The following is a 57,671-nucleotide window of genomic DNA, read 5'->3' as shown; positions in this document are numbered from 1 at the left end:
TATTTGCCCATCATGTCCTGATAGATACTGCGGTAAGGCCCGTCGCCCATTCCCGGAATGTGGACGTAACCAAGCGTTCCGCCGCTTTTTTCGTCGACCTCTTTTTCGTTCATCTTCACCCAGCGCTTGTAAAGCAGGCCGTTCTCTTCGCCGAGAGAAATAGGTTTCATGGTGATGGTGTCCCGTTTTTTGGTAGCGGGATCAACTAACTCCAGCAGGGTAAACTCCCCTTCTTTGCGGTTGAGGTAAGACGCTACGTCGCGGTTAGCGAGGATGGTTTCCCCGTTGATGGCTTCGATGATCATGCCTGGTTTTACATTAAAAGCGGCTTTATCGAGAGGCCCGCCCGCAAGTACCTCGTCGATCAGGATTCCGTTTCCTTTATGATCGTAATTCATGAAAATGCCCAACGATGCCGTCTTGTCAGGATTGGTAAAACCGCTGCTGCGGTAGCGGGCACCGGCGTGAGAAACATTGAGTTCGCCCAGCATTTCGGAGAGCATTTCGGTCAGCTCGAATGAGTTGCCGATGGATGGCAGGTACTTCTGGTATTCGGTCCGCATCATGTTCCAATCGATGCCGTGGAAGGTGGGTTCGTAGAATACGGCGTTGGTCCGGATCCAGACGTGATCAAACATGGCCTGGCGTTCTGCCTCTACGTCGTAAGCCATTTCGCCACTGATCTTTACGGTTTCCTTCTTGCTCTTGGCAACGTCGATCTTGGATATCCGCCCTCCACTGAGGAGGTAGAGGTTTTTCATGTCTTTGTCCCACTCCAGACGGCCGTTAGAGCCGATTTTCATCTCCATTTTGGTGGCCTTGGTGCGGAGGTTGGTGCTCCAGAGGTTAGCTCCTTTTTCGAAGGTGGACAGGTAGTAGAGTTTCTCGCCGTCTTTGGAGAGCACAGCATCGCCCAGGCGGGAAGAATGGATGGTGAGGCGCTTGGTGCGTTCGTCCATATTGTCCCAGTCGAAGGCCAGTTTTTCGACCTTCTTCTCATCATCCTTTTTGTCGTCGTCTTTCTTATCGTCGTCTTTTTTGTCTTTGTCTTTTTTGTCTTTCTTATCTTTTTTCTCCGCCTCTTTTACGGCTTTCATGAGTTTGAACTCTTCATCGGAAAGGTTGAAATTATCCCAGCCTTCCTGGGTGAAGAACATGGCGTAAACATCCTGCTCTGACCGGCCGCTGGTGGCGTAGGATTTAAGTCCGTCACGGTTGGTAAACCAGATCATTTGCTTACCTCCGTTTACCCATTTCGGGCGGGAGTCGTAGTAGCCGCTTTCGTTGAGGTTGACACGTTTAGAGCCATCGGCCTTCATGAGCAGGACTTCGCTGTTGTTCAGGAGAACATCCCATTCGATCAGCAGCCATTCGGAGTCGGGGCTCCAGGTGAAGTACTTGTCTCCGTCGCCCATGTGGAAGAGTTCGGAGGAATCCATCAGTACTGTTTCACTTCCGGAGGCGACGTCGCGCACGACAATACTGCGGCGACCTTTTACGTAGGCCATCTTCTTGCCATCGGGTGAGAACTGTGCGAGGTAGTTGTCCGACTCGTTCTCGAGAACCGGGGTTTCGTTGATTAGTGTGGCGGCGTAGAAAAAAGGTTCTTCTCCGCGGACCTTCTTTGTTTCGAAGATGCTCCACTTGCCGTCGCGTTCGGAACTGTAGACGACGGATTTCCCGTCGGGCCCCCAGGTAACGAAGCGCTCCTGCTCGGGGGTATTGGTAAGGCGTTTGGTAAATGACTCGCCGACGGAGGTAACGAAAACCTCTCCCCGGGCGATGAAGGCGATTTCTTTGCCGCTGGGCGAGACTTCCATCTCGCTGACACCGCCGCTGATGGAAATGAACTTGTCGGTGTTGGCTTTGTCCTGGGTGATGATGGAGACGGCAACTTTTTGGGGTTCCCCACCCTCTTTCATGGTGTACAGCTCTCCGTCGTAACCAAAGCACAGTGTTCCGCCACCAATGCTGAGGAAGCGAACCGGATGTTTTGAAAACTTACTCAGCTGCTCCGCCCGCGCCGGATCATTGACCGGCATTTTGAAAACATTAAACGAGCCGCTTCGCTCACTGAGGAAATAAAGCGTTTTTTCGTCGGCGCTGAGTACGGGCTGACGATCTTCGGCGGTGTTGGTGGTAAGCTGGGTATGCTTCCCGGTCTTGGTGTCGTAACGCCAAAGATCACGCGTGATGGATGAATTTTGGTGCTTGCGGTATTCGTCTTCGCCACCTTTTTTGTCGTGGTAAAAAATGGTTTTTCCATCCTTGGTGGCCTGCACGAATTCGGCGGGGACAGTCATAACCTGGCTGACCCGGCCCGCATCGACTGGTACACTATAAAGTTCTGATTGCGAGCGATGGGGATACTGGCGGTGCCGGACATCATCCTGACGCAAAGCACCGAAGTAAACCGACTTGCCATCCGGCGCAAAGCTATACGGCACTTCGGCGTTGGAATGGAAGGTAAGCCGGCGCGCCTGCCCGCCGGTGGCGGGCATAACAAACACGTCAAAATTCCCGTATCGCTCGGAGGCAAAAGCCAACTGTTTGCCGTCTTTACTCCAGGTGGCCATGTAGTCATGGGCGTCGTGGAAAGTGAGTTGGGTCGCAGTGCCACCGGCAGCGGGCACTTTGTACAAATCCCCCTTATAGGTAAAAGCGATCTGGCTACCGTCAGGAGAAATAGCTGCGTGGCGTAGCCAGTTGGGTGCCGTCTGGCCGTAAGAACTGAAGGAGACGATAGCGCAGAATAATAAAAGGAGGTTTTTCACTGGTTGTTTGGTTTGGGTGGCTTGAAGGTAGAAATAAATATGATTACTACAAATGTCTTTTGGCAATCGCTGCCGTTCGCCACTCAATATATACAAGCACTGAAATCACGATAATCTCAGCCGTAAAATAGGCTGCTCCTAAATTGGTGACTGAATGCCGATTGATTAACAACACTGTAGTCGTCAGACAGCAATACGCGAAATTGGCAATTGCAATTCCGGCCAGGAATGGTTGAAAATGAACTGGTCGGAGGTAGTAGCACGCTAGTGAATAGGCGGCAAAAACCACCGGCAGCACTGCCAGCAAGTACAGCGAAGTTGATGGAAGTCCGATGTACTCGTTGAAATACGGCAGGATGAATCCTAAAGAAACTGCAGACAAGATGGCTCCAAGGCCATCGATGAGAAACAACCGGTAAGGAGATCGTTGCATAATAAACCTGGGGCAAAGTGGTAAGGCACACTACCGGACATTTTCAGGTTCCCTCTCCGCTGAGCCTTAAGGCGAAGTTTGCCGGAGGGTGAAGTGGAAAATCAAAAATGTCCGGCAGTATGGCAGCAACCGACCTTTTTCAACTTCGACAAAGTGAATCAATCAGTTGGTTCGAAGCGAATCCATCCAGCTAATTCCGTCCAGGCATTATTGCCGGGACGGAACTATATGCTCAATGTTGTTGACTGAGATCTTAGCCGCTGAAAAACACGCGTCGTCTGAAGCGTGCCTTTTGAAAGGTCCCTGCCTGATTCAAAGACCAATGGTGGCGTCTGGTGCCTCGCGATCAAGGATTTATTTCCCGTCTATCTTACTTTCTTTCCGGGGCAGCATTTCGTCGCGCATCGCAGTATGGAACACGAAAGAGGCGATAATCGTAGCCGCCTGCGAGAGGTCTTCTCCGGACAGGTGATCAAAGTTATCCATATTCGAGTGGTGGGTACGGGCAAAGTAGGCCATCGGCTCCTGAATGAACTGAAAGCCGGGTATGCCTACGGCATCGAAAGTGAGGTGATCGGTGCCTCCGGTATTGCCGAGGCTCACCGTGCTGGCGTCGAGGTCTTTGAAAGGTTGCAGCCAGGCACGGAAGATGGGTGCAACCGCCTCGTTGCCCTGCAGGTAAATACCCCGAACTTTTCCGGTTCCGTTATCCAGATTATAGTAAGCAGAGATTTTTTCCTGCTCAGGTTTCAGGCTTTGGGGCGTGTAGCTGTCGGGAGGGAAAACGGCAAAATGGTCTTTGGCGTACCCGCGCGAGCCCAGCAGGCCCTGCTCTTCGCCGGTCCAGAGCGCGAGGCGGAGGGTACGGCGGGGTTGTACACCGCTTTCCTTGATCGTTTCCAGCAGGATACGGGCCGCTTCCATCATGACGGTAGAGCCGGCCCCGTTGTCGGTTGCACCAGTAGCGGTATGCCATGAGTCGAAGTGAGCGCCGAACATGACTACCTCGTCTTTAAGGTCGGTTCCGGGGATTTCGGCGATGATGTTGTGCTCCATTTCGTCCGGGTTGGTATACTCGGCCTTCATGTCGATGCTCAGTTTCACATCGATCCCACGCTGCAGGTTACGGAGGATGCGGTTGTAGTGTTCCACCGCAACGGTCACCTGTGGGACTACCTTTTTGTCTTTGTCGCGAGACCGGCCTTCGGCCGTTCGTGCACTGGAAACAAACACTGTTCCGTGGTCGCCTTTATAACTGCGGTCCAGAATTGCCAGCGGTTTTTCTTCTTCCATAAGTTCCCACAGTGCTGTCCGGAAACCGCGGGCCCCCAGGTTGTAGTTACGGCGTGGTCGTGGAGTCGGCATTGGAGCATTCGCCATGTCCAACAGGCTTTCCGCATCGTGCCGTTTAGCGTTGGGCTCCCAGATTTCTTTGACCTCCCGGATGGTATCGAGCAGGACGAACTTCCCCTTCAGTTTGCCTTTGTACTGCGCGAGGTCTTCGACCGTTTCGGCGGCCATGTAGATGACGCTTCCCGTTCCCTTCACGGATGGCGACCAGGCCTTTGGGTAGGCGATCAATGGCCAATAACTCGGGCTGGAAGCATGCATTTCGAAGTGAGACATTTCCCAACCGGTACCGAAAGGGCCCCATTCTTCGAGGTGGACGTTCTTCATTCCCCACTCGTTCAGCGTTTTTTGCGCCCAGTCGGTGGCCTTGTCCAGCATTGGCGATCCGGTGAGGCGGGGGCCGTAAACGTCGGTCATCCAGCCGGCGATTTCCATGGCCTGGCTCTGTTCCAAGCCGTGCTTACGGATGATGGTGTTGATGTCTTCGTTAACGGCTTCCTGGGCATCCAGGCGGGCGAGGCCGCAGGTGCAGAGTAAAGCTATTAAAAGTGTGGTAATTCTCATTTGTGTTTGGTTTAAAGTATGTATGCGAAAAAACTGTGCTGCCAAACTAATAAAAAAACCAAACAGGTATTTCAGTAATCGTTGAAATGACAGGTCCGTTGCTAAGCCCGCAGACGTTAGCGTTCTCCCCTAATAAAAAAGCGTTCAGCATTCAGGCCACCATTGAAGATGGCCCGAATGCTGAACGCTGAAAACTGATGTTTAAGCACTGAAGTTATACTTCCAGAGCCATTTTACCTGCGTCCTTCCCTTCCAGTACGGACTCACCGCCGGTAAGGAAAGCATCGACTGAGCGGGCGCATTCGCGTCCTTCGGAGATAGCCCAGACCACGAGGCTTTGGCCGCGGCGCATATCACCGGCAGCGAAGACCTTCGGCACGCTGGTTTGGTAGCCGTGCTGCGGATCGGCAGCAACGTTGCGGCGCGGATCGAGGCCAACCCCGAGCTTGCTCAGCAAGCCCTCGTGCTGCGGGTGCATGAAGCCGGCCGCAATCAGTAGTAGTTCACATGGTAGTTCACGCTCCGTACCGGGCACCTTGACGAAAGTGTTGCGCCCGGTGGCGTCTTTCGCCCAACGGATCTGAACCGTTTTGATCGCTTTCAGGTTTCCGTCTTCGTCGCCCAGGAAGGCTTCGGTAAGGATGGCCCACTCACGTTCACAGCCTTCTTCGTGGCTGGTGGAGGTACGTAAGATCATTGGCCAGTTGGGCCAGTTATCAGGGTTACGCTCGGTTGGTGGTTTCCCCATAATTTCGATCTGGGTCACTGAAGCAGCACCATGACGATTGCTGGTACCTACGCAATCCGCACCGGTATCTCCTCCGCCGATTACGACAACATTCTTGCCTTTGGCATGAATTTCTTCCTGATCCGAGAGGTCGTCGCCCGCAACACGTTTGTTGTTTTGCTCAAGGAAAGACATGGCAAAATGAATTCCCTTCATCTCCCGGCCGGGAGAAGGAATATCGCGCGGAATGGTGCTTCCACCAGCCAGAACGACAGCGTCACTTTCTCTGACAAGTTGCTTTGCATCTACGTTCCCGCCCACATTGGCATTAACCTCAAAACGGATGCCTTCCGCTTCCATTAGCGCAACCCGCCGGTCGATGACCGTTTTTTCCATTTTGAAATCAGGAATACCGTACCGCAGCAGGCCTCCAATGCGGGTGTTTCGTTCGTAAACCGTGACCGTGTGTCCTGCTTTGTTGAGCTGGGCGGCGGCGGCCAGCCCTGCCGGTCCTGATCCAATTACCGAGACTTTCTTTCCCGTCCGGGAATTAGGCGGATTCGGGCGTGCGTACCCTCTTGAGAACGCCTCTTCAGCAATACTTTTTTCGATGTGCTCGATGGCTACGGGCGGCTGATTGATCCCCAGCACGCAAGCGCTTTCGCAGGGTGCGGGGCAGATACGGCCGGTAAATTCAGGGAAATTGTTGGTCTCACTGAGGATATTCCAGGCTTCGCGCCAATCTTCCTGATAAACAGCATCGTTGAATTCAGGAATGATGTTGCCCAACGGGCAACCGCTGTGGCAAAAAGGTACGCCGCAATCCATGCAGCGGCTTGCCTGCTTGATCGTTTTCTCTTCGGCCATTGGCTCGTAGAGTTCTTTCCAGTCTTTTTTTCTTTCTTCTACCGGGCGCTTCGCGGGTAGTTCTCTTGTTGTTTCCAGGAAGCCTTTTGGGTCTGCCATTATTTTATTCTTTTGGGCCAGATGGCCTATTCTTTAATTTGACGGGCATCCTCGCCGAAGAGGTTGCACCATAATCACCTTTGGGGGAAATTGTCTCCCTGTCGATCAAACAGGCACAGCCACTTTAACGTCGATATTGGGCTTGATCGATTTTTCCTCCAGCACACGCTTATAATCTCTTGGCATCACTTTCAGGAAATTACCCAGTTCCTTGTCCCAGTTTTCAATCAGGTGCTTAGCCATTCTTGAGCTGGTGTAGGTAAGGTGATTGTTAATCATCAGTTTGAGCACGTCTTTATCGAAATCATCCAGTGCTTCGATGTCTGCCATGTCTCCGTTGAGTTTGGACTCAAAGGTTTTGTTGACATCGTAGATGTAGGCCATTCCGCCCGACATACCCGCGCCGAAGTTTTTGCCCACCTCGCCGAGGATGACCGCAAGACCACCGGTCATGTATTCGCAACCGTGGTCGCCCACGCCTTCCACGACGGTCTTCACGCCCGAGTTCCGAACACAGAAGCGTTCACCTGCAGTTCCTTTGATGTATGCTTCGCCGGAAGTAGCACCGTAAAAGGCAACATTACCGATGATGATGTTTTCGTGGGGATCAAACTTGGAGATCCGGTCCGGAACCACAATCAATCGTCCTCCGGAGAGCCCTTTACCGAAGTAATCATTGGATTCACCCTCAAGCAGGAATTCTATTCCCTTGGCGCCAAAGGCGCCGAAACTTTGCCCTGCAGATCCGCGGAAGTTGAATTTAATGGCACCATCAGGTAAGCCTTCTCCGTGGAAGCGGCGGCTTATTTCATTCGAGAGCATAGTTCCTGTAGCTCTGTCAGTGTTCTTGATGGCAAATTCACCAACGACAGACTCCACGTTTTCCAGAGCCGGTTTTGCGGCATCGAGCAGGCGGCGGTCAAGGACTTCGTTCAGGCCGTGATCCTGAACAGTTTTGTTGTACAGGCCCACGGTTTCGTCCGCAATTTCCTTATGGAGGATGGGGCTGAGGTCGAGGGCTTTGTATTTCCAGTGCTCAGCGTCCTTATTTCCTTTGAGATGTTCCACTTTACCGACCATTTCGTTGACAGTCTTAAAGCCAAGCTCAGCCATGATGGAGCGCATATCTTCGGCAAGAAAGCGGAAGAAGTTGATAACGTGCTCTGGGTCACCAGTGAAGCGGGCGCGGAGGTCGGGGTTTTGGGTTGCTATGCCGACCGGGCAGGTATTCACGTGACACTTACGCATCATGATACAGCCTTCCACGACCAACGCTGCGGTAGCAACGCCATACTCTTCGGCACCAAGCAGGGTGGCAATAACGAGATCGCGGCCCGTACGTATCTGGCCATCGGTTTGTAGCACAACACGGTCACGCAGCTTGTTGCGCACAAGCGTCTGGTGCGACTCGGCGAGACCCAACTCCCAGGGAAGTCCTGCGTGGCGAATACTGGAAAGTGGCGAAGCACCGGTTCCACCGTCGTGGCCGGCAATCAGGATTGCATCGGCTTTTGCCTTTGCAACGCCGGAGGCGATGACGCCCACCCCTGCTTTCGACACCAGCTTGACGTTGATGCGTGCACGGCGATTGGCGTTCTTGAGGTCGAAGATCAGCTGGGCCAGATCTTCGATAGAGTAAATATCGTGGTGCGGCGGAGGAGAGATAAGATCCACTCCCGGCGTAGAGTTACGGACACGGCCAATCCAGTCATTCACTTTATGGCCAGGCAGCTGACCGCCTTCACCTGGCTTGGCCCCCTGGGCCATTTTAATCTGGAGTTCGTCGGCATTTGTGAGGTAATGGCTCGTCACTCCGAACCGGCCAGAAGCGATCTGCTTGATTGCAGAACGCATATTTTCTCCTTTCTCGTTGATTTCGAAGCGCACTTCATCTTCGCCTCCCTCTCCGGAATTTGACTTGGCGCCAATCTTATTCATTGCAATGGCAAGCGTAGTGTGCGCTTCCCAACTGATCGAACCAAAAGACATCGCTCCGGTAGCGAAGCGCTTCATGATCTCACTCGCTGGTTCCACCTCTTCGATGTCGATAGGATCACCTTTACGGAAAGCGAGCAGACCACGCAGCGTGAGGGCTTTTTCCGTTTGGTGGTTGATTTCGTCCCGGTACTTCTCGTACGCTTCTTTATCGTTCTTGCGCGCAGCGATCTGTAGGTAATGAATGCTCTTGGGATTGAACATATGGGCTTCGCCCCGGCGCTTCCATTGGAATACGCCTCCAACTTCAAGTTGAGGGTTTGGTACTGCCTTCACCGGGTAAGCCAGCTTATGACGTACAAGAACTTCCTTTGCGATGCCATCGTACCCCATTCCTTCGATGCGGCTGATAGAGCCTCGGAAACATTCGTTTACTACTTTGTGGTTGATGCCCAGCACTTCGAAAATCTGAGCTCCCTGGTAAGACTGCAAGGTGGAGATGCCGATTTTAGACATGATCTTGAGCAAGCCCTTGCCAATTGCCTTTTTGTAAATTTTCAGCACTTCATCGCGGGAGATATCCTGGTCATCGAAAACACCCGATTTGTACAGATTAGACAGCGCAGCGTACGCCATGTACGGATTCACGGCCGATGCGCCGTAGCCGACAAGAGTGGCGAAGTGGTGGGTTTCGCGCACATCTCCGGCTTCGATCACCAGGCTCGTTTTAGCGCGCAGGCCAAGTTCTACCAAATGATGGTGAACGGCTCCGGTAGCGAGAAGACTCGGGACGGGGGCGTTGAAACTGTCGGAAGTCCGATCGCTAATGACCAGAATATTGTATCCGCTGCGGACCAGGCTCTCTGCCTGAGCCTTAATGTGTTCAATCGCTGCACTGAGACGACCGGCCTGATTGTCGGCACGGAATACGGACAGAATCACGCCCGCTTTGAAGTCTTTATGGTGCAATTCCTTGATCCGGGTGATGTCGTCGTTGCTCAGCACCGGTGAATCCAGGTGGATGTTCTGGGCGTTGCCGGGTTTCATCTCCATGATGTTGTCAGTGCTACCGAGCATAGCGTAGAGCGACATGACACTGCGTTCCCGGATCGGATCGATCGGAGGGTTCGTTACCTGAGCGAAGAGTTGTTTGAAGTAGTTGGCGAGGTGCTGGCTCTGCAGACTCAAGGCCGCAAGCGGCGTATCTGCACCCATAGAACCAATCGGATCTTTACCGCCTTTGATCATTGGCTCGAGGAGGAAGTTGAGGTCTTCCTTTGTGTAGCCGAACAACTGGAGACGCTGGAAAAGCGTCTTCTGATCCATACTAATGTCGGCTTTGCGCTTCAGGGGCAGATCATCGAGCCGGATGCGGTGCTCATCTAACCATTCCCGGTAAGGAAGCCGCTTGCAGATTACCTCTTTAAGTTCCTCATCGCCGATTACCCGGTGTTCGTCGAGATCTGCAACGAGAATACGCCCGGGAGAAAGACGGCCTTTCTGGATCACTGTGGACTGATCAACGGGCAATGCACCTGCTTCCGAGGCTACAATAAGAACGTTATCTTCAGTGAGACACCAGCGGCTGGGGCGTAAACCATTACGATCGAGCGTAGCTCCGACGAGAACGCCGTCGGTAAAGCAAATGCTTGCGGGGCCATCCCATGGCTCCATCAGCCCCTTGGCATACTCGTAGAATGCGCGCTTGTAATCGGGCATTTGCTCATCATCCTGCCATGCTTCCGGGATCATCATCATCAGGGCGTGCGGAATACTGATGCCATTCAGCGTCAGGAATTCAAGGACGTTGTCGAAGTTAGCTGAGTCCGAGAGTCCGGAACCACAAACCGGGTAGATTTTATCCAACTCTTCTTCCGTGAAGTGAGCCGTTTCCCGGATCAGACTCTCCTTTGATTTCCACCAGTTTACATTACCCTGGATGGTGTTGATTTCTCCGTTGTGAGCGACCATACGGAAAGGCTGCGCCAGTTTCCACTTAGGGACAGTATTGGTGGAAAAGCGGCTATGAACCAGCGCGATGGCCGATTTGAAATCCTGGCTTTGCAGGTCGCTGAAGTAACCGGGCAGCTGCCAGGTGGTGAGCTGACCTTTGTAAGCAATGGTCTTATAACTGAAACTGGCGAGGTAGAACTGGTCGCGGGTTTCGGGGTAAGTAGAATGGATTTTGTGGGTCGCGTACTTGCGCAGAACGTACAGTTTACGCTCCAGGTCTTTCGGGTCGAGTTCTACGCGCGGCTTTACGAATACCTGCTGAAAGCGTGGTTCTACGCTTTTGCTGGTAACACCCAGTTCTTCGTGATCGGTTGGTACTTTCCGGTAGTGAATGAGGTCGAAGCCCATTTCATCGGCGTAATCCTCAAAGAGATACTGGCAGCGTTCCAACAGTTGCTTTTCGGCCGGCAGAAACATCATGCCCACCCCATACTTTCCTTTCTCAGGTAGTTCTTTTCCTTTTTCAGCCAGTTTACGGGCAAAAAATTCGTGAGGAACCTGCACCAGAATACCTGCTCCGTCACCGCTGTTCGGTTCGCAACCACAAGCGCCACGGTGCTCCATATTAATAAGCATCGTGAGTGCATCCGTCACCAGCTTGTGGGAAGGGTCTCCAGTAAGATTAGCAATAAACCCGGTGCCACAGGCATCGGATTCGGTATGGGGGGTATAAAGTCCTTTCTGACAGGGGGTCTCGGCCTGATAGCGCATGTGAATTCAGTATGTTGGTTGACCTTTGCAGCCATAGTACACGGCCACTTGGGTTAAATCAGCGGTAGTTATTCAGTCAGGCTCATCAGTATTGGGAACGATTATGTGGTGGAGTTCTCCAGTACCTGTTATTCCGCAAGGTAGGAAAGTGACATCGCTAAATCAACCTTTAAAACTGCATGTAAAGTCCGTTTTACCAGCCGCTAATTGTTATTTAGGATTCGTCTTAACAAAAATATCGAAATTTAAGACAGGAAGAAACACAACGACCAAATTTTAATTTCCACTACGGCAAAAAACACCAAATTCCATTTACAAAGCCTATTTCCTGGCCTCTCATTCGGGTGTTTTCCCTAAAGTGCACCGACGTCTCCGTATTTTGATGTGTTACGACCTGCAATACAGCGTTTTTAAGTGTTGCGCGGACGCAGGTGCAAAATATAACTTCAGGAAAAGCCCGCTCTAACAAACAGTTAACACCTTCTTCACGTTAATTGTACGCGTCAGTCTTCACCTGGCGCAAGATTTTCACTCAGGGTTATACTCCTACAGCACGTCGATTTTGCAAAAGCTACTCCTCATCCTCTCCCTCTTACTGCCCATAATGTGCAGTGCTCAGTCAGACATACGATACGCTGACGGACCTTACCTTATTTACGACACCCTGGGGCAGTTGCAGGCGTACTGGGCGTGGCCCGAAGACAAAAAATCCGGTTCAGCATACTGGTCCGAGGATATTTCCGAAAGCCTTCCGGCTTTCCGGTCTTTCCGGCCGGAAACCATCGCGGCTTCGGGGCATTTTGACCGCGACCGCCAGGTTTCGTTCGATGGTGTGGATAAAGTTGCGGTCGTGAGTGACATCCACGGCCAGTTCGATGTAATTCGTAAGGTACTCATCAGTCATGGTATCATCGACGATGATCTGCACTGGGCCTACGGAGACGGGCATTTTGTTATTGTGGGTGATGTATTCGATCGTGGAGGTCAGGTAACGGAAGTACTCTGGTTGCTCCACAATCTTCAGATAGAAGCAAAAGCTGCGGGTGGCCGGGTTCACTTCCTGCTGGGCAACCACGAAACAATGGTGATGGACCGTGACGTACGGTACGTCAACAAGCGTTACATGATTACATCCGGACTGTTGCGGGCACCGTATTACGAGCTCTTCGGGCTTGACTCCTACCTTGGCCGTTGGCTGCGCTCGCTCCCGCTTACCATACGGATCAACGACATGGTTTTCGTCCACGGAGGCTTCAGCAAAGACCTTCTAAGAGAGGTCTCAGACCTCGGTAAGATCAACGATCTTTACCATATGAACCTAATCGACGCAGAGCCCGGTTTAACCCTAAGCAAGACTGAGCGACTGGGTATCCTGAAGGGAAGAAACGGGCCACTGTGGTACCGCGGTTATTTTCTCGACCGTGATTTTGAAGAGAAAGATATCGACCGCATCCTGAAACGAGTGAAAGCCAATCGGATGGTTGTGGGGCACACTTCGTTTCAGGCAATCCGCTCCTTTTTCGGGGGTAAAGTTCTTGCGGTCGACTCCAGCATGAAGTTCGGCTCTATGGGTGAAGTGTTGCTGATTGAAGAAGGCAAATTCATCAGAGGCGGTATGCTGGGAGAGCGAATGGACCTCTTTGCTGAGGGTAAGTAAGCCACTACATTACCGCCAGGGTCTTCCTCCTTGCTTTCTTCCCAAATGGTAAGAAGCGGGTTTTTACTGACGGGTTCCCCTCTCGGGTTTTACGCTATAAAGGTAACGATCAGCAGCATTGAGATGCAGGCGAACAGAATGCCTGCGGTAATCTTAAATACAGGTCGCTGAGCGACCTCACCCCGGAAACTGCGGTAAAGGCTGTAGCCAAACAGCCCCAAAACTACACCCAACGCGGGAAGGGTCAGGAGCTCCGTAATCACGCCAATCAGTATAAAGTCCCACTGAAAGTGGGACACAGCTATCATGAACAGGAAGTACACCAGAAGGCCAATGCTGATGAGAACGGGCGTGTAATTATTCTTGATTGCGTTTGTCATGGGAAGAAAGTTGCCGGATGCGAGTTGAGGTCACAAGCTAATAACCAAAGACCTAACGGTAATTGCTCCGGGTAGGGCAATCGCTTTTGCCGTACATGGGTTTCCATACCGCCGAAAGCACTGTCCGGCAGTCTTTAGGCCACTAATTATCATGCTTTAGCGTGATAAAATAACGATCAGGTCGATCTAATCTTTCCTCCATCAATCTTCCGGGCTAAAGTCCGGGAAACGGCAACATGAAGTCTGCCCGAACAGCACTGTCAAGGTAATAATCCCTAAAAGCGAATGTCTTTAGTGTCCGTGCTCTACCGTGTGAGTATCCCTGTTAGCGATTCTCTGGCCAGCTGGTAATATTTTGCCTTTGCCAGCGCACAACAGGCTGATTTGGCGGTTTCACCTGAAATGTCGAGTTTTGCCCTACTCAGTTTATTCCGGGTTGGTTTGCATTAGGTAATCAGTAGTGTGTATGAGCCTTCTGAATTATGCTTCCAGACACAACCGGGGACTCATTCCACGGATAGCTGAGCTCACCGTGTTTATCATGCACAATACGGCGAAGTCCGATCATCAAGCAAGGTTCACCAATCTGTTTATGCCAACGGTGACCGGCTTCGACACCTCACCCTGCACCTGCGTCCGCGCCTGATCGGGGAACTTGACAAGACCGAACTGTGGCCGGGGGAGAAAGCCGAAAGGTGCCACTACCCCGCCGCCATAATTCTGTGCCAGAGAGAAAGCCGAAAGGTGCCACTGCTCTGGCTGTACTTCGATGGTCTCCTGCCCTTTACGGCCGTTCGAAGACTACTTTTATCCTCCTGCCGGGGGATAACGAGGTGAACTGGTATTCGGGAAACCAAAGCGCTGCCGCAGCGAATTCCCGCTCTTAAATTACATGCTAAAATGATTTTAATGCAAACCAATTCTGAAATGAAGCTTCACCGCATCTTCATCAAAAACGAACTGCCCGCTGCACTTGAACCGCTCACCCGACTGGCCAACAACATCTGGTGGTCGTGGAACGCCAGTGCTCAGGAGCTATTCAGCTCAATTGATCCGGATAAATTTGTAGAACTGAACTACAACCCCGTTGCCCTGCTGGAAACGCTGGATCCCTCACGGGCACAGGAACTGGCTAAAGACAAAAAATTCCTCAGCCAACTCAAGGCCGTCGAAAAAAGCTTCGATGCCTACCTGGCTGAGCCCCTCAAGCGCAAGAGTCCTAAAATTGCTTACTTCAGTATGGAGTACGGTCTGCACATCAGCCTCAAACTGTACAGTGGCGGACTAGGAGTACTTGCCGGAGACTACCTCAAAGAAGCGTCAGACTCCAACGTAAACCTTTTTGGTATGGGGCTGCTCTACCGCTACGGTTACTTTAACCAGGGGCTGAGCATCAACGGTGACCAGATCCATAAATACCCGGCGCAGAAGTTCACCCAGCTGCCCGTTGAGCCTGTCCGCAACGAAGACGGATCGTGGCTCAAGATCACCGTTCCTGTTCAGGGGCGGATGGTCGTCGCCAAAGTGTGGAAACTCCCCATCGGACGCATCAACCTGTACCTCCTCGATACCGATCACGAAGACAACCAGCAGGACGACCGCGCCCTTACACATATGCTTTACGGCGGCGACAACGAGCACCGCCTGAAACAGGAAATTCTGCTCGGTATTGGTGGCGTCCGCGCCATCGAGGCAATGGGGCTGGAGCCGGAAGTGTACCACCTCAACGAAGGCCACGCCGGCTTCCTGAGCATCGAGCGCCTGAAGAACCACGTACAGCAAGACGGGATGAACTTCAACGAAGCCGTCGAAGCTGTGCGGGCCAGCAGCCTCTACACTACCCACACGCCAGTTCCCGCCGGGCACGATCACTTCCCGGAGCACATGCTACGCAACTACCTCTACAACTACGCTGCGGATCTGGGCATCGACTGGAAGGAGTTCGTAGCTCTCGGTCGTCTCAACCCCGACGACGAGGGAGAAGACTTCAACATGTCTAAACTGTCTATCCGCCTGAGTCAGCGCGTCAACGGTGTCTCCAAACTACACGGCGAAGTGAGCCAGGAAATGTTCACGAGCCTTTACCCCGGCTACACTACCGAGGAGGTTCACATCGGATACGTTACCAATTCGGTACACTACCCTACCTGGATCGCAAACGACCTGCACGAACTTTACTCCACTCAATTCGGAAAAAACTGGCTGCGCGACCAAAGCAATAAAGACGTTTGGCGCAAAGTCCACAAAATTGACGACAAGAAACTGTTCGACGTACGCCACACCCTTAAGGTTCGCCTGCTGGAGTACGTTCGCGAAAAGCTGGAAGTGGATATGCGGCGGCGCGGAGAACGCCCCAAGGCGATCATCGACATCGTGAACAACATCAACGACAACGCCCTCGTCTTCGGTTTTGCGCGGCGCTTTGCGACTTACAAGCGTGCCACTCTGTTGTTCAAAAACGAGGAGCGGCTCATGGAGCTCGTCAACGATGCGGACCGCCCGGTCATCTTCCTCTTTGCCGGTAAGGCTCACCCAGCCGATCAGGGCGGACAGGACCTCATCCGCCACATCATCCACGTCAGTAAGAAGCCTGAGTTTGCCGGCAAGGTGATCTTTTTGGAAGACTACAACATGGAGATGGCCAAACTCCTCACCCAGGGTGTAGACGTATGGCTGAACACACCGACCCGTCCGCTGGAAGCTTCCGGAACCTCCGGGATGAAAGCAGCCCTGAACGGCTCGGTGAACTTTTCCGTTCTCGACGGTTGGTGGGCCGAAGGTTACCGCCCCGATGCCGGGTGGGCACTCCCGCTGGAGCGTACCTATGAGGAGCAGTACCTGCAGGACGAACTGGATGCTGAAACCATCTACGCCATCCTTGAAGACGAAATCATCCCGACCTTCTACCGCCGCGACGAAAACGGCATCAGTAAAGACTGGATGGGCTTCGTGAAGCAAATCATTGCCGAAGTAGCCCCGACCTTCACGATGAAGCGGATGATGGACGATTACTACGACCGCTTTTACCTGCCCCTCGGCAAAAGCCAAACGGCTGCCAGCAAGAGCAAATGGAAGCCTGCGCGCGAATTCGCCGCGTGGAAACAGGACGTTTCCGAGAAATGGTCTGGTATCCACGTTGTGGACAACAACTCATTCGACAGCGTCAATGAGTCGCTCACGATGTCAAGCAAGTTCAACGCCGAAGTGGTGATCGATACCAACGGCATCGATGCCAAGGGGCTTGTACTCGAATACTGCGCTTACCGCCGCCTCAGTGAAGAGAAACTGGAACTCATCCGGACCGAGCCGTTCAAACTTGCGGGTCAGAAAGACGGGAAGGCAACATTTACCATTTCCTTCGATCCTCAATACACAGGTGTATTTGAGTATGGCTTCCGTTTGCGCCCGACGCATAAACTAATGCCCCACGCACAGGACCTCAACCTGATTTTCTGGGTATAGAACATCAAGGTTCATACTGACCGAAACAGAAGCCCGCAGCCACGATTAGTGACTGCGGGCTTTTCAATCTACTGCTCAAGAGGAATTATATAGTTGCCTCGGCCATCCCAGATGGTTTTTAGCGGCCGCTTTTACCATCCGGCTTCACCGCCGAGTTTTGCCGTAGCTACGGCTATGCTTTCAACTTGTCAGTTCGCCGGATAATAAAATCACCTTGCCAAAATTTCACCTTTGATGACTGAGGTAACTACAGTTCCTGTTGTGTGCTCCTTACCTTTGCCTCCCTACATATTACTTTCAATTACTTACCAATGGATACCGCCGCTACCGTCCAAATGCTCAACCTTAAGCTCCCCACCGATCCCCGTTGGGTGAACTTAGCAGAAATGGACCTCGAAGAAATCCTGACCGATCACGCCTATTGCGAACAGAAAGCCACCACGAGTTGCATCTCGCTCATCCAGGGCTACCCGGATTACCCGGAGATTGTGGCGGAGGTAGCGCCAATCGTAACCGAGGAGTGGGGCCACTTCCGGATGGTGCTGCACGAACTGGAGAAACGTGGATTGAAACTGGGTCGTCAGCGCAAAGACGAATACGTGAACGGGCTCATGAAATGCCTCAAAAAAGGTGGGGGCCGCGAAGCGGCCCTGATGGAAAAACTGTTGCTCTGCGCCCTGATAGAGGCGCGTAGCTGTGAGCGCTTCCGGCTGCTCAGCCTCTACTGCTCGGACGAAGACCTGCGTGCTTTCTACCACAAATTTATGGTCGCCGAAGCTGGACACTACGTGTTATTCATAGAGCTGGCGCGCAAATATTTCGACCGTGAGAAAGTAGATGCGCGCTGGGCAGAATTCCTGGCCTTCGAAAAAGACCTTTTGGAAAACATGGAAGTTCGCGGAGACCGAATGCATTAGGGCCGGAGGTCCGTCTCTTGTGGCGATGGGGTTCACCCCATCGAAATTGTTAGATATTTGATTCTCGATTCTCGATATATTACACTCAATTTCGCTGCCGCACGAGCAAAATATGCGATTGGCGATTGGCGATACTTGATATGCGACTTCGCTGCTACACAAGCAAAATATGCAATTGGCGATATGCGGTTTCGCTGCCGTACGAGCAAAATATGCGATTGGCGATTGGCGATATTTGATATGCGACTTCGCTGCCGCACAAGCAAAATATGCGATATGCGATTGGCGATATTGATATGCGACTTCGCTGCCGCACAAGCAAAATATGCGATATGCGATTGGCGATATTGATATGCGACTTCGCTGCTACACAAGCAAAATATGCGATTGGCGATTGGCGATATGCGACTTCGCTGCCGCACAAGCAAAGTATGCGATTGGCGATGTTTGATATGCGACTTCGCTGCCGCACAAGAAAAATATGCGATATGCAATTGGCGATATTGATATGCGACTTCGCTGCCGCACAAGCAAAATATGCGATATGCGATTGGCGATACTTGATATGCGACTTCGCTGCCACACAAGCAAAATATGGGGTATGCAATTGGCGATACTTGATATGCGACTTCGCTTCCGCAAGGCCCCGGCGGCACAACTGAAAAACTATGACGGATTTAGTTACGACATTTCGGGAATTTGTTGAGCGTGAGCAACTGTTTACGAAGACGGACAAGCTTTTGCTGGCTTGTAGCGGCGGGCTGGACAGTACCGTACTAGCGCACTTGCTGCACGCCGAAGGTTACGATTTTGCTATTGCGCACATGAACTTCCAGTTGCGGGGCGAAGCCTCCAACGAAGATGCTGCCTTTGTCGAGGATCTGGCGCGGACGCTGGGAGCAAAGTTTTTCCTTAAGGCAGTGGACGCTAAAAAAGAAGCACTCCCGGGCGAGAGTACGCAGATGGTTGCCCGGCGATTGCGGTACCAGTGGTTTGACGAAATCGTTATTGAGCAAGACTGCAGCATGTTACATTTAGTAATAGCTCATCATTTAGAAGACAACTTTGAAACCGTCCTGATGAATCTAATCAGAGGTACAGGCTTCAGGGGAATTAGTGGAATAGAGCCAAAATCTGAATCTATTTACGGACTGATTCCCCATACCAAAGTACGTCCGTTACTTAATAGCAGTAGAGCCTCCATCCTAGCTTACGCCCGGGCAAAAAACCTCAATTGGAGAGAAGACGAAAGTAACGCTTCAGACAATTACCTACGCAACAGAATCCGTCATCATTTAGCCCCCGTGTTCTACGATGAATTTGGCATGTCGATCAATACCTGGGCAAATACCGCAAACAACCTCCGGGCTGATGAGAGGATTTATCGACATGGATTCAGCGCTGTTTTTAAAGAAGTAGTAATTAATGACTGGGGCACTGGAGAAATGCTGGTTATTGACCGCACCGCTTTCCCTAAAGGTATCGATCAACTGGCTTTCTTACGATCACTCCCGCTACGAGAAAATAGTTTTACGAACGAAGAATTCAAGCAAATCATCACTGTCCCCGGCCAACGCACCATTGAGGGTAAGAACATGATAGCTTATGTAACACCCAAAACCTGGTCTTTCGACTTTAAGACCTATGGAGATAAATCACTCCCCGCTACAGAAATCAAGCAACTCCCGTGTTCACTTAAGGGAGGCCACCATAAACTAACCATTGAGCTCGTCCCTCGGCCTGAAGTGCTTAATACCTCCAGTCCGTTATTCCTCGCTCCTCTACCCCTCCCCCTGCACCTGCGGCCGCGCCGAAAAGGAGACCGCTTCCAACCACTAGGAATGGGCGGTAAAAGTAAGAAGGTGAAGGACTACATGATCGACGAGAAAGTCCCCGTTTGGCTGCGTGATCAAATCTACCTGCTGTGTAACGCCGACGACGAGATCATGGCCATCACCGGCTACTGTATCTCAGAGAAATTCAAGGTACTACCTCACCATACCGAAGTACTACGGATATCCACGGCAGATTAAAATCCCCTGAAACGACAACCTCTGCTTTTTCTCCGACAAATTGGTCAACCAATTTTGTACCTTAGCAATCTTACCAAGCTATTTACTTTGAAAAACAAACTACAAGTCGTTCAATTTTCCTTCATTTTCCTACTGTTCACAACTTCGATTACTGCCAATACCGTATTTGTCGATTCCCAGGAAACCTTCGATGCTGCGCACGATCAGTCCTCTGCAAACGATACGATTATCTGGACCGACGGCACCTACGCCGACATCTTTATGGACATCGTGAAAAACTCGCTGACCATAATTTCTGAAACTCCCGGCGGTACCGTTTTCAACGGCGCATCACGGGCAGAGATCGACGGAGACAACATCCATTTCAGCGGTTTTCAGTACGTTGGTGGCAACATCGGCACCTCGGATGTCGTGAACATCAGGGGCAGCAACATTACGTTTACCCAGGTCAACATCCGGGCCTACACCTGTTACAAATACCTGCGGGTACGGGAAGAGAGTCAGTACGTTGACATTACCTACTGCAACTTCGAGAACCGGCTGAATACTGCGGACCAAAACATCCTTTCCATTCTTGTTGATGACAATCAACCGGGCTACCACAAAATCCGCTACTGCTCGTTCAAGAACTTCCCCGGTGGCGGTAACGATGAAGGCGTAGAGCCCATCCGTATCGGGGTAAGTACCCAGGCTGACTTCATCAGCCGGACGCTGGTGGAATACTGTTATTTCTCGCAGTGCGACGGCGACGGAGAGCTTATCTCCAGCAAGGCCACCCAAAATGTTTACCGTTTCAATACATTCGAAGACAATACCAAGGCAGAGTTAGTGCTGCGGCACGGCTCCGAAATCATCGTTTACGGCAATTTCTTTCTGAGGGGCAAGGGTGGCGTCCGGGTGCGGGAAGGCCAGGATCACTACATCTACAACAACTATTTCTTCGATCTCGACGACCGGGCTATTTTCCTGCAGAACGAAGCCTCTGACCCGCTCGACAACATCAACATCGCTTTCAACACCATCATCGACTGCGACGACGTTCGCCTGGGCGGCGACGGCGACGACAACCCGCCTGCGAACGTTACCTTCGCTAACAACATCTTTGCCGACCCTAAAGACGACCTGTTCCGCAACGCCACAGGAAACGAAACCTGGATCGGTAACATCACCTCCGGAAGCCTTGGTATCAGCCGCCCCTCCTCGGGCCTTCTCGGGGTTGCTCTTCAGCTCGAAGAAAATGCAGATGGCTTCTTCGGTCTGGGTGCCAGCAGTCCCGCTATCAATGCTGCGCTTCCCGGTTTTGCTGCGTTGCCACAGTTTCCCGGCATGGATCCAATCGACAGCGAAGTTCTCTTCGACCTGATGAATCAGCCACGACCAGCAGAAGTAGAGGATAAGGATGTAGGGGCCAGCGAGTTCCCGCACAACGTTACCATCGGGCCAATCGCTACCGAAGAAAATACCGGGCCAGACTACGAGACCTCCTTCCTGTCTACCCTCCGGAACGACCGTCTGGTAGTTACGGATGTACTTCGTGTATTTCCTAACCCTGCCGACGAGAGAATCACCGTTACTATCGCAGCAGGTGCGGGAACGGACATTACGGTTGACCTACTCGACATCAGCGGACAAAAACTGCGTACCATCTCCCGGTCGCTTGAAGCGACCGCTACAACGACCTTTAACCAATCACTGGACAGTCTTCCATCAGGTATGTACGCACTCCGCGCCACCGGCCGCAATTCGGAGACAGCCTGGATACAGACGGTTCGGTTTGTGAAACGGTAGGGTAAAATGACATTACAGCCCTTCGGCCGAGGCAACTTTAGAGATTCCCCGGCATTGATCAGGCCTCTAAATAGGTGAACCAGCGAAGGATACCCGCTACGCTCATCCCCGGAGGATTTGCGGCGCGGTAAGCGCCGATCACTTCGTCGGTGACACCGTTGGTGCGTAAATCTGCTTCTACGAACTCAGTAAAACCAGCCGTCATTTCCTCTTCAGATTGCCCGGTCTTTCGAGCTTCTCCAACCCAGGCAACGTAGCTGTCCAGGCGTTGAGAGAGCTGATCGAGGTGATTGCTCTGAGCGTCAACAGGGCCATAGTGCGTGAGGTAGAACTTCTCGGCCCGGAGGCTCCGCAGCCGGCTGATGGATTCGCGCCACTGAGAAATATTGATATCCGGTGGCGGCAGCGGTGGCACAACCGGACCTCCTTTAATCTTCACTCCGCCGACATCGCCGGTAAAGACATTCTTGCCCAGTTGCCAGGCAATATGGTGGCTGGCGTGGCCGGGCGTATGATGTGCAACCCAGGTATTACCGCCAATCGTGAGACGGTTCCGATCGGTTACGGCCGCTATGTCGTATTCGTTGATTTCTTCCATTCTGCCCCACAGTTTCTCCATGTTCTCCTCTCCGTAAATCCGGGCGGCCGAGCCGTAAAGCCGACCTGGGTTTATCATGTGCTTCAGCCCTTTGGGGTGCACATAAACCTTGGCGCCGCGCTTTGCCCACCACCAGGCAGCGCCCGCGTGATCGAAATGAATGTGGGTGAGCAACAGGGTGTGTACATCTCCGGGGCTGATGCCTTTTGCTTTCAAACCAGCAATCAGATTGTCGTGGGTAGAGAAAGGTCCGCATTCCACAAGGGTATAACCTCCGGAGTCTTCGATTGCAAAAGCCGCGATGGCTTCCGGCTCGTTGAGGAATTGAAGGTCGATAGTATGAATGATTACAGACATGGCAAATTCGTTGATTAGAAATCAGTTTTTCAGGCACAAACAATAGTTCCTCCTAAACATACAGGTCGATCGCCTATTGCCGAAAAGAAAAAAGGGCTTGGAATCAGTGAACAAAGCCCCTATGGGTAAAGGTTTAAACGTAACACTAATCAAAGCCACACACTTGATCGTCTTTCGCATTTTAGCCTACTTACTTGGCGCCTTCGGGATGATCGGGACATTACTTCCTTTCCTGCCATACGATGACTACTGGATCAGGGGATTCGACTACCCCCGCCTGCAACTCATCTTCGTACTGGCGGCTGCAACGGCCCTGTGGTTGCTGACTAATACGGATTGGGATGGCTACGATTACGTGATCGCCGGCTTTATGTTGGCATGCATGACTTACCAGGCTTACCGGATTTTACCCTACACTCCGTTATGGCAAAAACAATCCCACGACGCGCGGCAACCAGATAATCCTGACAGTCAGCTGAGCATCATGGTCTCCAATGTCCTGCAGACCAACACGCACTACGACAAGGTTGTAAATCTCGTTCTTGAAAATGACCCTGACATTTTCGTGTCCCTGGAATCTAACCACACCTGGGGCGAGGCACTGCACAGGGGCCTCGATCATGAGTACCCCCACCATGTCGATGTACCGCTCGAGAACCTGTACGGAATGCATGTTTTCAGCCGTATCGACCTCCAAAACCCTACCGTCAAGTACAGAATAAAAGATGACATCCCGAGTGTTGATGCAACTGTCACGCTCGGCAACGGTGAAGAGGTAGATCTTTATTTCCTGCATCCGATGCCGCCCAGCCCTACCGAGGACTACGCCAGTACCGGACGCGATGCCGAACTCGCCCTGGTTGGCCTTGAAGTCGAGGAAAAAAGAAGAAATGCCATTGTTGCGGGAGATATGAATGATGTAGCCTGGTCGCATTCTTCCCGGTTATTTCAGCGTCTCAGTGGGTTACTCGACCCCCGTCGGGGCCGGGGCCTCTTCGCAACTTTCCACGCCAAACACTGGTTCATGCGCTGGCCGCTCGACCATGTGTTCCACTCCGAAGACCTCGCCGTCATCGACCTGCATCGCCTCGGAGACGTGGGCTCAGATCATTTCCCAGTTTTCATCTCCTTCAACTTTGAAAAAAGCAAAGGCCCCAGCCAACAACACGACCGCCATGACGATGACATGGAGGAAGCCGAAGAGGTGATCAACCACGGCAAGAACGGTAAGGATGATGTCCTCATCCCGGAAGAGAAATAGTCCGTTGAGCACACCAGCTTTTGGTGGGCCGGGAGGGAGTAAAATCCCACGAAGGAAAAATCAGCAAATTGCTGCAAAAAATCAAGACCGTAACTAGGAAGTTAACGCACAATGCGCGTACCTTTGGTGCTCTTATAACCGGATTAACGTCAAACCAACACTTTTATGAATAACGTCGTCTCCCAGCGCTTCATCAAATGCCACAATAAACTCAGGGAGGAAAAACGGGTACGTTCCAGCAGGCAATTTGCCCTTTCGCTGGAGTATTTACCACAATCTCTTTCTGAGATTCTTAAGGGCCGACGTGATGTAACCATTGAACTGCTGCGCAAGGCTATTGCAAAATACAAAATGAATCCGGTTTACATCATGACGGGAGATGGCCCGATGTTTATGACCGAGGAAACCAACCAGAGCTTCCGGGTACTCACCACCATACAATCGCCTAACGACGAAGAACTTATAGTTCACGTACCGCTTCCGGCACAGTCTGTTTACTCCGCTGAATTAGGCGATCCGTCTTTTGTGCAGGATCTTCCTACGTTCAGCCTCCCCGACTACAAATACAAGGTGGGTACACACCGCAGTTTCGATGTCCCGGGCGACAGTATGGAGCCTACCCTCTTCGAAGGAGATAAGGTGGTTTGCTCGTTTCTGGAGCCTACTTTGTGGGCCTCCGGCATCAAGGACAACTATGCCTACGTCATCGTTACGCGCAGCGATGTAGCGGTCCGGCGGGTAAAAAACCTGATTGAAGAAAGCAAAGAGCTTGAGCTTATTCCTGATAATAAGTTCTACGAGTCTTACCGTGTATCAATGGCCGACCTGCGGGAAATATGGTACGTTCGGGCCCGCATTACGCCGTTCCTTCCTTCTCCGCAGAACATTCAGCGCTACGTCCACGACGAAATGTTGGGACTGAAGGAGACCATCGACAAGCAGGGCAAGATGATCAACCGCCTGTCGGCTGCAATCGACCGGTTGGGCAACTAGTGCCCGTCCGGCAATTTCAGGCCGCATTAGCCCAGGATTCTTTAAAAGACAGAGGGCGCGGCCGCAGGTGCAAAGCTTGTTTAACGGGTCCGCTCTTTGGGGGCGGGCAACCTGTATTTCAACCATTGGAAACCGTATGCGACAGCATCGTCTTCCGGTTCCCGCACAAAGTTCAGCTTGGTCAATACCCGTTGGCTGCCCAGGTTTCCTGCAGCAGCTTGTGCTACTATCTGGGCAAGTTTTCCTTCGTTGAATCCGTACTCCAACCATCTCTGCCCCGACTCGGTGGCATAGCCCTGTCCCCAGTACTCCCGCAGGAAGCGGAAGCCCAGGTCGACTTCGCCCTTCTCCACTTCGCGCAAGCCGCACCAACCCAGTTTCTTCTGGTCGGATTTCCGGAGCACGGTCCAACGCGAGAATTGCCAATCCTGAGCCTTGCGGATGTATTGGTCCAAAAAATCTGCGGCCTGCTCTTCGGAGGTATAGACTTCGTCTTTGGGCAGGAACTTCATGACCTCGGGGTCAGCATTCAACGCAAAAATCAGCGGTGCATCAGCGAAGAGGAACGGGCGCAGAATGAGGCGTTCAGTTTCCAGGTATTCTTTCATAGCAATGGTAGTATTCTTTGATCTGAGGGTTTGAGAAAGCGCTATTGCTGGCAACAGTATTTCCCCACCGAAAAGTTACCGCTCCTGGCGCTAAACCGACAGTAGTATCAGCTCCGGCTACGATACCAAACAAGAGATGGCCGGTCACCCGAAGGCGCCGACCATCAAAATAACCTACTTCAAAGGTTTAAGCGTTTAGCGTACGATGACGCGTTGTATCTGACGGGTTTTGCCGTCGTTCATCCTCAACTGGTAAATACCGGCAGGAACACCCGCCAGGTCGATCGTTGAGGAAGTTCCCGGGCGTTGCTGCCAGTTTTTAATCAGACGACCACTGGCTCCGAAGAGTTGACCGTTAACGGTTTCAGCTGACCAGTCACCACTCAGCCGTACCGAGAGATGGTTTGTTGCCGGGTTAGGTGAAACAATCATTGCACCTGCGTCTGCGCCCTTAAAATCGATCAGGAGAACGGAGGAAAAGCTGAAGTCTCCGTCTGCATCGATCTGGCGCAAACGGTAATAATTGAGGCCCTCCGCGGGAGTGCGGTCAATGAACTCGTAGCTGGTAGCAACTTCGGAATCTCCGGCTGCTGCGACCCTGCCTACTTCTTCGAAATCACTTCCTGAATTGGAGCGCTCGACGGCAAAAAAATCGTTTCCGCTTTCCGTGGCTGTGACCCAGTCCAGTTCGATTGACTTCTCGGCTTGCTGGCCGGTAAAAGCAGCGAAGGAAACGGGCAGAGGCAGAAAGAAATCCTCAAAATTCATGGTAGCACTGCTGACATCAGCATCCTCAGTATTTGCTCCGCTTACGGCCTCCGTTGCACCGTAGCCATCAACGATACCATCGCCGAACGTGCCGTCGCCGTTATCATTCACATCAACAAAAAGAAACTCTAACGGTGAACCAGGGTTTGAGGTGTTTTCCAGTTGGTAGTACAACTGGGTAGAAACATCGTAATAGAAAACCTGAAACGTTTCACAGTTGTCACAGGCTGGTGTAGCTGCACAATTCAGTGCCTCCGGCACTGTGTTTCCGCATTCAAAATTGATTTGCATGTTACCAATTGCGACGGATCCGTTGGACGATACCGGACCGCAACCAACGACATTGCCTTCGGCGGTAGTAACGGCAAAGTAATCCAACTCACCATTTCCAGAATCCGGCAGGGGCAAGCCTGAGATTTGAAGTGCAAATTGTTTTGAGTCGTCAATAGGCGGGGGACCAGGGGTAAAGCCAAACGCGGGGAATGCTCCTCCGGCGCCGTTGCACTGAGCTGCGGCTCCCAGGGAACACAAACAGAACAGAAATGTATAGAAAATTTTCATGTGTAAGGTTTAAAGTATGGAGCGCCATCCTTTTTAGGAGGCTGGCGCTCCATTATGAAATTATGAAGTTTACTGCTGGCGGATCATACGTTCGTTAAACATAATGACTCCATCAATTTCAACTTGAAGTAGGTAAGTACCGGAAGGTAATTGTAGGTTATCGAGGCTTCTCTGGAAGTTTCCGGCGGGAACATTTACTTCCGAGATAAGCGACTTCACGTTTTTACCGGCGATGTCCATGATGCTCACCTCCAGATTTCCTGCAACAGGAAGGTTGATGGTGATGTCAATCTGCTCAACGAACGGATTAGGCGAAACGGATAACAGGTAGTCGCCAACGATTTCCTCTTCCGTATCGGACAGTAGCTCGAAGTCAACGTACTCGAGGAACACCCGACCGTCTCCTACGAATGGCTGTGACACCTCTACCCTGCTTTCACCGAATTGGTAGTACAGCACGGTGCCTTCCTGAACACCGACAGTTTCGTTGTGAGTATCGTCACCGTAGATGGTAGTAGTCATCAGATAGCCACCAGGGATCACTTCCGTAATTCCGTGGACGTTGCCTGCTTCGTCGACAATCAGTACTTGTTCGCCAACGGCATCTTCGCCCAGGTTGGAAATACCGGCGAAAACCATGTAAGTATCGGTGAACCTGTTTCCGTTGGAGCGCCCGGCAGATACCGTTACCGGCTCACCGAAGTAAGTACCTCCGGAAACGGCCGCGGTCGTCTTGACTTCATATCCGAAGCCATTACGCAGACTGTCGAGTCCGTTCAGTCCGGGGAAGCTCGCGAATGCAGGATCGTAGGTAACAGTGGTGCCGTTCTCACGGGTGAGTACCCGTGCGAGTACGCCGCTCGGCAGGTCTGCGAAGTAATCGCTGATCGCCATTGGGCTTTCGGGAACGAAACCAATCAGGCTGGTACCATTTGGCAGCGCCCGGCGGAAGCCTGGGTCAAGGCTCGTGCCACAAACGCTTACGGTAACTTCTGCCTCACCGGTGTACCGGACGATGTAGCCATCGTAAGGAGCGAAATCTTCCAGTTGGTTAAGGCCGGGGAAGTTGGCAAAGGCGGGGTTGAAGGTGATAACCTGACCATTTGCGTTACGACCCTGTACGTAGCTGATATCGCTAAGAACCGAAGCCAGCACCGTCGCGATGGATGGATCAGCAGGCGCCACATCGATACTAATGTAATTGATTCCTGGAACCAACGTGATTTCATCACACGTTGGGGTTGGAACGAAGGCTACAGTAACATCCTTACAAAGCTCATCCATTCCGCAATCGCCATCAATAGTGAGGCATACATTGTACGTGCCGCTGAACGGGAAGCTAAAGGTCGGGTTTTGAGCAGTGCTCGTGCCCTGTCCGTCGAAGTCCCACAACCAGCTGTTGGCCTGATCTGATGCATCGGTAAAGTCGACAGAAAGGCCGTTATCGGAGCTTACCACAAAACTGAACTCGGCGTTTACATCCAGGATATTCACGTCATATGTGGTCTGTATGCTACAGTTGGCAGAGCTCTGGGTCAGGGTCAGTGTGTGCGGGCCTCCTTCGAAGTTAGCCCATGCCACAGTAACGGAAGACTGAGCGCTGGAACTGATGATCTGACCTCCGGAAGAAAGCGCCCAGCTGTACGTAACGTTCGGATCGTTCACAACAGAGTATGTTTCCTGAGCTCCCGGGCAAACTTCATTGTCACCTACAATCTCCTGAGCAGATGGTGCGGCGATTACGGTGTAAGTCTGGAAGAAAGGATCAGAAGTACAATTGTTGTCATCGGTGATGACTAGTTGTACCCTTACGGTTCCCTGACCGGTTCCCATGAATTCAGTCGTTTGAGCAGACGGATCACTGAAGCTGCCTTCGGCGGTTCCGGTCGTGCTTACGATGGTGTATTCAAATTCGAACGGAGACTGTCCGCCGTCTGCACTACCGACCAGCGTGATGGAGCTGCCGTCACAGACGGTGGTACCGTCAACTGGCAGGATCTGAGCGTTTACATCACCGAAGAGGGTAACGACAACGTGGAAAAGCTCTCCCTCACAATCGCCAGAAGCGGAAGTTGGGATTACTGCATAGGTAACCGTTTGCGGCTGCGTTGAGAAGTTGATCAGTTCGTCATCGATCACCGAAGACGTATTCGGAGCTGCTTCGGTTCCGCTGAATCCAGTCACGAAGGTGTTACCGTTCACCATGGTCACCGACTCGGTGTACCACTCGAACGAACTCACGACATTGTTGCCGATGAGCGCCTGAAGATCAACGCTGAGATCAAATTCGGCACAACCGCTGAGTGCCTCGTCGGTACCTACTGGTTCAGGATTAACCGTCACGGAGAAGGCTTCCTGATCACCGTTACAGATACCACTTACCGCGTCCACCGTGAAACTGATCGTAACCGGATCACTGCTGACGTTGGAGAAAGACAGCTCGTTGATGTTGCCGTCCCCAGACGTCATACTGGCGGTTACTCCTTCGGGAAGAGTCGTAGTGATCTCCCAACTGAAGGTCGCTCCACCTGCGATACCGCTCGTCTCGGTAAAGTTGACGAATACATCATCGCCGGAGCAGATGACCGGAGTAACGACTTCAACACCTATGACTGGTTCGGGGTCTACGGTTACGGAGAACGCTACCGGATCGCTGTCACAATCGGGAGTACTTGCTACCACCTCAAAGTTGATGGTTTGCGCTGTACCACTTTCATTAGTGATGCTCATGTCGGAGATGTCCCCCGTCATCGCCCCACTGTTGATGGTTACATCAGCGGGTAGTGGATCGGTGGTGACGCTCCAGCTGAAGGTTGCGTCAGCAACACCGGTTGTTTCGGTGAAGTCGACATCGAACTCTTCATCAGAGCAGACAGCTTCTTCGAAACTGGCAGCTGCGGTAACGACCGGTTCCGGATCGAGAGTAATCGAGAAGGTTACCGGTGTTCCGGCACATTCACCTTCAGGGGTTCCCAGCGGGAAGCCTTCTTCGTCGGTGCTAATTTCAGACTCGAAGTATGGCGTAATGGTTCCGGTAATGGTTACCGGCGCACCAGTCATGTTCTCCAGAATACTGTTGAAGCTGAAGCTTCCTGCCGGAGCGTAGAGTGTACTGGTTCCAGGACCGAAGCCAAGAGCATTGATAGGATCGTTAACAATGACCTCAATCCAAAGTGGTCCGGCACTACCAGTGGTAGTGCTTGATGCGTCCGTTGCGGTGAAGACCGTGCCTCCACAGAACGTTGCGGTATAATCGGTATTCTCAGCATCCAACGTCACTGCATCCGGAGCGGTAATGTTCAGGCTGTAGTCGATCTCAGGCTCTACCGTAATGGTGAAGCTGATCGGGTCGCCGTCACATTCCTGACCACCAGCCGTAAAGCTTGGTACAACGGTGATGGTCGCCGTAAGCGCAGTCATTCCAGTGTTCACCGGAATAAATGCCTCTATATCGCCATCTCCATCTTCAAGGCCAATATCATCACCGGTTACAGTATAGGTAAAGGTTGCTCCTTCCACATTACTCGTAAAGGTGACAGCATCAGTCATTGCACCGAAACACACCGTTTGATCAGCGACAGGATCCGCTACAGGGACAGGATTCACAACTACCGTACGGGTCACTTCAATTGCGTCGTTTCCGCAGCCATCGTTGACGTTGTAGGTCAACTCGTAGCTTCCCGGAGTCGTCATGTCAAGGGCAGAGTCATCGAAAACAATCACACCGGTAAGGTCACCGGCGCAGTTATCTGAAGCGGTAGCACCTGCATCTGTATAAGCGCCATCCTGGCAAACGTAGACGGTCTCATCTCCGCTGATGGTAATCATCGGAATGGTGTTGTCTGTGATCGTGAATACCTGGTCTTCATCTACCTCATTACCAGCAGCATCCGTTGCTGTCCAGGTGACGGTGATGATACGGTCACAGCCTTCATCTTCCACTGCGATGCAGCATACAGTTACCGTGGCTTCACAGTTATCCATCGCTGCGGGAGAGGTGTACGTAATACCTGCGACTGTGAATTCAGTTCCACTCGCGTAGACCTGATTAATGACAAGGTCAGTACCAGCTTCAGCAGGACAATCGGATTCAATTTCGGTGGTTACTTCTTCGTCATCAATCTGGGCGAAGGTTGGCATTTCATCATCAGTCACTACAACGGTGAAGGAACATTCGGCCGTCAGCTCGCTCGCGTCGGTAACCGTGAAGGTTACCATCGTCGAACCTACATCGAAGGTGGAGCCGCTTACGGGGCCGGCAGTTTGTGCAACCATAAAGCCGGTACAATTGTCAGCACCGTCGGGAGTGGCGAAGGTTACTACCGCTCCACAAACGCCGGGGTCGGTGGTAACGGGTGCAACTTCGGGACAGACGATAGTCGGCGCTTCGGTGTCCGCCACTACAACGATGAAGGAACATTCGGCCGTCAGCTCGCTCGCGTCGGTAACCGTGAAGGTTACCATCGTGGAACCTACATCGAAAGTGGAGCCGCTTACGGGGCCGGCAGTTTGTGCGACCATGAAGCCGGTACAGTTATCAGCACCGTCGGGAGTGGCGAAGGTTACTACCGCACCACAAACGCCGGGGTCGGTGGTAACGGGTGCAACTTCGGGACAGACAATGGTCGGCGCTTCGTCATCCGCTACTTCAACGGTGAAGGAACATTCGGCCGTCAGCTCGCTCGCGTCGGTAACCGTGAAAGTTACCGTTGTCATACCTACATCGAAGGTAGAACCGCTTACGGGGCCGGCAGTTTGTGCGACCATGAAGCCGGTACAGTTATCAGCACCGTCGGGAGTGGCGAAGGTTACTACCGCACCACAAACGCCGGGGTCGGTGGTAACGGGCGCAACTTCGGGACAGACAATGGTCGGCGCTTCGTCATCCGCTACTTCAACGGTGAAGGAACATTCGGCCGTCAGCTCGCTCGCGTCGGTAACCGTGAAGGTTACCATCGTGGAACCTACATCGAAGGTGGAGCCGCTTACGGGGCCGGCAGTTTGTGCGACCATGAAGCCGGTACAGTTGTCAGCACCGTCGGGAGTGGCGAAGGTTACTACCGCACCACAAACGCCGGGGTCGGTGGTAACGGGTGCAACTTCGGGACAGACAATGGTCGGCGCTTCGGTGTCATTTACAGTGATCATGACACTGCAAATATCAACGTTGCCCGCGAGATCAGTAGCGGTAAAGCCAACAACAGTCTCTCCAATCGGGAAAGCAGAACCGCTGACCATGCCACCTGCATCAAGGCTTACGGTTGCGCCACAGTTATCTGTGGCGGCTGCATCGGCGTAAGCAACTACTGCGGTACACAATCCTGCGTCGGCAACAACTGTAATGTCATCCGGGCAAGTAATCACGGGGTTTTCGTCATCAGTAACCTCAACGTCGAACGTACAAGTATTTGTGAGGCCTGTATCATCGGTAGCCGTTGCGGTTACCGTGGTGATTCCCGTTGGGAGGTCGTAACCGGAGGTAATTTCAACCGGTGATTCATCAACGACAATCGTGTAGACGATGTCTACATCTGTATCACAGTTGTCAGTTGCCGTAGCTTCAAAGGTTACACTTGCGGTACACAGACCTTCATCGGTTCCTGCTGTAAGTGGACCGACCGGGCAGCTCACCATCGGCGCTTCAGTGTCAGTTACAATCACAACGAAGGTGCAGGAGCTTGTGATGCCTCCATCGTCGGTAGCCGTTGCGGTTACCGTGGTCGTACCCGTTGGGAAGTCGTAACCGGAGACAATTTCAACCGGCGATTCATCAACAAAGATCGTGTAGACGATGTCGACTTCTGTATCACAGTTGTCGGTAGCTGTAGCTTCGAAGGCTATGCTTGCGGTACATAGACCTGCATCGGTTCCGGCAGTAAGTGGTCCGACCGGACAGCTCACCATCGGTGCTTCATCGTCAGTTACGGTAACATCAAATGCACACGTGCTAGTGAGGCCTTCGTCATCAGTAGCCGTAGCGGTTACGGTGGTGGTTCCGATCGGAAAATCGTACCCTGAGGTGATTACAGCCGGTATTTCACTAACAAAGATTGTGTAGACGATGTCAACTTCTGTATCACAGTTGTCGGTCGCTGTAGCTTCGAAGGCTACGCTTGCGGCACATTGACCTGCATCGGTTCCGGTAGTAAGTGGTCCGGCCGGACAGCTTACCATTGGTGCCTCGGTGTCGGTCACTGTAACGGTGAACGAAGAAGTAGCAGAATTACCAGCGGCATCTTCAATCAGGACCGAAACGGTAGTAGCACCAACCGGGAAGATTGCAGGAGAAGTAATCTCCATATCCGTAGCCATAGCGACTGGAATGGTGTAAGTTACCGTAATTCCGCTTTCAGGGTAACAATTATCAGTTACTTCGGTAACACCGAAGCTTACTTCCGCGGAGCAGTTGTCCGGGTCGTTAGATACATCAATATCATCCTGTGCTACAAAGTCTGGTGCATCCAGGTCCTGAACGGTAATCTCTACCATATCGGACACCGCAGGGCAAGGTCCTTCCGGATCTTCAGAAGTGAAGGTCAGCGTCACCGTTGTGTTCAGGCGACTTGCGTCTGGGGTGAAGGTTGCGGCAGGATCATTCTCATCGGAGAGTTCTCCTGCATTGGCGCCGGTCCAGGTGCCACCGGTGGCTGAGCCACCGATCGTGGCCGCTAGCGTAGCGGTAGCATTCGGACAGATCGTCTGGTCTGCGCCCGCATCTACGGTCGCTCCTTCGTTCACCGTGATCGTAAACTCTTGAGTCGGTCCGTCACAGCTTATGCCACCGTCGGTAAAGGTCGGGGTAACCGTTATGGTAGCCGTTCCGGTAGCAGTAGGTTCAAAGGCAACAATAGTCCCGGAGTTGTCATCTGCAGGCACACCAATCATATCACCGGCAACGGTGTAAGAATAGGTTGTCGCAGGGTTGGTGTCGTCACCATCCGCAACGAAAGTCACTTCTGTTGTCATCGTTCCTTCGCAGACTACTTGATCCGCAGGATCAGCAACGGTAGGTACAGGATTGATGGTGATGTTGACCTGAATGGCTTGTCCGACGCATTTGCCTGGAGCGAAACCGGGATCCAACGGAGTGGTTTCGTAGTACGGGGCGATAGCGAAAGTCAGCGTGATAGGTTCGGTGCCGGAATTGACCAGCATTTCATCAAAACCAAATGGCTCCATGCCTCCTTCTCCGTCAGGAACGAAAGCCGGAGCAACGAAGAACGAGCTGGCTCCGAATCCGAACTGTTCTTCCGGATCGGTAAGCGCAATTGCCAGGAAGAGAGGATCTCCCTGACTAGAGAACGGAGTGGTCGTCGCAAGTGCTCCCGTGAAAGCGGTACCGTTGCATACCGTTGACTCGTATGAATTTTCGGCGTCAATGGTTGCAGCTGCCGGAGCGGTAAGTTCAACGGAAATAGTAGGAACCGCCTCGACGTTCAGGGTGACGATGTCGAACTGTCCACCAACACAAGGACCAGCGTCGTCAGGGTCGTTAGCAGTGTAAGTGAAGGTCACCAGGCTGCCGGCATCTGCCTCTCCGGCGGTATAAACCGGGCTTGGAGAAGTCGGATCGTCCAGACTGCCTGTTCCATCGGTGGTCCAGATTCCTGTTCCTGCGGCACCACTGGCCAGCAGGATTTCACCGCTAAGCGTTACGGTAGTGGGTCCGTTAAATTCATAGCAAACAGCCGTAGCTTCGCCGGCGTTGATGCTTGCAACAGCATCGTTGACCGTAATGTCAATTCCGTCGGTAACCTCGCTACATGGCCCGGCGGTTCCGTCGGGGTCCTGAGCGACAAAGGTGAGGGTTACCACCGTTCCGGCTTCGGATACGTCGGGTGTGTAAGTTGCCGAAGGATCGTTGCGATCGGGGCTGAACGTTCCCGTTCCACCTTCCCATGCACCTGCGGTCGCGCCTCCTCCAAACGTTCCGTTCAGTGAAGCTGATTCGCCGAAGCAGATCGTCTGATCTTCGCCCGCATCCGCAGTAGCGACTTCGTTGAAGTTGACGGTAACGGTGATGCTGGCGCTGGTCTGGCAGGGATCGGTTGAGGATACGATGTAGGCAAACTGGTAGCCAGCTCCTGGCGTCGCCATAGAGGCGTCAATCAGGGCGTTGTTGTCGCCGTAAAGTACCGCTCCGCTGTTGGTCAGTTCGGTCCAGGTTCCGCCGTCGTCTTCACCCGAAAGAAGGGTGAAGAGGTCGAAGGAAAGATCATTGGTACAAACGCTGTTCTGCGCTTCCGGATTGAGCGTACCTGCATCAGGAGCCGGCTGAATACCCAGCTGAATGATCTCAACATCACTTCCTGCCGCACAAGCGCCACTACCGTTTACGGTATAGGTAAAACGGACAAAAACGACGTCGCTGCCATCCAGATTCCCTGGGTTGTAGCTACTACCAATCAGGGTTCCCGGAGCGCCGGTGTCGGCAAACGCAAATGCTCCGCCGCCGGTCTGGGTTCCGTCCAGCAGGTTGTTGAGGTCTATGGTTCCGAAGTCGGAACAGATGTCTACTTCGGTATTGCCATCAGCAAAACCAGCCGTTGCGTTACCGGCATCGGCAGCGCCATCGATCTGGATGGAAACGTTGCTTATTGCATCGTCACACTCACCACCGGCAACGGTGTACTGGAACGTGAAAGTTCCGGGCGTTGCTCCGGTTGGGTCAAACAGGCCACCCGTCAGGGTTCCTCCCGTTCCGCTTACTTTGATGAAGGTTCCACCTTCATCTTCGTCGTCTAGTAGTGTTGTCAGGTCGAAGTCGGCCGCATCGGTACAGATAGCTGCGGTTGATGCATTGAAGGTACCTGCATTTGGCTCGGGGTCTACCGTGAAGGTGATGTCTTCAGAATCGGGCACACATCCGTCGTCACCAACGGTGTACGTGAAGGTGAAGGTCCCTTCGGCACCGCTTGTATTGAAGGTCGATCCGGTCAGGGTTCCTCCCGTTCCGTCACCTCCATTGCGGACAAATGAACCACCGGCGTTCTCGCCGTCGAGCAGAGAGAAGAGGTCAACATTGCCTTCGTCTTCACAGAAGGCTTCGCTCGGTGAAATAGCGGTTCCGGCCGTTGCGGTTGCGTTGAACACCACCTGGAAAACGGGACTGTCTGAAGCACATCCCAGGTCACTGTCGGTTACCTGAAGCGTGAAGATGGCGTTTCCTGCAGAAGCAAAACCAGCGTCGATCACCAACTCTTCGGTGGTGTACGTTTGGCCAGCGGAAACAAAGCCTCCGTTGATCGTGAAGCCGGAGGCGGAGCCGCCGCCGTACGTCCATAAGTAAGAAGCGATTGTCGTTCCTGCCTCATTATTTGCCCCGACCATTGCGTTGCCGGAAATGGTTTCGCTTGAGCCGATACAAATACTCAGCAGCGTTGGATCGGTCACCGGCTTGCCACGCACTTCAACGGTGCGCTCGATACTCGTGCTGTTGCCACAGATATCGGTCGCGGTGTAGGTGATTACATAGGTTCCTACCGCTGTTTCATCGACACCACCAAGGACAGCAACCGGCCCCTCGCCCAGGCCGTCATCGTAGGTGTAGGTCTCTTCGACCGAAATTTTCAGATCGTCGGTGCATTCATCCGTAACGGTTACTCCCGGCTCGGTGTAAGTTCCGTCTTCACAAAGTTCAATCAGGGCGTCACCGATCAGGTTCAGCACCGGATCGGTGTTGTCCTCAATGGTGTACACCTGGGTTGCTGCCGTTTGATTTGTACCGTCGTTCAGCGTCCAGCTCAGGGTGAAAGTTCGGGAACAGTTATCAGCATCGGCTGCTTCCACAACACCAACCGTCATGGTTGTATTGTCGGAACAGTTGTCGGTAAATTCAGGAGCATTCCGGGTAAGGCCGGCAATTGTAAACGATTCGCCAGCGTCAACTACATCACCATCGGTGAGCGATACAAGGGCTTCTCCCGGACATGAGGCGAGGCCATCTGTCGTCAGTATTTCGTCAGCAGGTTCAGGCGCGAACGCAGGTGCAAGGAGATCGGTAACGATGACCGTTGCGTCGCACGTAGAACTGTTTCCGTTGACGTCATTAACCGTTAAGGTCACTGTATTAGCACCAACTTCTGAACACGTAAAGCTGGCCGGAGAAACGCTTAAGGAGGAGATTGCACAGTTGTCCGTCGAGCCGTTGTTTACATCACCTGCGGATATTGAGGCATTTCCGGATGCATCCAGACTTACGCTAATATCCTGGCACATGGCGTCGGGTTCGATCAGGTCACGAACAGTAACCATTTGTTCGCACTCATTGGAGTTGCCGTTGACGTCAGTGACGGTAAGGGTTACCATCACCTGTCCAACGTCGTTACAGCCAAAGTCACTCTGGCTGAGTACCCGGGTGGCAATACCACAGGCGTCAGACGAGCCATCGTCGATGTCATCGACCGTAATGCTTCCCATACCCGTACCGTCAAGATCGACCATCGCGTCCATGCAGACCATCGTCGGTGGCGTGATGTCGTTCACAGTTACCTGGGCGGTACAGGTGCTTGAGTTGCCGTAGGCGTCCTCTACTGTGAGCACTACCGGGGCGAGTGTCCCTGCGTCGGAGCAATCGAAACTGCTGTCATCGATTGCAAGAATGAGGTCTCCTTCAAGCGTGCAGTTGTCTGTGGAGCCTCCGTTTACATCAGCGGGGGCAATAGCAGTATTGCCCGAAGCATCCAAGTTTATCGAGATGTTCTGGCAGAGGGCAGTAGGGTCGATTTCATCGAGCACCGTGACGGAAGCGGTACAAGTGGCTTCGTTCAGGGAAGCATCGATTACCGTCAGGGTAACTGTAACCGGGGAGCCAATATCAGCACAACTGAATGCGGTACGATCAAGCATCAACGTGAGATCCCCGGAGGCTGTACAGTTGTCAGAAGACCCCAGGTTGATTGCCTCAGCTGTAGTACTGACGTTCCCGCTTTCGTCAACGAAGACATCAATGTCCTGACAACCAGCGATTGGCATTTCTGTGTCGTTGACCGTCACGTCGAATGAGGAGGAGACTTCAGCTCCACATTCGGTGGTCGCAGTATAAGTTACGGTCTCTGTACCTACGTTAAAGGACGCTCCACTGGCGTGGGTACTGGTCAGGTCAATATTGATTTTGTGCGACTTTTGCACGTTGTCGACAGGAATACCATTCTGGGCGGATATCACCGTGAACCACATATAACGATTCCCACCAATCTCTGTTGCAATTGCATCACCGGCGTTGCTACTGGTTTCGGTAAATAACTGCGTTCCTGCATCGTCCGATACGTTCATATCAACAGCAAGGGTTCCGGTGCCGTTGTCATAGAAGATCCATTCAAAAGTGTACCAGCCTGTTGCTGTAATTTCGGCTTTAGTATCGAAAGCATTTGATGAGGTTGTCGATTGGATTGAGAACGTGGTACCATTACTGGCACCAACAAATGCCTGCCCTGCGGCATCAACAGAGCTTACGTGAAACACGAAATCACGCTGATGGACACCATCCGCCCCGTTTGCAGCTACTGACAAGTCAAAACCATAGGTGCCTGCAGCTACTTGAGCATCCGTTAAATCAATATAAATCTTTGATTCCACCCTGTATCCGTTTCCGAATTCAGAAGAGTATCCGCCCAACCGGCCGAAAGGTCCTGTATTGCCCTGATTAGCGACACCATGGAAGCCTCCCTCAAACGAAGTAACGCCATTGGTCCCGGAGGCAGTTATGGTCATGGTTCCACCATCATAGTCGATAAAGCTGTTCTCAGTCCCTTCAAAATTTTCCAGGTAGTCTACAGCTTCAACCATGGGTTCAGTCCAGGTAGCAGTGGCGGAACAAAGACCTGCTTCATTCGAAAGAGTTATGTCCCCTGGCGTCATTACGATGATGGGGAGAATATCTTCCACCAAAACATTGGCGACACAAGTACTTGATTCAGTGTCACTGTTTCCGGCAGCATCGGTAACTGTAAGCGTAACTGCAACCGAACCGATGTCTGTACAGTCGAAAGATGTCTGACTGGCAGCAAAAGTGACGGTTCCGCAGTTATCAGCGGAGCCATCGTCAAGGTCGGACGGCTCTATTGTAGCCGTGCCGTTCTCTCCAAGGGTTACAGTTATGTCCTGACAGGTAGCAGTAGGAGCGGTGTTGTCTACGATTGTTATCGTAGTTGTGCACATTGAAGTATTACCCGAACCATCTTCAGCTGTAAAGGTGATCGTAGTGGCTCCTAAGCTCAGTACTTCTCCTGATACGCTGGCGCCGGCATTGAGGCTGTTGGTGATACCCGCTACAGAACAGTTGTCCGCAGCCGTAGCGTCATAGCCAGTTCCTGTCAATGTAAGGTTACAATCAGTGGAAGCACCAATAGTAACATCCGGAGCACACACAATCGATGGTGCTTCGTTGTCAATAACAGTGATGACCTGTGTACACGTCGTGTTCGCACTGTTGACGTCTCCGTCATCAGCCGTAAAAGTAACAGTAGTGCTGCCCAAGCCAAGGGTGGTCGGAGCATCATTCGTGATTGTTACCGTGCCCGCGCAATTGTCAGTTCCCGTAGCGTTGCCGGTGTTTTCCGTGGCGAAGGCTGCTCCACAGATACCTTCATCAACGTTAATAGTTGTAGCAGCAGGACACACTATCGACGGTGCTTCATCATCCAGTACCGTAACCATGAAACTCATATCTGAGCTTGAGTTTGGTACGCTTGCACCGTCCTCCACAACAAAGGTTACCGTCGTTACGCCTATAGGGAAGGTTACTTGCGTAAACATCTCACCTGAGACAAAGCCGGTGGGTACTCCTGCTGGCATTGTCTGATCGTAGGTAATCATCCCTGTTACGGGGAAACAACCTCCGGACATTGTAGGAGCCGTGAAGTCAACCACACCAAAACAATCCGAATCAGGATTGTTTGAGGATGTACCCACAGAGATGTCATCCGGAAGGTCACTTAGTAAAGGAGTTGTTGCGATATGTACGGTAACCGTAAATGGATCCCCAACACACGCATTGTCTGATTCTGAGCTAACCGGAACGACGGTATATTCAACCACTGCATCAGCACCAGATGTGTTAATGAAAACATCATCCGCTAAATCTGATGCTGAAAGGCCGGAACCAGTATAATCTCCCTGGGGAGTAGCGGATCCCGAGACAACGTTTACTTCCGTAACATTGTAGGTTGCTGCGGTTGCAGTACTCGTGGAAGGTGAGAAATTAACCCCGACCGGATCGCCACTACAGATTGGTCCGGTCACTACCTGATCAACGACAACGGGGAGTGGCTGGATGTTGATCGTTACCGTGATTTTGTCACCGGTACACTCACTTGGGTCCAGAATGCCGTTATCATTGGCGTCATTGTACACGTAAGACTCGTACACTACCTGACCTGCCAATAGCGGATCAGCAAGACGATAAGTTCCAGGATTAGGAAGAAATTCTGTCCCCAGTACACTATTGAAAGTATTGACCTTAAAGTCCTGGTCAGCGGGTGTTCCACCCGCAATATTTGTAGTGGTGGCGTAAAAAACCGTCATTCCAACATTAGCTACATCAGGAGTGATTGTGGACAATTCCACGTTCCCGTCTTCGTCGCAGACCGTAATGGTTACATTTTCGGAGTCATTGACCGAACCATCGTTGGTGTTACCAATTGTAGTACCGTTTATGGTGTAGGAAATTTCGGCGTTCAGGTAAGAGTTTATTCCTGCCAGGTCTGTCGTTACGCGTGGTGCAGTGGGGCTTGAAACATCGTTGATGGAAAGGCGGTAATCAGTGCCGTTTCCAGACATGGTATTTGCACCGAGGCCTTCCACACTACAGATTACCGGCGAATTACCCCGACCGAAGTACATAGGAGAATCACCAGGATTCTGGCTGCCAGACCCTGCATCATTCATCACGTACATCGCATTGGCGTGTCCTCCACCCTGCAGTTGGATTCCGATATCGTTGCCTGAGAGTATGTTTCCTGAGACAACATGGTTCGCTCCCTCCACTACGATTCCGAACCCTTCATCTCCGGAAGACTGGGTGTAGCCAGTAACGGTATTGCCCGTTACGGTTACTCCGTTAGGTACATCAGCGTATCCTGCGGGGTTACCCGCAGTGAAGTCTCTTCTCATGATGGCGATACCCGCTCTGTCCCGTACATCAGCGTTCATCACAGTGAGTTCCACTGAATTGCCCGACACAGTTATGCCTCCATCAGGATTCTTGATCTCGATTCCAAATCGTCCTCCCCCGGTAATGGTGTTGCCATTGATGAAATTGGGGCCGGTGCTTGGATTCATCCCAAGAGCCGCAATCGCATTGTCCCCTATTCCGATATCAATAGTGTTGTTCGAAATATTTACGGCAGATGAGGTACCATCCTGCAACTCGATTCCACAACAGTTATTGTTCGCCAACGTATTGTTAGTGATGGTGATGTTTTCCTTAAAGCCACCCCAGATAACAATCCCACGGGCACTGGTGGTATGGCCAGAGACCATACTGTTACTGACTGTAACGCCGTCAACCGGTCCGTTTGCGTAGAAACCAGAGCCGCCAACATTGTCCAGAAGAGCAACATTATTTACGGTGAGGTTGTGGTTGTTACGGTTAGCGTAAATCCCCGCATGAGAGTTACCGTTTGTACCCGAAAAATTCTGAACGGTCAGGTTCTCGATCGTGACGTTTTCAACGCCTGTCTCGATGAAAATACCGCTTCCTTCTCCTGCAAGCGAAGAACCATCAATAACGTATTCACCCTTTGCGGTTGATGCGCCCTGGATGGTAAGTTCTTTCGAAATGGTTACCCTTTCGGCGTAAGTACCTGGAGAGAGTTGGATGACATCTCCATTAACAGTAGTAACCGCATCAATTGCGTCCTGAATGGTACAGTGGTAGGTTTCTTGAGTAGTATTGTATACTGAGGCAACGGACGATCCGGTACCTGACACATCATCCAACCAGGGACAGTACGTTAAGTCAATGCTTATTTTGTCACCTGCTCCCACAGCAACTTCACCCGGACCAGTGGCGTCTCCCCACCAGTTATTAGAAGCATCTATGTCAACTCCTGTAGTGTTGTCCACTCCAATTATGGTGTTGCCTGTAATGTTGTTGTTGTTCACTGTTCCTGTACCTCCGTTTTGGAAACGTACACCAATGATATTGTTCGCAATGGTATTGTCGGTAATATCAGCCGTACCTGCGTCAACTAAAACACCGATGTTGTTACCGCTGATAGTAGCCAGGTTATCATGAATGTTGGCGCTTGCATCAGCGCCTTCAATCTGGATCCCGATTCCGTCCGTGGTGTTGGTTGCGACATCTGTATTTCCTTTGATCTCTGCACCAACATTTGATCCATTCGTGTTATCCGGACTATCCTTCACCAGAATACCAATTTTCACATTGTCTGTCAAAGTCGCTCCGTCAATAACCGCGGCTGTATTGCCGGCATTGGTACCGTAACCCTCGAAGTTGTTTACGAAAACACCGATATCCACATTTTTTGCGATACAGTCTTGGATATTGACCGGACTGGAAGTCCTGACATTCCAAACGTTGTAGCCAAGAGATTGCACTACCGTTCCTTCGACTCCGGCTCCATCTACTACGTTGTTCAGAACCTGACCAATAGCATCTGTAAGGCTGCTGAGTTTAATCCCATCCCATTTGGTCTCATGTGCGTCAGCAAGTCCAGTAACTGTGTTATTGGAAAATGTGAGCGCTTCTACGTCACCTCCAGTATGCAAGTTGTAGAACACACCTAATCTTCTGGCTTCAATAGTATTATTGTCAATCACCTGAAAGGAAGGATCACCAGGGTTCTCATCATGAAAATTACCAGTCTGAATGCCAAGTCTTACGTTGGTCATTACATTATTTGTAATCCGTGCATAGTTGTCGTTGTAGAGCAGTACACCCCCTCCCCAGGAATCGGTAGCTCCGTCTGACTCATACGTTCCTAAGTTCCGGAACAGGTTATTTTCTACCAGGTGGCCAGAAGTGGAAGGGTTGGAATAGTTATGCCAACCGAAGATATCGACGGCAAAGAATCCCAGGTTTTGAAAGATATTGTTCTGGACTCTCAGGCTATTCACCACTATCACGTTGTTTGGGTCAGCAACATATATACCATCGTAAGCATCTATGTCTGCGCCGTTTGTTCCCGTCCATCCAGTCGTAATTTCGGGATTGTCTCCATCGATGATGAATCCGTCGATCACAACATTATCAGCTTCGACAGCAATCACATCAGTCTCAGATGCCGCAGGAACAATAATAGCTTCCGTTATCCGCGCGCCGCCATTTGGAGAAACGCCCGCATTGGGACCATTCAGAATTACTTCTTTATCAATAGTGAGATTCTCAGCGTAGATACCAGCACAAACTATAATCGTTTCTCCATCCTGCGCGGCAGTAATAGCCTCCTGAATAGTAGCAAAAAACGTATGTGCAGTAGTATTCTCTACCGGTAAATACTCGACCGTAGCAGTAGTTATATCCGTAGAGCCATAAGAATCAGTTACAGTGATACCGTATGCTCCTGTTTCCAGGTTCGGGATAGTGTGCGTACTGGTAACGTTATTCACAGAACCGGTAGCATCACCGTCCCACGCAATACTGTAAGGGCCTGTTCCTCCACTAAAAGAAAGCTCAATCCAGCCCGTAGTTTCACACAGCTCATCCTGAATCTCTACCAGATCAATTACCACCGGAGTTCCGGTACAACTCTCTGTAGGTTGAAATCCAATGCCTGCACCATCACCACCTCCTACGAGATAAGGAGAGAAATTGGTTTCGCAATCATCTTTATTAAACAGCAGACCAGTGAAGGTTGCATTGTCTTTAATCTCATCGGCATTCGCCACCGAGAACCAGTTACAGTTCAACGTAAGGACACCGCCTTCAGTTACTGGAACGTAGTTTGAAACGGCGTAGCCTTTCCCTGGAGACACACTATGACTAAAGGTGTTTACCGCGAAGCTATTGTTCATTACGGTACAAGTAGACACATAGCGATTGGACTCAAACTTAACAGCGCTTAAGTCATAGCCTCCACCGCTACGATTACCAGAAAATTTACTTCCCGAAAGGTTGGTCACGATGTTGTTGCTGATTTCAGCATTCTCTGTATTTCCTTCCATGCCGATACCTGTAGAGATAAATCCGGACAAGCCAGCTATTTCATTGCTGCTGATTACTGCATTCACCACCTTTCCCGTTGATGTGGTATAGCCGTTACTTCCTACGTTTATCAAAACACCGTATGCTATTTTACCGGTAGGCCAGGAACCGGTATTTACATTTACGTTACTGATAGTGTTTTTATCAATAGCAAGATTTGTGAGCACTCCCGAAGAAATTGATTGCAGCACAGCTATTGCGCTGGCACTGAACCCACTCAACGTACTACTACTGATGTTATTCAAACAGTTATTGGTGACAGACAGGTTTGCCGAGTTTTCGGAACCAAGATTGTACACGATTGCATGAACGTTCTGCCCACCAGACAGATTTGTCCCAATGTCATGAATGTTGTTAAACGTCATGGTTGTATTTGATACGCCTCCCACTACAACGGCGTTGTATGCATCCGGAGCTGTAATTTCAAAACCATTCAACGTTACGTCATCTGCTGTAATAGAAACAGGTGTTCCGGTTGCGGGAGCAATTAAAGATTCAGCGTTGGTTCCACAAGCGACATCAGCATTTGCGCCTTTTAGAGTAAGTGCTTTGTCTATTACTACGTTCTCATCATAGAAACCACCTGACACGTTCAGCACATCACCCGCCTCAGCAGCCTCGATGGCACTTTGTATTGTACAGTAAGTCGTAGAAGTACGCATATTCGTTACCCCGTCATTTTCGCCTGTACCCTCCTCGATAATTACTGTCTGTTGCTGGGTACTTACGTTCCCATTCCCATCGTCGTAACTCCAGTTTATGGTGTATGTACCCTGTCCGGTGTACGTTGTCGGGTCGGTTGTGGTACCAACCACTTCGCCTACACATACATCAGTAGCCGTAGGAGCATCAACGGTAATAGAACATTGTGCAATGGCATCAGCAAGCATAGCCTCATCCGGAACCGGTGCAATTACATCGTCCTCTACCGTGATGGTCACTGTATTCGTTGAGAACGCGCTTTCACAGCTTGGCGCAGGATCTCCTCCATTATCATTAATGGTGTAACGACGGAACATTGTCGTTCCGGCCAGTGGACCGGGGCTCAGCCCCGCGTCGGTAGCCCCCGAAATTGTTTGCCAGTTGGCATCCCCCGTCTCTTTTTTCTCCCAACGGTAAGAAATAACTCCTGCCCCGGAACCGTTCGACACGCTCATAATCGGATCTGGAGTTTGTACAGAACATACACTCTGATCTCCGCCGATACTGCCTGATGTGGGAAGGTTCAGCACCCTGAAACCAAAGACTTCTTTCACATTCTCACATCCCGGAGTTGCTATATCGAACGTGACCGATTTATCTCCCGCGCCACTGTCCCATATTCTTTCGACGCCGCTAATTGATGCGTTCGAGAATTTATTCGGGTTAGCTCCTGAAGGTCCGCCCAGTAAACCATTGTGCGCGCCCCACAAGAAGCTATAGCTACCATGGTCCGGTTCATCTCCTTCGCTCAAGCCGGAAAGATACTGAGAGGTGGTTCCCAGGCACACATTACCGACAGGATCAGCCGTAAATGAAACCACCGGAAGGGTGTTTACCGCAAGGGTATAACTTTCAAATGCAGAACATCCGCCTTCTACGTTATAAACTCTGGCTACAACTACCATTTCGTTCGTGAGCCCGGTGATGTCAGCAATAGTTGACTCCGCTCCTCTCGAGAGGATGACTCTCTCACCAGCATCAAATACTTCGTTCTCATTCTCATCTACAAATATCTCGTACTCAAGCGTATACCCCGTAGAGACTGAAGCTGTAATTGAAAAATCAATATCATCGCCAAAACAAGTAACCTCCCCGAAGGCGTCATGCCCATCTTGATCCATTGCGGTGAATGCTGAAATCACCGGAGTACATGCCGCAATAACACTTGCCTCATTGCCTGAGCAATTTCCGCCAGGCTTATTCGAACTAAAGTCCCGGGTTCCGGTAACATCAACGCTGCAGGGAAAAACACAGCAACTGCCTAAAACATCATTTTGGATTACCTGAACGTTACCTTCAACCGTTTCAAGGTCAGAAAGCACACCTTCTGCATCGAGTGTTGTCAGGAGGTCTGCATTTTTGATGATCAGGTTACCACCTACAGAAGTCAGGCCAGTGGTGAGCGTACTAAGGTGTACATTCTCGATAACGGAGAAGTACTCTCCTACCGAAAGGTCCGTTCCGCTTTCACCCGCCACAATTGACCCGGCTATACCTTGCACAAGAAAATATCCGCTTACGGAGGTCAGTTCAGGCAGCAATACATCTGCATCACTTACGGGCTCGCCCAAACCCTGCAGGCGTAGGCGCCCACCGGTAATGGTTTCAAGCGAGGAGAAATCTATGGTAGATACATTTCCTCCTCTGATTCCCGAAACGTCAAGGTTCCCACCGGTAGAAACAAGATTGGGAATTTCCACTGATTCGAGAAAGCTTGCGGGAGTACTGCTACCAGTAATGCTTATAAAACTTGTTATCGTCAGGGAGCCGGAAGCTTCCGTACCGATAGCGATGCTTTCAGTATGGGTAAGGTTTGCCAGGTTAATCGAAGCTGTTGTCCCTTCAAGAAAAGGAAGGGAAATACCGTTTACAAAACTGTTGCTGTTTGCGACCTGAATAGCACCATCAACACTCGAAAGGCTGGTCAGCTCGCCCAGTGGATCTCCCGTGGAACTCAGGGCGGCAGCCTCATCCCAGTTTGCCAGATTAAGCACTCCGGTTACAGAACTGATCATCGATAAATTACAAAAATCAGTAATGGGATTTTCGCCAACTGGAACGTTACCACTTATAGACAAGCTACCATCAATCTCCGTGTACTTATTGTTTGTACCGGGCTCAATGAAGGCATCGAGATCATCCTGAGATGCGATGGTTACGTTACCTGTGTAGGTGACCACACCTCCTGTTTCAATACCACACTCGCCATTGCCTGTCTTCAGGTTGTCCCAGATCGCATCATAATTCGATGTAGGTGGTGTATCCTGAATTTCAGGCGCTAGATTGGAATCGTAAAAATTAAAGGCCTGGAGGATAATGTTTGAAAAATGATCGCTGCCGTTTGCAGCTATACTCCCAACAATTTCCCCATTTATGTAGAACAATGCATTAGTGCCACGAATTTCGGTCCTCAAATTGTAAGACTGGTTGTAGGTGACACTTACATTACAATCAATCCAACCAACGTTTCCGTCAAAATAAAAGAAACCAGGACTAGAACCATCTTCGTTTCTGAAGGCAATAATCGGATAAAGCGATATTTCATCTGTTTCATTAACAGCAGTTGCCCATAAGCCACTTCGCCGATGATTCGTTTCCCATTCCGCTGGAACATACAGGTCCGCCTGAACATATGAAAGACAGTTCCCTTGGTTTATCTTTCGCCCCTGTGTATTGTAAAAACCACCAGACCTTCCGCCTCGAGATTGAGCGCCATCTGCTTCATTAATCGAAATTGTCAATTGACTACCGTTTGAGACAAAGGCATATGGCGCGTAACGGTCAGGATACCAGGCACCGTCAATCGCTGTTTCGGAAAGGATTGGATTTGTGCTGAAATCGTCATCGATTCCAGGCACGCATTGTGCCATCATTCCTGTTACAGTCAGGAAGCTGAACACCACCACCAGCATTGCTGCCAACAAAAACCGGGGTGAAGCAGATGGGGTAATCTTTGTAGAAGTAGTAAGCATGTGTATGGATTGTAGGCATGAAGCAGTGTTCACGATCTGGGCGCGATCGCGGGGTGCAAGGTGAGTTGAAAGGAGGGTCTCCCAGAGGTGGAGAGAGGTCTTATCCGTGGTGTCCAGACGCACAAATGGCTGCTCAACGATCTTGCTGAGAGGCTTGATAATCTGGAGGTTAGTTGTCTCCAGTACGGATCTAAGAGAAAACATGGGTTCGTCTGGTTTCAATGTGTTGTAGGTTCTGGTATAATCAGCCGTCGAGCAGCAGAGGTCGCTTTCGGGCATTGGAATAGTGCTCCGTGCCAGGCACGGAAAATAAAGGTTGACCGTGCGAACACGGTACGACGCCGCCCATCGCATGAGGGATGCAACGAGTGGTTAATGGTGAAGTGTCAAGGTGTTATTTCAAAACAAAAAAAGATGGGGTACTGATTCGCCCGCAACCAGAAAGGCGCGGGAAGGGTGTACCAATTAAAGATATATGTGTATGTGTGTGTTTCCGATGCTCAGCACCGGTGAAGTAGGTAAAAACCCATCAACCACAGATTAAAGTTTGGTGGATGATGTCTATGAATCAGTTAAAAGACATGCACAAATATAATGAGAAGGCGTAAGAAATACAACTTAATTCTATTTTAACCGAACCAAACAGGCAACTGCTTTTAGGCTATTCACCCCCTACACCCTAGTAAATACTTGCTTTTGAGGAAAAGAACCACCTGAAAAACAGGTAAAACTACGTACCTCAAAATGAGTACGATTTATGAAGTAATTATCCCCGCTGTTCCCGAGAGCGCACCCTGCACCTGCGGCCCCGCCTGAAAACAGAAAAGCCTGTCGGAGAAATTTATCTCCGACAGGCTTTTTCTGAAGCGACAACCGACAGGTTAATGCGCAGGTAGAATCACTATTCCCCGACTACTTTGTAGTCCCAGGTTATCTCGACGCCACCGGCTTTCAGCATCAGGCTCACCGAACACATTTTTTCCATACTTAGGCGGCAGGCACGTTCGGCTTTCTTCTCGTCGATATCTCCAACAAGCGTATAAGCCACGTGAATTGCCGTGAAGATGCGCGGCTCCTCGTCGCGGCGGGTGCCGGTAACGGCGATCCGGATGTCTTTCAGGTCCTGCCGTTGTTTTTGCAGCAACATGATAACATCGATACTCGAACAACCGCCTACGGCCGAAAGCAATACCTGCATCGGGCGCATGCCCGCATCGTGCCCGCCGGTAGCAGGACCGGCGTCCGTTTCGACCGTCCGGCCGTTTTCGTTGGTGGCCTGTAGGTGAAAAGAATCGTCGAGGCGTTGAAGATTTACAGTCATTTCAGAAATTTTGTTGACCAGGAGCTGGAAAAAGAGAGCTCGTGCCAGCTCCTGGTAACGGGCGTTTAAACTCTACTACATGCCGAATGCATCGGCAACTGGCTGGTAAACGATCTCACCGCGCACAACGTTGAGGCCTTTCTTGAGTCCGGCGTTGTCTTCGCATGCTTTCTCCCAGCCCTTTTCCGCAATCTGCAGCAGGTAGGGGAAAGTGGCATTCGTAAGAGCAAGGGTGGAAGTGTAAGGCACTGCACCCGGCATGTTGGCCACACAGTAATGCAGAACGCCATCCACCACAAAGGTCGGGTCAGCGTGGGTGGTCGGCTTACAGGTTTCGATACAGCCGCCCTGGTCAACAGCAACGTCTACTACAACCGAGCCGTCACGCATTTCGCTGAGCATTTCGCGGGTGATGAGGTGAGGAGCTTTTGCGCCGGGAATGAGTACTGCTCCAACAATAAGATCTACCGTGGAGAGCTCTTTGCGGATGTTGTATTCGCTGGAGTAAACGGTACGGACATTTGCCGGAAGTACGTCGGCCAGGTAACGCAGACGATCGAGATTGATGTCCATCAGGATGACCTGAGCACCAAGGCCCGCCGCCATCTTGGCCGCCTGGATACCAACGACTCCGCCGCCGAGAACGACAACTTTGGCCGGTTTAACACCGGGCACACCGCCGAGAAGAATACCAATTCCGCCTTTTGGCTTTTCCAGGTAATTCGCGCCCTGCTGAATCGCCATCCGGCCAGCAACTTCACTCATTGGTACCAGCAGCGGCAGGCTACCGTTGGGTGCCTCAACCGTTTCGTACGCCAGACAAATGGATTTGCTTTTAATCATAGCTTCGGTCAGCGGCTTAGAGCTGGCGAAGTGGAAGTAGGTAAAGACGAACTGGTCTTCACGAATCAGGTCGTATTCGCTCGCGATCGGCTCTTTGACCTTTACGATGGTTTCGGACTTCGCGTATACGTCTTCGATGGTAGGAAGGATAACGGCACCCGACTCAACGTAGGCGTCATCATCGTACCCGGAACCAACGCCGGCTCCGGTCTGAACGTAAACGGTATGGCCTCTGCGAACCAGTTCGAGACAGCCACCCGGGGTAAGGGCGACACGGTTCTCATTGTTCTTAATCTCTTTCGGACAACCTATAATCATGTGGTGGTAGTAATTTGGTTGGTTGGTAATTTATTGGGGTAATACGGATGTACTATAATCCTTTGATGAGATTAAAAATCCGTGGTTATTCTTTTGCTGTTTAATTACAATCATTGCATCCCGCGGCCGCGCCGGGGAATGCTCTCACGCGCTCATCATCCTGGTATTGGTGGCTTTGCTAGTCTTAATTGCCCGCAACGATCGCAATTTTATCGAAGCCGTTGGATTCGATCCGGGAAATATTCTTAATCCCGTAAAACCGGAGGTCCACAACTTCTTTCCAAACCGGATTGCGAATGGGGTCGAAGCGATAAATCTTCGAGCCTCCGCCCATTAGGTAACTTCCGTCGCGGAGAATGGCAAAGTCTTCAGAGCCGTTAATACAGGTTGTAACCGGACGTGGGGCATCCGTGAGGCGGTACAGGTTCTGCTCTACCAGCGTCCAGCTCGCAGTTTCTTTGCTGACGTAAGCAAGGTTGCCGTTCGGCAACCGCTTAAAACAACGGCCAACGTTGTTGGCCAGGGTTCGTGGCCGGTCTGTATCGGCGCTGGCAAGCGCCAACGTATTCGGCGTTCCGACGATAAATAAGGCTAACTGAGTACTGTTCAGCCATTCGTAGTATCCGATACCATTGATGTACTTGAATACCGGCCGGCCGTTGTCCTGGAGGTTTGTAGGGAATTCCCAAAGCCTTAACACGGTGTCCCGGCCGATGTATTCCTGGCGGATAGCACTGAATTTGCGCCCGTCTCCCATACTTTTGGGGCTGTATTCTCCGGAAACCGTACGGGTCATCCGTGTCTTACTCTTCGCGTTCAAATCGAAGCTGAAAATATCCGGCTGCTGCATTTCCGGCTGTTGTACCGAGAGCAACAAAACATTCCGGTCCTGCCAGTAAGGCTGGTTGTTGTAACCCTGCTGGTTAAAGCCGGTTATGTACTGGGGGTTGCTGAACGTGACGGTGCTGTCCCCTTCCTCGATATCAAACACATAAACCTGGGTAGCAGGCAGCTGTGCAGCTAGGCTAAGGGAGCAAACGATACAGGCAAGAAGGCTAAAAAAGATGCGCATACAGGTGGGTTGGTTGTGGCGTGCGGGGCGAAGATAATGGTTAGGAGCTTAGCACATAAGACTTTTATGTCCCGGTGCTCAGTCCTTCGTTTTCAGCAAGTCTTTCATCGTGAACACTCCCCGTTTACCCACCAGCCAGCGGGCCGCCGTTAGGGCGCCTTTTGCGAAGCCCTCCCGGGAGTGTGCGGTATGTTTCAGGCTTAGTGTATCCACTTGGCTTGCCAGCTCGAAAATATGCGTACCCGGAACTTCAGGTTCCCGGACAGAAGTAATGGGAACCGGCAATTTACCCGCTTTGGGCGCAGACGCAGGTGCAATTTTAGTTTGTGGTACATCGGACCGGACCTCAGACAGGGCCCAGGAATCATAAGCATCTAGTTGTGCGGCAACCTCCTCCGCCAGGGTAATTCCCGTTCCGGAAGGCGCGTCCAGCTTCTGTACGTGATGGATTTCTTCCACCGAGGCTTCATAGCCACCGTACTGATTGGCCAGTGCTGCAGCCCTCGCCGCTACCTCGAAAAACACGTTGACACCGATACTGAAGTTACTCGCCCAGAACAGTGCTCCGTCTGATGCATCAACCTTGTCGGATATTTCGGGAAGCTTCGCCAGCCACCCGGTAGTTCCTACCACAATAGGCACTCCGGCTTCCAAAGCCAGCTCTATGTTAGGTATAGCCGATTCGGGCCGCGTAAACTCAATAATCACGTCTGCAACGGCCAGGTCTGTCGCTTTCACCGATGTGCGGTTGTTCTCATCTACGATCAGTACAATATCATCTCCTGCGGTTTTGGCAAGGCCTTCTATGAATCGACCCATTTTACCGTGGCCAAATAGTGCTATCTTCATAAGGCGAAGGTACATAATTCATCAAATCCGGACTCACTGTTGGGCATAACGAGTTTCGGACGCTGCTCAGGCTGTGCCCCTCCACGTCAACCTGTACACCCAACAGCCTCTCGACCAGAAAAATCAGCGATCCTGATACATGCTTAGGCCGCCGAGAACATTCTGCTTCCTTCCAGTTCTGTGAATTTAACCGGCAGTACTCCACTACCCTGCTGTTCGTTGGTAAAGACTCCGTAAATGGTGTCCACCGCCTCCATGGTCAGCTTATTGTGCGTCACGATGATGAACTGACTGTCCTTGGAGAACTTCTTGATGATCTTGTTGAACTTCGCGATGTTGGCGTCGTCCAGCGGAGCATCGACCTCGTCGAAAATACAGAAAGGCGCAGGCTTGAGCAGGTACAAAGCGAAGAGCAGAGCAGTCGCCGTCAGGGTTTTCTCTCCACCGGAGAGCTGACTGATGGTTGTTGGCCGCTTACCTTTCGGCTTGGCGATGATCTCGATTTTTGATTCCAGCGGGTCTTCCGGAGTTTCCAGGATCAGGTCACAGTTGTCGTCTTCGGTGAACAGGCTTCTGAACACTTCAATGAAGTGTGTCCGCACTGTTTCGAATGCGTTCAGGAACTGAACCGTAGCGGTAGTCTCAATCTCTTTGATTGTTTTGATCAGTGTGGCCTTGGCTTCTGTAATATCATCCCGTTGCTTGGTGATGGTATCGTGGCGTTCCTTCATCTCATCATAGGCCTCAACCGCCATCGGGTTGATTTCACCGTAATTGCCAATCCGGCCGCGCAGGCGGTCGACTTTAACTTCGAGGTCGCCTACTGAGCCTACCCATTCTTCAATCTCCAGACCGTTGAGCCCTTCCAGTCCGATATTGAATTCGATCTTCAACCTTTCCGCCAGGCCATTGATCTTGAATTTGATGTCAGTAAACTTCTCCTTGAGCTGATTCACCAACACCTGCCCATCCTGCCGGCGACGGTTTTCACGCCGCAAATCGTCCTCCATCGCGTTGATAGCGGTGCGCGCACTAAAATAATCCTGCTCCGCAGCGTTCAGCGTCGTTTGGTATTCTGTACGATTAGCGTACATAGTTTCCAGGTTCTTAGCCTGAAGACTCTCTTGTTCTTCGAACTGACGCGACTCTTTGGCCAGTTTCTCCAGTTGCTCCTTATTGCTCAGGTCCTGATCACCCAACTCTTTCAGCCTGTTTCTCCGGAACGCTATTTCTCGTTCGAGCGTCTCTACCTGATTCTGCTGCTGAATAAAGCTGATGTTGTGCTGGTTGTAACCAGCACTTGCTTCAGAAAGCTGTTCACTCAACTGACGGTAATTCCCGTCGGTACCGGCCAGTTGCTCACGCATGGTTTCCACTTTCTGCTGACTCGTCTCCAGGTCACGAACAATAACAGAATTCGTTTTGATGATCTCAGCTACCTGCTTGGCAAGGTTCTCGTTTTTGGCCTCGGTTTCGGAAAAATAATTCTGGAAACTATCAACCCTTGCCCGTAATCCGGCACGTTTTTGCTGCAAACGACTGAGCTCACGCTGCTTTTCCTGAATGTCTTTATCTACCCGTCGCTGTCGAAGTTCATTGAGTTTGTTACGCTCCTGGTACAATTCCTTCTCAATCACCCTTGCTTTCGCTTCGGCTTCTGTGATTGCTTTTTCCAGAACTTCAAGGTTCTTCTTTCGGCCAATCTTCTTACCCTCGAACAGGCCTACCGAACCGCCACTAACTGAGAATGGCCGTCGGATAAACCGTCCGCTCTGGCTGAGAATGGATATGCCCTCCGGAGGCTGCTCCGGCAAAGCATCGGTCGTCGTCACCAGGACATTATGCAACAGGTGATCCAACAGCGGCTGAAACTGCTTGTCTACTTTCACCACATCCGTGGCAAGTTGGGTACCTGGTGGCAGTAATGCAGGTCCGCCCTGATAAGGAGGAATGGCATCGAGCAGAAAGAAATTGGCTTTCCCTTTCTGACTTTTGCTAAGTAAAGCGATGGCTTGCTTCGCCTCTTCCGCGTCGGCAACAACGTAGTAATTGAGGAAGCTTTCGAGGTAGTTCTCAATCGCAACGCGGTAGTCCTGGTCTACCAAAACCAGGTCGGACAGCAGCTGAGGATCTTCCTTCCATTGCTTACTCTGGCTGAGAAAGCGAATGGATTCAGGAAAGCCCTCAAGACTGTCAATCATGCTCTTAGTAAGCTTGAATTCGTTCCGCCGGGCATCGAGGCCGCGATTGATCTTGCTCTGCTCGTTTTGCAAACGGTCTACAGCCTCAGTAGCAGCATCCATCGCTTCCCGGCGGTCTGTCTCCGCCTGCTCGAGTTTCTCAATCGCCTTGAGCTGTTTCTCTTCCTCTGCCTCGAGTTCTTTCAACGAATTTTCAAGGCTCTCTTTTTCACTCCGGCGGTCATCCATTTCGCCGGCATTGCGCTCAATCTGGTATTTATAGTTGTCAACCTGGTTTGCGTTGATGGCTTTTCGCTTCTCCAGTTCGAAAATCTTACGCTCTTCTTCCTGCTGGGCTTTAAGCCCTTCGTCCAGCCTTCCTTTCAACGACTCATGTCCGGCACGGATTTCCTTGAGCGCCTCTTCGGCTGCATCAAGCGCAGTTTTTCGCTCAACGGCCACCGCCTTTTCGGCTTCAAGGCGCTTATCCATTTCTTCGATCTGGCTCACGTAGTCCGTCAGCTGACCCGAAGCAGTCGCGATATCCTGTTGTAGCTTTTCAGTTTGCCGGCGAACAAAAGCTTTGCGCTGAGCCAGCATCTGTTTCTCGTTCTCCAGCCCCCGAAGTTCGTTGACCAGTTCGTTGAGCTTCTTTTGGCGCTCACCGAGCAGTTTTTCCTTGTCGATGTGCTTTGCACGTTCTGCCTCAAGCGTAGCTTCCAGCTTACGGATGGTTACGTCTACGTTACGGTAATCGTCTTCGGCTTTGGCTATTTCCCCCTTCAACTTACCGTAGTCTTCACGTAAAGCGGATACCTTCACCTGGGTCAGCTGCAGGCTTTGCTGCTTGTATTGCTCCTTTATCTCCAGGTAGCGACGCGCACGACGTGCCTGTTTTTCAAGGCTGACAAGGTTATTGTTTATTTCGTGCAACAGATCCTCAATCCTATCGAGATCGCCCTCTGTGTTTTTGAGCTTATTCAGCGTTTCACGCTTTCTCGCCTTATACTTGCTCACACCCGCAGCCTGCTCGAACATCTTCCTGCGACTATTGTCCTTGTCGCTCAGGATGTCGTCAACCATTCCCAGCGCGATTATCGCGTAAGAGTTTGACCCAATCCCGGTATCGAGTAGTAACGATGTAATATCCTTCAAACGGCACTGAACTCCATTTAGACGGTACTCCGAATCTCCCGAACGGTACAGCATCCGGGTTATCGTTACCGTGTTGTACTCGGTCGGTAACAGCCCTTTGTCGTTATCGAAGGTCAGGCTAACCGAAGCAAGACTACCTGGCTTCTTCTTTTTTGTTCCGTTGAAAATGACGGAGCTCATCTTATCCAGCCGGAGCTCTTTCCCTTTTTGCTCTCCCAACACCCAGCGGATAGCATCAACTATATTGGATTTTCCCGAACCATTTGGTCCGACAATCCCGATAACGTCCTCGTCGAAATTGACGATCGTCTGGTTGGCAAAGCTTTTAAAGCCCTTAATTTCAAGTTGGCGTAAACGCATAGAGGGCGAAGGTAGATAGTTAGTTCATTTGCTTGTTAGTACGTACACCGCTTAGTTTTCCCCGCAATTTCCACAGGGTTTTACACATTTTGGATGCGGGGCCGCAGGTGCAAAGAAGGTTGACAAATATACTGTTGCTCAATACCTTAGCCAAGGCAGACTCGTTTTCCGACTTTCCTTCTCCCCTACTCACACTTACTGAAAAACAAAAACCCCGCCACTCATCTCTGAGTGGCGGGGCTCTGTTCCGCAGCCTTCAGGCTGCGTTTCACGGGCGTTAACCCGTAACGATTACTGTACGATCATCTGCTTGGTAGCAGTGAAGTCGCCAGAAGTCAGCGTGTAAGAGTAAACACCAGCGGCGCCGATGTTCTCCAGCTCAACGCGATTCAGACCAGCAACACCGTCGATTTCAACAGTTTTAACCAGGCGACCAGCTACGTCCTGAACAGTCAGGGTAGCAGCACCGGCAGTTGCCAGTTCGAAGCTTACAGAAGTAACGTCAACCACTGGGTTAGGCGTGTTCTGGAAGAGTACGTTCTGTGCAGTTGCACCTGCGAAGTCAGCGTTGAAGGCAAGCTCGAGACCGTTGCTCGTGCCGTTCAGCGCTACACCTTCACGAACCACTACGGCGTCGCTCAGGCTGATCAGCTCGCTCACCAGACCAGAAGTCGTTGCGCGAACCTCAAGGCTCACAGCACCAGCTTCACGAACCAGTACAGCGACCATACCTTCACCAGCGTGGTTCAGGTTCAGACCACCTTCACCGATGATCTCAGCAGAGATCAGCTCGAGGCCGGCAGCCAGCTCAATCGTACCCTGGAAGCCCGCCATCTGCGCGCCGTCAAGGATGATCGTGCGGAGCTGTCCGCTTTCCAGTTGTACGTCGTCTACGTTCAGAAGCTGAGCCGTACGACCGGTGGCACCGGTCAGGTTCATCTTCTCTACTGCTACGAAGTCAGCAGTTACGCTGCCCTGCAGGTCGTTGGCGTTGAATACCTCGGGGAAAGCCACCGCGTAAGGGTTGCTCATGTTGATGCTCGTTCCGGCTTCCACCATGAACCAGTTGCCACCGGCAAAGCCGTTGTCAAGGCCAAGGATGGCACGCTGACCGGCAAGGATATCGAATACGTCGAAGGAACCGTCCTGAGTAACATCACCAGCTACGAACTGGTAAGCACTGGTGAATGGTGCAGTACCGAGGATCTGGCCGATACCCGCTACGAGGTCGGATGCACGTACGTTCTGTGCGTTGAATGCAGCGTCGAATACTGGCTGTACGGTGTAGTCAGCGTCCAGTGGCAGGCCACTGAAGGTGTACGTTCCGTTAGCAGCAGTAGTAGTGGTCTCGTCCATACCGGCAGAGCTGGTCAGGTTGATCTCAACTCCGGCAATAACTTCATTGTCCTGTGTAGCGATCAGACCGGAAAGGTTGCCGGTAGAACCGTCACACCAGCCCATGTTGTCCTGTACTTCTACGATTACCTCACAGTAGTCAGGCGTAGAACCGTTGTCGTCGAAGGCGTATACACGTACGTTTACCGTACCGTTGTCGAAGTCATCACAGTCGATGTCGTCGATACCAAGAACACCAGCTACCGGTGTGAAGCCAGCAGTGCCAGCTTCGCTGGAGCGGTAGAGGCTGTACTTGTCTACTACGTTACCGAAGCAGTCTTCGATCGGAGAAGCGATGAAGTCAGATGCCCAGATCGCAGCCATGCCGCCACCGTTGCCGTCGTTCATCAGCGTAACGGTCAGGGTCTGGATACAGATCGGAGTAGGCGACTTGTCAGCAGTTACACAGAACTCGATGATCTGAACGTCGAAGTTACCACAGCCGTCAGATGCGCGAACGCGGATAGCGTGGTCACCAACC

24 protein-coding genes (1 of these 24 running past the window's edge) are annotated in these 57,671 nt (G+C 51.6%); 8 read left to right on the top strand and 16 right to left on the bottom strand.

The window, feature by feature from the left end; genetic code table 11:
- From FUA23_RS08780 to gltB, 5 genes are all read right to left on the bottom strand, one after another.
- Positions 1-2,774: the 5' portion of a S41 family peptidase gene (locus FUA23_RS08780; protein ID WP_147930365.1), read on the bottom strand. It extends 472 nt beyond the left edge of the window; only the first 2,774 of its 3,246 coding nucleotides appear in the window; its start codon is at positions 2,772-2,774; the stop codon falls past the left edge of the window.
- A 46-nt stretch (positions 2,775-2,820) separates the two neighbouring features.
- Positions 2,821-3,207 carry a hypothetical protein gene (locus FUA23_RS08775; RefSeq protein WP_147930364.1) on the bottom strand — a complete coding sequence of 129 codons (387 nt, stop codon included), beginning with the start codon at positions 3,205-3,207 and terminating at the stop codon, positions 2,821-2,823.
- A gap of 354 nt (positions 3,208-3,561) precedes the next feature.
- A complete protein-coding gene (locus FUA23_RS08770; RefSeq protein WP_147930363.1) occupies positions 3,562-5,121 on the bottom strand; it encodes a M28 family peptidase in 1,560 nt (519 codons plus the stop codon).
- 214 nt (positions 5,122-5,335) lie between these two features.
- Positions 5,336-6,814 (bottom strand): glutamate synthase subunit beta, encoded by a 1,479-nt coding sequence (locus FUA23_RS08765; protein WP_147930362.1) that lies wholly within the window; start codon positions 6,812-6,814, stop codon positions 5,336-5,338.
- 105 nt (positions 6,815-6,919) lie between these two features.
- Positions 6,920-11,473: a glutamate synthase large subunit gene (gltB, locus tag FUA23_RS08760; RefSeq protein WP_147930361.1), complete on the bottom strand. Its 4,554-nt coding sequence runs from the start codon at positions 11,471-11,473 to the stop codon at positions 6,920-6,922.
- Between the two features lie 562 nt (positions 11,474-12,035).
- Here gltB and FUA23_RS08755 point away from each other — a divergent pair.
- Positions 12,036-13,130, top strand: a complete 1,095-nt coding sequence (locus FUA23_RS08755; RefSeq protein ID WP_147930360.1) for a metallophosphoesterase — start codon at positions 12,036-12,038, stop codon at positions 13,128-13,130.
- Positions 13,131-13,219: 89 nt separating this feature from the next.
- Here FUA23_RS08755 and FUA23_RS08750 read toward each other — a convergent pair whose 3' ends face one another.
- Positions 13,220-13,510, bottom strand: a complete 291-nt coding sequence (locus FUA23_RS08750) for a hypothetical protein (RefSeq protein WP_147930359.1) — start codon at positions 13,508-13,510, stop codon at positions 13,220-13,222.
- A 466-nt stretch (positions 13,511-13,976) separates the two neighbouring features.
- Between FUA23_RS08750 and FUA23_RS08745 the strand changes: the two genes are divergently transcribed.
- The 5 genes from FUA23_RS08745 (at position 13,977) to FUA23_RS08725 (ending at position 21,710) form a co-directional block, all read left to right on the top strand.
- Complete coding sequence (locus tag FUA23_RS08745; RefSeq protein ID WP_147930358.1) at positions 13,977-14,156, top strand: hypothetical protein; 180 nt, start codon at positions 13,977-13,979, stop codon at positions 14,154-14,156.
- 263 nt (positions 14,157-14,419) lie between these two features.
- The gene (gene glgP, locus FUA23_RS08740) at positions 14,420-16,972 is read left to right on the top strand and encodes an alpha-glucan family phosphorylase (protein WP_246144113.1); all 2,553 of its coding nucleotides are present in this window, start codon (positions 14,420-14,422) and stop codon (positions 16,970-16,972) included.
- 311 nt (positions 16,973-17,283) lie between these two features.
- Positions 17,284-17,889: a tRNA-(ms[2]io[6]A)-hydroxylase gene (gene miaE / locus FUA23_RS08735; protein WP_187270943.1), complete on the top strand. Its 606-nt coding sequence runs from the start codon at positions 17,284-17,286 to the stop codon at positions 17,887-17,889.
- Between the two features lie 668 nt (positions 17,890-18,557).
- Positions 18,558-19,922, top strand: a complete 1,365-nt coding sequence (gene tilS, locus FUA23_RS08730; RefSeq protein ID WP_147930356.1) for a tRNA lysidine(34) synthetase TilS — start codon at positions 18,558-18,560, stop codon at positions 19,920-19,922.
- A gap of 87 nt (positions 19,923-20,009) precedes the next feature.
- On the top strand, positions 20,010-21,710 hold the full coding sequence (locus tag FUA23_RS08725) for a chondroitinase-B domain-containing protein (protein ID WP_147930355.1): 1,701 nt from the start codon (positions 20,010-20,012) through the stop codon (positions 21,708-21,710).
- A 58-nt stretch (positions 21,711-21,768) separates the two neighbouring features.
- On the opposite strand, the gene FUA23_RS08720 is transcribed toward FUA23_RS08725, so the two are convergent.
- The gene (locus tag FUA23_RS08720; protein ID WP_147930354.1) at positions 21,769-22,665 is read right to left on the bottom strand and encodes an MBL fold metallo-hydrolase; all 897 of its coding nucleotides are present in this window, start codon (positions 22,663-22,665) and stop codon (positions 21,769-21,771) included.
- Between the two features lie 121 nt (positions 22,666-22,786).
- Here FUA23_RS08720 and FUA23_RS08715 point away from each other — a divergent pair, with 121 nt between their 5' ends.
- Together FUA23_RS08715 and FUA23_RS08710 are read left to right on the top strand one after the other, a co-directional pair.
- Positions 22,787-23,926 carry an endonuclease/exonuclease/phosphatase family protein gene (locus tag FUA23_RS08715; protein ID WP_147930353.1) on the top strand — a complete coding sequence of 380 codons (1,140 nt, stop codon included), beginning with the start codon at positions 22,787-22,789 and terminating at the stop codon, positions 23,924-23,926.
- Positions 23,927-24,091: 165 nt separating this feature from the next.
- Positions 24,092-24,919: a LexA family transcriptional regulator gene (locus tag FUA23_RS08710; protein ID WP_246144111.1), complete on the top strand. Its 828-nt coding sequence runs from the start codon at positions 24,092-24,094 to the stop codon at positions 24,917-24,919.
- Positions 24,920-24,999: 80 nt separating this feature from the next.
- On the opposite strand, the gene FUA23_RS08705 is transcribed toward FUA23_RS08710, so the two are convergent.
- The 9 genes from FUA23_RS08705 to FUA23_RS08665 all read right to left on the bottom strand — a co-directional run.
- Positions 25,000-25,527, bottom strand: coding sequence for a GNAT family N-acetyltransferase (locus FUA23_RS08705; protein ID WP_147930352.1), 528 nt, complete (start codon positions 25,525-25,527; stop codon positions 25,000-25,002).
- Between the two features lie 195 nt (positions 25,528-25,722).
- A complete protein-coding gene (locus FUA23_RS08700; RefSeq protein WP_147930351.1) occupies positions 25,723-26,856 on the bottom strand; it encodes a T9SS type A sorting domain-containing protein in 1,134 nt (377 codons plus the stop codon).
- 69 nt (positions 26,857-26,925) lie between these two features.
- Entirely contained in the window at positions 26,926-47,901 is a 20,976-nt protein-coding gene (locus FUA23_RS08695) for an HYR domain-containing protein (protein ID WP_187270942.1), read from the bottom strand.
- Positions 47,902-48,598: 697 nt separating this feature from the next.
- Positions 48,599-49,018 (bottom strand): OsmC family protein, encoded by a 420-nt coding sequence (locus FUA23_RS08690; protein ID WP_147930349.1) that lies wholly within the window; start codon positions 49,016-49,018, stop codon positions 48,599-48,601.
- A 75-nt stretch (positions 49,019-49,093) separates the two neighbouring features.
- Positions 49,094-50,179: an alanine dehydrogenase gene (gene ald / locus FUA23_RS08685; protein WP_147930348.1), complete on the bottom strand. Its 1,086-nt coding sequence runs from the start codon at positions 50,177-50,179 to the stop codon at positions 49,094-49,096.
- Between the two features lie 184 nt (positions 50,180-50,363).
- Positions 50,364-51,251 (bottom strand): hypothetical protein, encoded by an 888-nt coding sequence (locus tag FUA23_RS08680; protein WP_147930347.1) that lies wholly within the window; start codon positions 51,249-51,251, stop codon positions 50,364-50,366.
- 78 nt (positions 51,252-51,329) lie between these two features.
- Complete coding sequence (gene dapB, locus FUA23_RS08675; protein WP_147930346.1) at positions 51,330-52,100, bottom strand: 4-hydroxy-tetrahydrodipicolinate reductase; 771 nt, start codon at positions 52,098-52,100, stop codon at positions 51,330-51,332.
- 143 nt (positions 52,101-52,243) lie between these two features.
- Positions 52,244-55,795 carry a chromosome segregation protein SMC gene (gene smc / locus FUA23_RS08670; RefSeq protein WP_147930345.1) on the bottom strand — a complete coding sequence of 1,184 codons (3,552 nt, stop codon included), beginning with the start codon at positions 55,793-55,795 and terminating at the stop codon, positions 52,244-52,246.
- Positions 55,796-56,086: 291 nt separating this feature from the next.
- Positions 56,087-57,671 (bottom strand): T9SS type A sorting domain-containing protein (locus FUA23_RS08665; protein WP_147930344.1); only part of this gene is annotated, 1,585 nt, incomplete at its 5' end.

The sequence above is a fragment of the Neolewinella aurantiaca genome (assembly GCF_008014675.1).
Taxonomy (GTDB): domain Bacteria; phylum Bacteroidota; class Bacteroidia; order Chitinophagales; family Saprospiraceae; genus Neolewinella; species Neolewinella aurantiaca.
This window is presented reverse-complemented; position numbering and strand designations above follow the sequence as displayed.

What these genes read in the sequence shown, in the direction of transcription:
- FUA23_RS08775 (WP_147930364.1), bottom strand. Translation starts at nt 3,207, where the DNA reads ATGCAACGATCTCCTTACCGGTTGTTTCTCATCGATGGCCTTGGAGCC.
- FUA23_RS08770 (WP_147930363.1), bottom strand. Translation starts at nt 5,121, where the DNA reads ATGAGAATTACCACACTTTTAATAGCTTTACTCTGCACCTGCGGCCTC.
- FUA23_RS08765 (WP_147930362.1), bottom strand. Translation starts at nt 6,814, where the DNA reads ATGGCAGACCCAAAAGGCTTCCTGGAAACAACAAGAGAACTACCCGCG.
- gltB (WP_147930361.1), bottom strand. Translation starts at nt 11,473, where the DNA reads ATGCGCTATCAGGCCGAGACCCCCTGTCAGAAAGGACTTTATACCCCC.
- FUA23_RS08750 (WP_147930359.1), bottom strand. Translation starts at nt 13,510, where the DNA reads ATGACAAACGCAATCAAGAATAATTACACGCCCGTTCTCATCAGCATT.
- FUA23_RS08745 (WP_147930358.1), top strand. Translation starts at nt 13,977, where the DNA reads ATGAGCCTTCTGAATTATGCTTCCAGACACAACCGGGGACTCATTCCA.
- glgP (WP_246144113.1), top strand. Translation starts at nt 14,420, where the DNA reads ATGCAAACCAATTCTGAAATGAAGCTTCACCGCATCTTCATCAAAAAC.
- miaE (WP_187270943.1), top strand. Translation starts at nt 17,284, where the DNA reads ATGGATACCGCCGCTACCGTCCAAATGCTCAACCTTAAGCTCCCCACC.
- tilS (WP_147930356.1), top strand. Translation starts at nt 18,558, where the DNA reads ATGACGGATTTAGTTACGACATTTCGGGAATTTGTTGAGCGTGAGCAA.
- FUA23_RS08720 (WP_147930354.1), bottom strand. Translation starts at nt 22,665, where the DNA reads ATGTCTGTAATCATTCATACTATCGACCTTCAATTCCTCAACGAGCCG.
- FUA23_RS08715 (WP_147930353.1), top strand. Translation starts at nt 22,787, where the DNA reads ATGGGTAAAGGTTTAAACGTAACACTAATCAAAGCCACACACTTGATC.
- FUA23_RS08710 (WP_246144111.1), top strand. Translation starts at nt 24,092, where the DNA reads ATGAATAACGTCGTCTCCCAGCGCTTCATCAAATGCCACAATAAACTC.
- FUA23_RS08705 (WP_147930352.1), bottom strand. Translation starts at nt 25,527, where the DNA reads ATGAAAGAATACCTGGAAACTGAACGCCTCATTCTGCGCCCGTTCCTC.
- FUA23_RS08700 (WP_147930351.1), bottom strand. Translation starts at nt 26,856, where the DNA reads ATGAAAATTTTCTATACATTTCTGTTCTGTTTGTGTTCCCTGGGAGCC.
- FUA23_RS08695 (WP_187270942.1), bottom strand. Translation starts at nt 47,901, where the DNA reads ATGTTTTCTCTTAGATCCGTACTGGAGACAACTAACCTCCAGATTATC.
- FUA23_RS08690 (WP_147930349.1), bottom strand. Translation starts at nt 49,018, where the DNA reads ATGACTGTAAATCTTCAACGCCTCGACGATTCTTTTCACCTACAGGCC.
- ald (WP_147930348.1), bottom strand. Translation starts at nt 50,179, where the DNA reads ATGATTATAGGTTGTCCGAAAGAGATTAAGAACAATGAGAACCGTGTC.
- FUA23_RS08680 (WP_147930347.1), bottom strand. Translation starts at nt 51,251, where the DNA reads ATGCGCATCTTTTTTAGCCTTCTTGCCTGTATCGTTTGCTCCCTTAGC.
- dapB (WP_147930346.1), bottom strand. Translation starts at nt 52,100, where the DNA reads ATGAAGATAGCACTATTTGGCCACGGTAAAATGGGTCGATTCATAGAA.
- smc (WP_147930345.1), bottom strand. Translation starts at nt 55,795, where the DNA reads ATGCGTTTACGCCAACTTGAAATTAAGGGCTTTAAAAGCTTTGCCAAC.